A 43,424-nucleotide genomic window follows, 5' to 3' on the forward strand; every position below is an offset into this window, starting at 1 on the left:
GGCCGGACCGGCGCCGGTCCCTCGTCGGCACCGTCGCGTGTCGAAGCCGCCGCGTTCGACGAGCCGTCCCGCGATCGCGGTGCCGGACCTCATCGGCGTCCGGCACCGCGGGGCGGCTTCCGTCTGTCCCACGGCCGGGACGGAAGCGGACAGAAAGGCACGGGGGTGCGGCGGACAGCAGTGCCGTCACCGTCGGGCCGTGGCCGCTCCGGGTCCGTCCGGGCGCGGGTCGAGCCGCATCAGGACCCGGGGGTACCCGGCCGGCACCGAGGCGGTGTCGGCGGCATGAGTGAACCCGACACGCTCGAATTTCTTCCGGATGCCGGTGTGCGCCGTCTTCAGGTCGGCCCTGACGTCACCGTTGTCCAGGGGTCCGCGAAGCGCAGGACCTCGCGGGTGTGGACCGCTTCGCTGAGCGTCATGAGCACGCCGCTGTCGACTTGGGGGCCCGGGCGGGCTCCCGGCCGTTCGACGGCGGTGACCTGGAGGGTGTCGACGCGGTGGCGCAGCCGGGCCGGCATCACCTGGCGGACGGTGTTCAGCGCGCGTACCGCGGCCTCCTCGATGCCGGCGCCGGTGGTGGCGGCGATCCGGAGGGCGACCGCGAGGGCGACGGCCTGCTCGTCGTCGAACAGCAGCGGCGGGAGATCCGTACCGGCGCCGAGCCGGTAGCCTCCCTCGGGGCCCTTGACGGCCACGATGGGGTAGCCGAGCTCGCGCAGCCGGTCGACGTCGCGGCGCACGGTGCGTGGGCTGACGCTCAACCGCTCGGCCGGCAGTGCCCCCGGCCGGTCCCGGCGCGCCTGGAGCAGGGAGAGCAGTGCCGGCAGTCGCGCTGATGTCTTCGGCGTGACATCCATGATGCCCCGAGCAGAGGACACACTCCGACCTCTACGGCTGCCACGGTGGACCCGTACCGCACGACGACGAGCACGACGCGGAAGGCTCGGACCCGGTGGGCCGGGCGCTGGTACGGCGCTGCCTGACGGCGTACGGCCCCGCGGCCACGGCCGATCTGCGCGCGTGGTCCGGCCTGGCCGGGCTGCCGGCCGCGGTCGCCGCGATGCGCGGGGAACTGGTGTCGTTCCGCGACGAGCGGGGCCGGGAGCTGCTGGACCTGCCCGGCCTGCCGCGCCCCGACGCCGCGACGCCGGTACCGGTGCGGCTCCTGCCCGCGTTCGACGACGCGGTCCTCGGTTACCACGACCGCGGTGCGCGTCATCGACGACGCGCACCGCGGTCTGTCGGTCACCGGCGCCCGGGTGGTGCTGGTCGACGGGTGGGTCGCCGCGACCTGGGATTTCGAGGACGGTGCCGTGGCGGTCACTCCGCTGTGTCGCTTCTCGCGGGCCGACCGGGCCTCCGTCGCCGAGGAGAGGAGCGCCCTTGCGTCGTTCCCCTCCGACCGGGGCAGTGACCGCGTGCGGTTCGACGCGTCCTGACCTGCACCCCCCTGCACGCCCCGTCGGCGGGGTGGAACCACGGGCGAACCGGGCTGATGCCCTCCCGGTTCCGCCCGGAGTTCCGCCCGGGTTCCGTCCCGGTTCCCTGCTGGTTCCGGTCCGGTTCCTCCGGATCCGGCAGCGCGCATTCCGTGTCGGTGACACGCGGAAGGCAGGCGTGTGAGGGTCTGGTGAGGGTCGCTGAGTGACGCATGGGGCATACGTTTTGCGCATATGTAACTGATAAGATCATCGAACTTTCAGCAGACTGACGGCGCGTCATGAACGCGTACGGGGGACAGTCTCTAAGGCCCCATCGCCAAGGAGTGAGGTGTGGTCCGCCCATGGGCCCGAGCCGTTCGACGGCCGGGTCGCTCAGCATGGACCGGTGGACCTCCCGCGCTCCCGGCGCGATGCGACTTGAAGAGAGTCTCATGACGTCATTGATCCGGGATCCACTGTTGTGGATCTTGCTGGTAGTGCTCATCGCTGCGGTGTTCGCAGTGATGAGGGCGCGGAGAACCAACCTGGCTCTCCGCAGAACGAGGAAGGACCTGGAAGCAAGCCTGGGGCAGACCCAGGGTCAGCTCGCCCAGCAGCAGGGGCAGATCGCCGCGCTCAACGCGCGGCACCAGGGCGACCTCGCCGACGTCCGCGCGGATGCCGAGTCGTCGACCAAGGCCGTACTGAAGTCGGCGATGGGAACACTGCAGTCCCTCGCCGAGGAGCAGCAGCTGCTGCTCGACGAGCTGCTGAAGAAGTACGGCAACGACACCGAGGTCCTCGCCGACCTGATGTCGGTGGACCACACCGGCAGCCAGTTCAGCCGCCGGGCCAAGGGTATCTCGGTACTGTGCGGCGGATGGCTGGGCCGGCGTGACGGCGCGGCGACCGTGTACGACGTGGCCCGCAGCGCCCAGGGACGGATCAAGGACTTCAACCGGGTCGGCATCCACGCCCAGGTCAGCGTCTCCGTCTCCACCAAGGCCGTCGAACCGGTGGCCGTCGTACTGGCCGAACTGCTGGACAACGCGACCACCTACAGTGCTCCGGGCACGCCGGTCGAGGTCAACATCCAGGCCGTCCCGACGGGTGTGTGCTTCATCGTCGACGATGCCGGGCTGGGCATGGACCAGGAGACCAAGGACCGGGCGGCGGCGCTGTTGTCCCCCGAAGGCGCGGTCGACATCACGAGTCTGGGCGATCCGCCCCGGTTCGGGTTCGCGGTGTGCGGCATGCTCGCGGCGCGGTACGGCTTCGCCGTCTCCGTGGGCTCGGTGTCCCCCTACGGCGGAGTGCGTGCGGTGATCCGTGTACCGGAAAGTCTCCTTGCCGCCGAGGCGCCCGCACCTGCCGAGCCCGTCCAGGAAGCCTCCGGGGAGGAAGCCGCCCCGCAGCGGCTCACTCCCGTTCCGGTGGGCCCCTCCCATGTCGTGGGCAGGACCAACGGCGGACTTCCCAAGCGGCGCCGACGGCAGGGCCCCATCTCGGTGGTGCCCTCGCCGGACGCCACGGCCACTGCCGACGAGCCCACGCCCGAGCAGGCCAGCGAGGTGACCGCGTCGCGCCTCGGCGCGTTCGCCCGCGGCACCCAGCTCGGCCGGATCACGAACACCATGGAAGGACCTGATCAGCGGTGAACACCGACCTGTCGTGGGTGCTGAACGACGTGCTCGAGGTGCGCGGTGCCCGTCACGCCGTCCTCGTCTCGGGTGACGGCCTACTGCTGCAGCGTTCGGACGACATCTCGCGCGACGACGCGGAGACGAACGCCGCGGCCATGAGTTCCATGCAGTCCCTCAGCCGCGCGGTCTCCGGTTTCGTCGGTTCGGGCAACGGCGTCTGGAAGCAGACGCTGATGGAGTACGACGGCGGCTGGATCTTCCTGAGCGCCGCCGGCCAGGGCGCCTACCTGGCCGTCTCGGCGGCTCCGGACGTCGACATGGAAGCCGTGTCGTTCCGTATGCAGAAGACGGTGGTGGCGCTCAGCAAGGCGATGAGCGTCGCACCGCGCTCGACCCATGGTGGCGGCTCATGACGGCTCCCGGCGAGAAGGAATCCGTCTCCAGCGACTTCGTCCGCTCCTACGTCATCACCGGTGGCCGGAGCCTGCCGTCCTCGGACGATCTTGCATTGCACACCCTCGTCACGCTGGCTCCCGAGCGGACTCCTCCGCTCGGGGCCGGGCCCGAAGTGACGGCGATCTGGGACCTGTGCGCGGGGGGCTACCTGTCGGTGGCCGAGGTGGCCGGCCACCTCGGGCTGCCGGTCGGGGTGGCCCGCCTGCTGCTGACCGACCTGTCCGAACAGGGGCACCTGCTCCACCGAGCCGAGCCGCCCCGGGCCCAGAACGTTGACAGAGCGACCCTCGAGAAGGTTCTGCATGGACTCCAATCCCTCATCAGCTGAGACGGCCCAGGGCTCCATCTACGTCTCCAGCGCGGTGACCAACGCCGCCAAGATCCTCGTCGTCGGGCATTTCGCCGTGGGCAAGACGACACTCATCGGGTCGCTGTCGGAGATCACTCCGCTGCGCACCGAGGAGAAGATGACCCAGGCCTCCGTGCACGTCGACGACCTGCGGGGCGTGACGGGCAAGACCACCACCACGGTCGCCCTGGACTTCGGCCGTCTCACGCTGAGCGAAGACCTGGTGCTGTACCTCTTCGGCACGCCGGGGCAGCAGCGCTTCATGCAGCTGTGGGAGGACATGGCCCGCGGTGCGCTGGGAGCACTGCTGCTGGTCGACCCCGCGCGGCTGGAGGAGACGTTCCCCGTCATCGACCTCGTCGAGGGGTACGGCCTGGAGTACGCCATCGCCGTCAACACCTTCGATCGGTCCGCCACCTACAGCGAGGCGGAGGTGCGTGAGGCGCTCGACCTGCTCCCGGACACTCCCGTCGTCTACTGCGACGCCCGCAACCAGCAGTCTTCCGCGAAGGCGCTGATCGCGCTGGTCCGGCATCTGCTCGAGCGCGCGGCCTGACCGTTCCGCGCCCACCTCGCCCGGGAGCGGACGCTCCCGGTTCATCAAGGAAGACTTCATGGATCTCCAGCAGACATCTGCGCCCGCGGGCAGCAGATGCCCCATGCACGACGCCTCGTTCGCCGCCGATCCGCAGGCGCTCTACGACCAGTTGCGTGCCCACGCTCCGGCCGGGCCGGTCGAGCTCGCCCCGGGCGCGGACGCCACGCTGGTCGTGGGGCACGAGATGGCGCTGCGCGTCCTGCAGAACACCGAGCTCTTCGCTCGCGACGCCCGCCGTTGGAAGGCCCTGAACGAGGGGCGCATCGGGATGGACAACCCGGTGCTGCCGATGATGGCGTACCGGCCGAACTGCCTGTTCACCGACGGTGCGGTGCACCTGCGGCTGCGCAAGGCGGTCACCGACAGCCTGGCCAGGCTCAACATCACCCGGGTCCGCCGCGACGTGGAGCCGATCGCCGACTACCTGCTCGACCAGTTCAGCGAGCGGGGCCGGGCCGACCTGCTCAACGACTACGCCAAGTTGTTGCCGCTGCTGCTGTTCAACAAGCTGTTCGGCTGCCCCGCGGACATCGGTGACACCCTCACCACCGCGATGTCGGCGATCTTCGACGGCAAGGACGCGCTGCGGGCCAACGAGGACCTCACCGCCTGCCTCATGGAGCTGATCGCCCTCAAGCGGCGCCGGCCGGGCGACGACGTCACCTCGTGGCTGATCCAGCACCCGGCCGGACTGACCGACGAGGAACTGAAGGACCAGCTGGTGATGCTGATGGGCGCCGGGGTGGAACCCGAGCGCAATCTCATCGGCAACGCCCTGCTGCTGATGCTGTCCGGCGCGGGCGGCCGGCAGAGCGGCATGATGATCGAGGAGGCTCTCGACCACGTGCTGTGGAACGAGACCCCGATCGCCAACTACGCGACCCATTACCCGGTCCAGGACGTCGACCTCGGCGGCCATGTCGTGGAGGCGAACACCCCGGTCGTCATCTCCTTCGCGGGCGCCAACGGCGACCCGGCGCTCGCCGAGGCCCGCCGCGCCCACAGCAAGGGCGCGCATTTGGCGTGGGGGGCAGGACCGCACGCCTGCCCCGCCAAGGACCCGGCGACCGTGATCGCGACCACCGCGATCGAGCGGCTGCTCAACGCGCTGCCCGACCTGGCGCTGGCCGTGCCCCGGGAGGAACTGCAGTGGCGGCCGGGGCCGTTCCACCGGGCCCTGGTGGCACTGCCCGCGACCTTCAGCCCGTCACCGGCCACGCGCATGACGGCGGCTCTGCAGAGCCGTGCCTCGGTGCCCGGTGCGGAGCAGCCCATGGCCGTGGCACCGTCCGCCCCGATGCGGCAGGAACCGGGACGGAAGAGGGGATTCTGGAGCAGTTTCCTCGATGTCTTCCGCGTCTGATGTACCGCATGTGACAGGAGCAACGCTCTGAGGCGCATGACGGAGGAGGGGGGAAGGGTAGGTTCCGGCGGTACCGGCAGCGCCCAGCCAAAGGAGCTCCGCGTGACCGCCGTTGGCGACATACGTGGCATCAGCACTATTCCTGGCACGACGACCACCGACCGCCGAGCCGTCATCTCCCTCCTCCGTCGACTGCGTACCGACGAGGGCCAAACCAACCCACTTCCCATCTGGGCGGACCTGCGCTCCATGGGAGACGTGGTGCGCGCCCCATGGGGCGGCTACTTCGTCACCGGATTCGAGGCATGCAGCCAGGTCCTGCGCGGCAGGAACTGGCTGGTCCCCGACTTCGCCTGGCAGGAGCGCCAGCCCGACCAGAAGCGCTGGGAGGCCCCGGCCACCCGCGAGATGACCAGGACACTACCCCGGCTCAACGCCCCCGCCCACACCTGCCAGCGGCGGGCCCTGGGCAATCCCTTCGACCGCTCCGCGCTCGAGGACCTGCGCCCCGGGATCGCCGCCCTGGCCTCCGGCCTCCTCGACGAACTCGCGGACCGGCTGGAGGCGGACGGCGAGTCCGACTTCGGGACCCTCGTCGGCGAGCAACTGCCCATCCGCACCGTCGGCCGCTGGCTCGGCCTCGGCCCGGAGGACCATGCGCGCATCCTGAGTTTCACCCACCGGCAGGTGTACGCCCAGGAGTTGCTCCCCACCAAGAGTGAACTCGCGATATCGGCCCAGGCCACCCTGGAGATGCGGGCCTATTTCACCGAACTGATCCGGCACCGTCGCGCGAACCCCGGCCACGACGCCCTCACCGGCTGGATCCACTACTGGGACGCCAAGTACCCGGACGACCGGGCCGCCGCGGACCGGATCATCTACGACCTGACGATGTTCATCACCATCGCCTCCCTGGAGACCAGCGCGGTGCTGATGACCAACGCCGTCTGGTTGCTGACCCAGGATCCGTCGCGCGCGGCCTGGCTGCGGCAACATCCGGAGCACATCGACGACGCGATCGAGGAGACGCTGCGCTACGACCCTCCCGTGTTCGTCAACTCCCGTATCGCCGCCGACGACACCGTCCTCGCGGGGGTGCCCATGGCGAAGGACACCACCGTCCACGTCCTGTACGGTTCCGCAGCCCACGACCCCCGCCGCAACCCGGACCCCGGTCTCTTCGACATCCGGCGCAACGGCGGGCACCTCACCTTCGGCGGCGGTGCGCACTACTGCCTGGGAGCGGGCCTCGCCCGGCTCGAGGCACGCGAGCTCCTCACCCAGCTGCTGGAACGATTCCCCACCTTGCGGCCCTCCGCACCTCCCACATACGACACGACCCGTGTCGTGTTCCGCCGCATCACCTCCCTGAAAGTGACCGTATGAACACCCCGCTCCCGTCCGGCGACCCCGACGATCCCGACGACCGGATACTGAAGACCCTGCGCACCCACCGGCAGGGTCCTGTCCTCACCATCGAGTTGAACGTTCCCGAGCAGGGCAACGTCGTCAGCGAGGCCATGCTGGACGACCTGCTCTCCGTGCTCGACGACCAGGACCCCTCGGTGCGCGTCCTGGTGCTGACCGGAGCCGGGCAGGACTTCTGTCTCGGCGGGGACCGCGACGAGTTCGCCGAGCACCTCGCCCAGGACGCCACCGGCAACGGCATCCGCGTCTCCGGCGTCAAGGGCCGGCGGGTGTGCGACGCGCTGACGTCCCACCCCGCCGTCACCATCGCACGCGTCCAGGGCAGGGCCATCGGGGCCGGCTTCGCCCTCGCCCTCGCCTGCGACCTGCGGGTGGGTGCCGACACCGCGTCCTTCCGACTGCCCGAACTCGCCCTCGGTCTGCCCACGACGTGGGGCGGCCTGCTGCCACGGCTGATCAGCGAGGCAGGCGCGGCGTCCGTGCGCGAACTCATCCTCACCGGACGCCCCCTCGCCGCCCAGGAGGCCCTCGGCCTGTCGATCCTGCAGCGGGTCGTGCCCGAGGACTCGCTCGACGCCGCGGTCGATGAGTGGGCCAGGCCGCTCCTGCGGCGCTCGTTGCCTGCGGTGCGGGTCACCAAGACGCTGCTGAACTCCCTGACCGCCTCGACCCGTCTCGCCGACGCGTCGGTCCTGGATCCCGAACTGATGGCGGCGGTCGCCAGCGAAGTGCACCATATGCGCACGAGCCGCTGATCACGCCCTTCGCAGCGTCACCGGCCCCTGGAAAGCGCCGGCTTCCGGGGGCCGTTACTGTTCCCGTCGTCCTGGGCCGCAGCCGAGGACCGTGACGGCCTCGGTCGAGCACCGCGATGGCCTCGATCTCGACCAGGTGGTCGGGGATGTCCAGTGCCTGTGCGCCCACCAGCATGGCCGGAGCCGCCGGGGCGGTTCCCGGCTTCTGAGCCGCGCGGGTGGCGCCCTCCATGAACTGCGCCGTCTTGTCGGGGGCCCGGTCGACGACGTAGGCCGTCAGTTTCGCGGCGTCGGCGAAGGTGGCGCCCGCCGCGGCCAGGGCGGTGGCGACGTTGAGACAGCACTGCTCGGCCTGGGCGGCGAGGTCGCCCGCGCCGACCGTGACGCCGTCGGCGTCCCATGCGACCTGCCCGGCGATGAAGACCGTCCTGGAACCGGACGCGATCGCCACCTGCCGGTAGACGCCGGTCTCCGGAAGTCCCTCGGGGTTGACCAGGGTGATGGCCGTACTGCCTGCCTCCTTGCGCTGTGAGCCCGCGGTCTCGCTGCCGTCGGACCGCTGACGGCCCGGTCGGCCGTGGTCACCTGTGGTTACTCGAGAACCGTAAGAAAATGGCCACTGACATGGAAGAACGCACTTTTTGATGACGGGGTGACCTGAAGGTGACCCAGGTACGGAAACCGCGTCGCACAAGAACGCGTCCTGGGAAGAAGGATCATGCGGGCGGGCAGCGGGACAGCGGGGAGGAACGGGTGGGCGGCGGACGGTGGGGCGCGCGCGGTGGATCGGTCTGGACGCGGGGGCGGGTGATCGCGGCGGCCGCGGCGTCGGCGGCAGGGCTGCTGGTGTTCCACCGCGCGGTGCCCAATTCCGTGGGCCGGGCGGGCAGTCTGCTGGAGTCGTTCCTGCCCTGGCTGGGACTGGTGGTCGTCGTGCTGTCCGCGACGGCGCTGCTGCGGCGTTCGGCGACCGCGCTGCTGGCCCTGCTGCTGCCGGTGACCGCCTGGACGTATCTCTTCGGCGGGCTGTTCCTGCCCGAACCGCGGGCCGGGGCGCGGGATCTGGTGGTGGTGCAGCACAACGTCAGTGACGAGAACATCGACCCTGCGGGTACCGCCCGCGCCCTGGCCGACGCCGGCCCCGACCTCATCGCACTGGAGGAACTGGTGCCGGCGGCGCTGCCGGCCTACCAGCGGACACTCGCCCGGCGCTACCCGTACCGCGAGGTCCGGGGCACCGTCGGTCTCTGGTCGAGGCATCCGCTCACCGATGCCCGGCTGCTGGACATCAGGCCCCGGGGGATCACGGAGCCGTGGAGCCGCGGGCTGCGGGCCGTGGTCAGCGGCCCGCACGGGGACATCGCGGTGTACGTCGCGCACCTGCCCTCGATCCGGGTCGGGCCGGGCGGCCTCGCCTCGGTCCACCGGGACGAGAGCGCCCGCCTGCTGGGGCGGGCCCTCGCCGCCGAGGAACTGGAGACGGTGATCCTGCTGGGCGACCTCAACGGCACCGTCGACGACCGCGGCCTGGCCCCGCTGACCTCTCGGATGAACGTGGCGGAACGCGGCTTCGCCCTCAGTTTCCCCGCCGCGCTTCCACTGGCCCGCATCGACCAGGTGATGGCCCGCTCGGCCGCCGTCCACCACATCCGCACCCTGCCCGGCACCGGCAGCGACCATCTGCCGGTCGCCGCGCGGATCACACTCGACCGGAGCCCCCGGCCGGAACGGCAGACCTGACGGCGGGGCCGGAACAGGCAGGGGGCCTGCCTGCCCTCTCGACGGTCGAACAGGTGGCACCCGATCCCCATCGCCCCGGTGCCTGCCCGCACCGGCCGGACGTGGTCGGCGGACACCTGCGAGACCCGCCGACCACGTCCGGTTCCGCGTCGCCGTCGGAGTACCGGTCGACCGGCGGGCCGGCCTGATCGTCCGGATCGGCGATGAAGCCGTCCGGCGGGACGGCGTGGTGCATGGCCACCTCGCTCATCACTTCTCCTCGCATCCGCCCGCCTCCCGCGGGCTTCGGGCTGCGCTCGGGAGTACGGACCGTGGTCGTCGGTCCGCGTCGCGCCACCCCGCTGGGCCGGCGATGAAGCCGTCGAGAGACATGGGCATGTACAACACGAGCCGCGCCATGACGTCTTCAGGGAAGGGTTTTGGGTTCCGTGTCCTGCATGAGGGGGGATCGCTGCGGACGTACGGACTCATCGGGCGTGCGCGGCGGGCGGGTGAGCGTGCACGCGGCGGCGGGTGCCGTGGGGCAGACTGATCCCATGGGCGACCTCAATGCCCCCGGGGCACCGTCACGGCGGTTCCCTCCGGAGCCGGAGAGCGTGGCGAAGGCTCGGCGGTTCGTGCGGGCCACGCTCGACGGTGCCGCGCCGGCCACACTGGACACCGCGCAGCTCCTGGTCAGCGAGCTGGTGACGAATGCGGTGCTGCACGCACGCACCGAGATCGAGGTGACGGCCCGGGCCGGTGACGGCGGGGTCCTGGTGCGGGTGAGCGATCGGCGGCCGGAGCGCGGGCTCGTGCCGTACGAGAGTCCCGCGTACACCGGTACGGGGCAGGGGCTGGCCCTGGTCGAGCGGCTGGCGTCCCGGCACGGCGTCGACACGGGCGACGCGGTCAAGACGGTGTGGTTCGAGCTGTTGCCCGAGGAATCGCCGCCTCCGTCGGACGGGTGGGTGGCCGCCACACCCCGTTCCGGGCAGGGCGAGACCGTGACGCTCCTCGATGTACCGGCGGCGCTCTGCCTGACCTGCACGCAGCACCGGCACACGCTGCTGAACGAGGCCGTTCTGGCCCTGGCCTCCGGGGACCTCCCGGGTGTGACGGCGGAGGACCTCGCGGCCGCCCTGGACATGAACGACGTGATCAGTGCGGGTGTGACGGCCACGCTGCGCCGGCAGCCCGCCGAGGCGGAGTTCGGGTCCCTGTTCCTGTGGGTGCCGTCGGACATCGGACCTCCGTTGGAGACCTTGCGCGCGGTTATCGACCTGGCCGAGGAAGCTGCCCGTGACGGGCGGCTTTTGACGCTGCCGGCGCTTCCGCGCGGCCGCGGCTTCCAGGAGTGGCTGTTCGACCAGATCGGCGACCAGCTCGCCGGGGAACGACCCACGGCGTGGACGGTGATGCCCCGGGAACCGGGCGCCGGTGCCTCGGAGCCGGTGTTGTGGGACGCCGGGCAGGTGCAGGCCAGCAGGGTCGCGACGATCGCCGCCGACGAGTCGAATCGGATCATCGCGGTCAACGGACCGGCGGCGGACCTGCTCGGCTGGCCCGCGGACGATCTCGTCGGGCAGCCGCTCACCGCGCTCATCCCGGAGCATCTCCGCAAGCGTCACACCATGGCGTTCACGTCCCTGCTGCTCAGCGGGCAGCCTCGGATCCTGGGCCGGTCGCTGCCGCTCCCCGCGTTGCACCACGACGGTGGGCTGGTACCCGTCCGGCTGTTCGTCGAGAGCCAGGAGACCGCCGACGGCCGCACCGTGTTCGTGGCCGAGTTCTCCCCCAGGGGATCCGCGCCGTCGCCCTCGTCCCGTCCGCCCGGCCGGCTCCGGCCCGGGGCCCTGCGGGAGGCGGGTGGCGCCCCCTGGTCGGCCTTTCCCGGAGGGGACCGGAGAACGGGCGTGGGCCGGGTCGGTGGCCCGTCCGAGCTGGAACGGCTTTCCCTGCTGGCCGAGACGGGGGCCACGCTGAGCACCCTTCCGGACCTGAACGAGGGCCTGCGGCGGGTGGGCCGGATCCTGACCCGATGGCTGGCCGACTGGTGCCTCGTGGACCTGTTCACGGCGCAGGACGAGGTGGAGCGGGTCTGCGTCATGCACCGTGCGCCCCAGGGGCCGTGGCCCGAGGAGTACGAGGGCCGGCTTCCGCCGCTGTCCGAGACCTCCCAGGGGCCGCTGGCCCGCGCGCTGCGCGGGGCGGGCCCCCTGCTGTTCACCGAACTCCCGTCCCCGGGCCGGGCCGCGAGCCCGCTGGACGCCCACTACGTGGAGCTGTTCCGGAAACTGGGTGCGAACAGCGCGGTGGTCGCCCCGCTCCGCTCGCCCCGGAAGGTCATCGGCGCGCTCACCCTCGCCCGGAAGGGGCGGGGGAGGCCGTTCACCGAGGAGGATCTGCCGCTGGTCAACGATCTGGGGCGCGCGATCGGCCTCCGGGTGGACAACGCCCGCCTCAATCAGGAGACGCGGAAGATCGCCGAACGCCTCCAGCGTTCGCTCCTGCCGGCGCTGCCCGAGATCCCGCATCTCCGGCTGGCCGCCCGCTACGCGGCCTCCTCCGCCACGGCCGAGGTCGGCGGCGACTGGTACGACTGCTTCGCCCTGCCCAACGGGGACACGGCGTTGGTCATCGGTGACGTCGCCGGGCACGACCTCGACGCGGCCATCGCCATGAGCCAACTGCGCAGCATGCTGCGCGGTATCGCCGTGGACCGTCAGGAGCCGCCGGGGGAGGTTCTGCGTCGCCTGGACATGGCGAACCACACCCTGCACCAGGAGGCCACCGCGACCTGCGTCTACGGCCTGATCAAGGAACTCGAGAACGGCCTCTGGAAGTTCGTGCATTCCTCCGCGGGCCATCTGCCGCCGCTGCTCGTCAGCCCGGACGGCCCCACCCGCTACCTGGAGGACGGGGCGGGGCTGCTGCTCGGCGTCGACCCCGAGCTGGTCCGTCCCCAGGCCAACGACGCGATCCCGGCCGACTCGACCGTGCTGCTGTACACCGACGGCCTCATCGAACGCCGCACCGAGTCCCTGGACCACTCCCTGGACCGGCTCCGCGGACACGCCGCCGGGCTGGCCCACGAGCCCCTCGACGTGTTCTGCGACGAGCTGCTCATCGGACTGGCCGCCGGCAGCGACGACGACATCGCGGTACTCGCGGTCCGCCCCGGGCCTCTGCCCTGACGGCGCGTGTGGCGAGGCCGTTCAGCCCGCCGGCGCGGTCGGCATTTTGTCCGGCGTCAGCGGGAGGCCGCGGAAGCGGACGCCGGTGGCGTGGCGCACGGCGTTGCCGATGGCCGCCGCGGTGCCGACGATGCCGGTCCCGCCGATTCCCTTGCTCCCCACGGGGTCGAGGTGGGCATCCTCCTCGTCGGTCCGGTGCGTCTCGATGCGGAGCACGTCGGCGTGCACGGGCACGTGGTAGGCCGCCAGGTCCGACTCGGTGAAGCCGCCGAAGGCGGTGTCCAGCGTGCTGCCCTCGGTCAGGGCCGTGCCCAGACCCATGATCATGCCGCCGACGAACCGGGACAGCGCCGTGCGGTGGCCGAGGAGGACGGCCCCGGAGCCCAGGCGGATGGTGGAGGCGTCGGCTGCCGTCAGGGCCAGGACGACCGCGGGCGAGGTGCCCGCCACCCCGGGGTTGAGATGGTGTTCGGCGTACCAGTGGCGGGCGTAGCCGAGACGCTCGGCCGCCCGGGCGAGATCGATGGAGTTGCGCAGGGCCTCGGGTGCCGTGGAGCCGGAGGAGACCGGCACCAGGTCGAGCACGCCGAGGAAGATGTCCACGGACGTGACGGTGCTTCTCGGTGGTCGGTGGGAACTGGGGCGCGGGGAAGGGCTCACCTACGACGAGTACGCGGAGATCTCGGTCCTCGTGGCGATGACGGAAGCCGCCGCGTCCAGGGCCGCGCAGGAGTCCACGTCCCGCGCCCTCGACATCATCGGCGCCCGCTCCATGTACGCGCGGCCGGGCTTCGACCGGTTCTGGCGCAACGCCAGGGCCCACACCCTGTACGAGCCGGTCTCCCACAGGCTGCGCGACGTCGGCGACCACTTCCTCAACGGCGCGCACCCGCCGTTCGTCCTGCCGGCCTGATCATCCGGGGGCCCACGCCGGGCACCGGCCGCGGCGTGCGGGATACTACGGATATGCGGATCTCAGCCAGGGCGGACTACGCGGTACGGGCCGCGCTGCAGCTCGCCGCCTCACGGGACGACGACCCCCTCAAAACCGAGGCCATCGCCGACGCCCAGGACATTCCGCACAAGTTCCTCGAAAGCATCCTGAACGACATGCGCCGGGGCGGTATCGTCCTCAGCCGGCGCGGCGGCAACGGCGGGTACCGGCTGGCCAGACCGGCCGAGTCCATCAGCATCGCCGATGTCATACGGGTCGTGGACGGGCCACTGGTCTCGGTGCGCGGGGTCCGCCCGCCGGACCTGTCCTACTCCGGGCCGGCCCAGTCGCTGCTGCCCCTGTGGATCGCACTGCGGTCCAATGTGCGCGAGATCCTCGAGGGGGTGTCGCTGGCCGATGTCGCCACGGCCGAACTGCCCGCCGACGTCGCGGCGTTGACTGACGCCCCGGATGCCTGGGTGAACCCCTGACACACCGGTCGGCAGCCGAGTGTCAGATCATGAAATGACTCCATCCAGCATATGAACACCCCCTTGGGGTGGGCGCGTTCTTCTGCCACGATCCCTAGCAACCAGGTAGGAAACCTAGGGATCAGGGGGTGGTCATGGTCATGCGTGCGCTCGACCGTGCGGCTCGCCTGCTGCCCCACCTGACCTCGCGCCGCCACATCGACTTCGGCCGCACGTCGAGCGCCATCTGTCGTCACTCCGCGCCCCAGCAGTCCTCCTCTAGGCCCGCACTTCGCGGGTCACCCGTTAGTGAAGGCTCAGCGCATGATCACCGACCGGTTCCCGCCGCGATCGGTTGCCCGATGACAATCACGCCGCCGGGCCGACCGCCCGTGGACCGATCCCGATCACTTGATCTTCACGATCGAGGGACCCGCGAAGTACGGGTCTAGGCAGCCCGACCGCGGGCCGTCGGGTTCGGGACGGTCCGTCAGCGGACCGTCCGCCTCCCGGCACGCCTGAGGCGACCCGCTCACGGGGCGCGCGGGCTCCGCGCAGCTCACCGCCGCGTCCCGCCCACCCCGGTCCCGTCCGCCGGTCCTCCCGTCCGCCGGTCCTCCCGTTCGCCCGCGCCGTGCGTCCCGTCCGGCCGTGAGCCGGGGCCCGGCGCCCCTCGGTGCGCTCCGGCGGGCCCGCCGCCGCATCCCGCCGTTTCGTCTCCTCACCCCTTCCGAAAGGACACCTCCGTGTCTGCCGCCAGACCGCTCGCTCTCCTGCGTGCCATCGCCGTCACCGCGACGCTGCCCCTCCTGCTCATCGCGTGCGGCTACGGTTCCGAGTCCACCGACGCCGGCAAGCAGTCCGAGGTCGCGGCGGACGCCGAGAAGCTGTCCGTCGACGAGGTGAGGCTCGGCTACTTCCCGAACCTCACCCACGCCAACGCGCTGGTGGGTATCGAGGAGGGCCTGCTGCAGAAGGAGCTCGGCGCCACCAGGATCAAGTCGGCGACCTTCAACGCCGGACCGTCCGAGATCGAGGCGCTGAACGCCGGCTCCATCGACATCGGCTGGATCGGCCCCTCCCCCTCCATCAACGGATTCGCCAAGTCCCGGGGCAAGAACCTGCGCGTCATCGGCGGTTCCGCCTCCGGCGGCGTGAAGCTGGTGGTGAACCCGGGCAGGATCAAGTCCGAGGACGACCTCAAGGGCAAGAAGATCGCGACCCCGCAGCTCGGCAACACCCAGGACGTCGCGTTCCTCAACTGGATCGCGGAGAAGGGCTGGAAGGTCAACGCGCAGAGCGGCAGGGGCGACGTCTCCGTCGTCCGCACCGACAACAAGGTGGCGCCCGACGCCTACAAGTCCGGCTCGATCGACGGTGCCTGGGTGCCGGAGCCGACGGCGTCCAGGCTGGTCGCGGAGGGCGCCGAGGTGCTGCTCGACGAGGCCGACCTGTGGCCCGACAAGAAGTTCGTGATCACGAACATCATCGTGTCGCAGAATTTCCTCAAGGAGCACCCGGACGTCGTCGAGGCCGTGCTGCGCGGCTCGGTGAAGACCAACGACTGGATCAAGGCCAACCCCGACGAGGCCAAGGCGTCCGCGAACAGGGCCCTCGAGGAACTGTCCGGCAAGGCCCTGCCCAAGGATGTCCTCGACCCGGCCTGGGAGTCCATCACCTTCCTGGACGACCCGCTGGCCTCCACGCTCGACTCGCAGGCGCAGCACGCGGTGAAGGCCGGCCTGCTGGAGCAGCCCGCCCTGGACGGCATCTACGACCTGGCACCGCTGAACAAGGTGCTCAAGGCCGAGGGCAAGGAAGCCGTGGACGACGCGGGTCTCGGCGTGAAGTAGCAACCGCGCCCCGGTCCGGGTGAGTTCGCAGGAGCGGCGGCCGTCACCACGGCCGCCGGTGCCGCCCGCGCGGGCGGCCGGGCGCTGAGCGTGGGCGCCGCCTCACCCGGCGGCGGCCGATGAGGCAGCCGGCCCGTGCTCCCGGACTCAGCCCGGGGTACGGGCTGAGTCCGGGGGGCACGGGCCCGGCGGCCCCGCCGGGCCCGTGCGCCCGCCGTCCGTCAACCCGCCCGGTGTCCGGTGTCGGGGTCGTCGGGGTCGACCCCGGTGTAGGCGTCCTTGTCCTTCGTGCCGCTGGGGCGTCCGGAGCGGCCCCGGCGCTCGGTGCCCCGCATGCCCTTCTCCTGCTCGGCGCCGTAGTCCTCGCCGCGCCGGGTGTCACTGCCCACGACGTCACCGGGGACCGGGGTGTGCTCCTCCTTGGCGCGCTTGCGGCCCGGCCCGCGTGAGGGGGCGTTTTCCTCGGTGTGGAAGGACCGGCGAGCGCTCGGATTCTCCTGCTGCCGTGTCTCGTCGACGTCCGGGGACCAGCCGTGGTGCTCGGTCCCCTTGTGACGACTGGCCCCGCCACCGGAGGGTTTCGACGGTTTGCGCTCCTTGGCCATGTCTCGGTCCACCTGTCCGCTGTCGTAGTCGTAGGCGGCACGTCTTCTGAGTGCCCAGGACAGTAAAAGTCTCCCACTCACTCCCATCGCCGTCATATCGGGCAGGCCACGGGATGGTGGTCCCGGCGTGAGAGCGCGCGAGCCCGCCGGCCGTCGGCCACGTGCCGTGAGCGGTCACTCGGTCGAGTGAGGAGCGGGATTCATGTCGACGCTCACACTCCGCCATGGTCGACGATCGCAGGCAGCCGGTCGCCTCACCCTCACGGCCGCGGTACCCCGGAAGGGTCGTCATGCGCATCCTGCTCATCGCCAGTGCGTACAACAGCCTCACCCAGCGCGTGCACGCCGAGTTGCACGATCGTGGGCACGCCGTGGCCGTGGAGGTGACGCCCCGGGGCCCGGACGTGGTCGCCGCCGTCGGCTGGCACGGACCCGACCTGATCGTGGCGCCCATGCTGAAGACGGTCGTACCGCGAGAGGTGTGGGCGGCCAGGACCTGCCTGATCGTCCACCCCGGGCCCGTCGGGGACCGCGGACCGTCGTCCCTGGACTGGGCGGTCCACGAGGACGCCCGGGACTGGGGCGTCACCGTCCTCCAGGCCGAGGAGGAGATGGACGCGGGGCCCGTCTGGGCCACGGTGACCTTCCCCGTGCCCCGGGTGGGCAAGAGCGACCTGTACCGCAATGAGCTGTCCGACGCGGCTCTCGAGGCGGTGCTGACGGCCGTCGACCGGTTCGCGTCAGGCAGCTGCACCCCACTCGACCAGCGCACGCTGCCGACCATGCCCGGTGCTCGGACCCGTCCCCCGATGCGCCAGAGGACACGCCGTATCGCGTGGGCCGACGATGCGACCGAGACGGTCCTGCGCAAGCTGCGCGCCGCCGACTCCCAGCCCGGCGTCCTGGACGAGTTGCTCGGCGGGGAGTGGTTCCTGCACGGCGGCCACGCCGAGCGCGGCCTGCGCGGACGGCCCGGCGAGCTGCTGGCGACCCGGGCGGGTGCGATCTGCCGGGCCACGACGGACGGCGCGGTCTGGATTCCCGAACTGCGGGCCCGTACCGGTTCCGGCGCACCGAGGGCCTGCAAGCTGCCCGCCGCCCGCGCCCTGGCCGGACGGCTGCCGCGGCTGCCGGAACTGCCCGCTCCCGTACTGCCCCGCGCAGACGACGCCGGCTGGTCGGACATCCGCTACCGGGAGGAGGGGCCGGTGGGAGTGCTGTCCTTCTCGTTCCCCGGCGGCGCGATGTCCACCGACCACTGCCGACGCCTGCTGGACGCCTATCGGGCGGCCTGTGACCGACCCACCGCCGTGCTGGTGCTCGGCGGCGCCCGCGACTTCTTCTCCAACGGGATCCACCTCGGCGTCATCGAGGCGGCTGCGGACCCCGCCGCGGAGTCCTGGGCCAACATCAACGCCATGGACGACCTCGTCGAGGCCGTCCTGAACACAACCGACCGTCTCGTCGTCGGCGCGATCGGCGGCAACGCGGCGGCCGGTGGCGTCATGCTGGCGCTGGCCGCCGACGAGGTGTGGTGCCGCTCCGGCTCCGTGCTCAACCCACACTACCGGCGCATGGGCCTGTACGGGTCCGAGTACTGGACGTACAGCCTGCCGCGCCGGGTCGGCGCCGCGACGGCCGAGCGGCTGACCCGGGAGGCGCTGCCGGTCAGCGGCGCCACGGCCCGGGACATCGGCCTGGCCGACCGGCTGATCGAGTGCCCTCCCGCCCGTTTCACCGCCGAGGTCACCCGGCTGGCCGAACGCTGGGCGGGCTCTTCCGGGGCGCAGTCACGCCTCGCCGCGAAGAAGGCGGAGCACGAGCGCCGGGCGGCCGTCACCCCTCTGGCGGCGGTGCGCGAGCGGGAACTCTCCCGCATGCGCAGTATTTTCCTCAACCCCGACGCGCCGTACCACGCGTTGCGCCGGGCGTTCGTGCGCAAGGAATCGGTTCCTGCCGCCCCGGCCGCCACCCGTGCGGTGGCGGACGAGCGGGCCGACGCTTAGCAAGGAACCGGGCCGATCAACCGGCTCTGCCGTATCCCTCCCCAGGAGGCCTTGATGAACGCAGCAACCCCGACCACGAGCGAGGAGCCTGAGACGTCCGGCGCAGTCGGCACGGACGAGAAGCCGATCCACATCCTCTGGATCAACGCCGGGCTGAGTTGCGACGGCGACTCGGTCGCCCTGACGGCGGCCATGCAACCCAGCATCGAGGAGATCGCTCTGGGCGCCCTGCCCGGACTGCCGAAGATCGCCGTGCACTGGCCACTCATCGACTTCGAGTGCGGGCCGGTCGGTGGCGCGGACACGTTCATCGAATGGTTCTTCAAAGGTGAGCGCGGCGAGATCGACCCGTTCGTCCTGGTGATCGAGGGATCCATCCCGAACGAGACGATCAAGAAGGAGGGCTACTGGTGCGGTTTCGGGGACAATCCCGAGACGGGCCAGCCCATCACCACCAGCGAATGGATCGACCGGCTCGCTCCGAAGGCGCTGGCGGTCGTGGCCATCGGCACCTGCGCGACCTACGGCGGCATCCACGCCATGGCGGGGAACCCGACCGGCGCCATGGGGGTGCCCGACTACCTGGGCTGGGACTGGAAGTCCAAGGCCGGGCTGCCGATCGTCTGCGTGCCGGGCTGCCCCATCCAGCCCGACAACTTCGCCGAGACCCTCACGTACCTGCTCTACCAGGCCGCCGGGTCCGCTCCGATGATCCCGCTGGACGACAAGCTCCGCCCGACCTGGCTGTTCGGGGCCACCGTGCACGAGGGATGCGACCGTGCCGGCTACTACGAGCAGGGTCAGTTCGCGACCTCGTACGACTCCCCCAAGTGTCTGGTGAAGATCGGCTGCTGGGGGCCCGTCGTGAAGTGCAACGTGCCCAAGCGTGGCTGGATGAACGGCATCGGCGGCTGCCCGAACGTGGGCGGCATCTGCATCGCCTGCACCATGCCGGGCTTCCCCGACAAGTTCATGCCGTTCATGGACGAGCCCCCCGGCGCCAAGCTGTCCAGCACTGCCAGCGGCGCCTACGGGGCGGTCGTCCGCAAGCTGCGGACCATCACCGCGCAGACCGTGGACAAGGAGCCCAAGTGGCGGCACACGGGCCGGAAGATCACCACCGGCTACCGGCCGCCGTGGTGAGCGCCCCTCACCCGCTCCCCCGCCCCGCCTGACGCGAAGACCCGCTCACCGACCCGACCGACCGACCGACCGACCGAAGGGCAGCACCGACACAATGGCGACCTCGACGACGACCGGTGACGGCACCGGCCTGGTGGAGATGGCATGGGACCCGATCACCCGGATCGTGGGCAGTCTCGGCATCCACACGAAGATCGACTTCAAGCAGAAGCGGGTCGCCGAGTGCTACAGCACCTCGTCGGTCTTCCGCGGCTACAGCGTCTTCATGCGCGGCAAGGACCCGCGCGACGCCCACTTCATCACCAGCCGTATCTGCGGCATCTGCGGTGACAACCACGCCACCTGCTCGGTGTACGCGCAGAACATGGCGTACGGGGTGAAGCCACCGCACCTCGGCGAGTGGATCATCAACCTCGGCGAGTCCGCGGAGTACATGTTCGACCACAACATCTTCCAGGAGAACCTGGTGGGGGTCGACTACTGCGAGAAGATGGTCCGCGAGACCAATCCGGGGGTGCTCGAACTCGCCGAGCGCACCGAGGCGCCGCACGCGGCCGAGCACGGCTACCGCACCATCGCCGACATCATGCGCTCGCTCAACCCGCTGGAGGGCGAGTTCTACCGGGAGGCGCTGCAGGTCAGCCGGTACACGCGGGAGATGTTCTGTCTCATGGAGGGCCGCCACGTGCACCCCTCCACGCTGTACCCGGGCGGCGTCGGCACCATCGGTTCGGTCCAGCTGTTCACGGACTACATGAGCCGCCTCATGCGCTACGTCGAGTTCATGAAGCGGGTCGTGCCGCTCCACGACGACCTGTTCGACTTCTTCTACGAGGCACTGCCCGGCTACGAGGAGGTCGGCCGCCGACGCGTGCTGCTCGGCTGCTGGGGCGCGCTCAACGACCCCGAGTACTGCGACTTCACCTACGCCAACATGACGGACTGGGGACGCCGCATGTTCGTCACCCCCGGTGTGATCGTGGACGGCAAGCTGGTCACCAACGACCTCACCGAGATCAACCTCGGCATCCGCATCCTGCTGGGCAGTTCGTACTACGAGGACTGGGCGGGCAAGGAGCAGTTCGTCACCCATGACCCGCTCGGCAATCCGATCGACCCGCGCCACCCGTGGAACCAGCACACCATCCCCGCGCCGCAGAAGCGGAACTTCGACGACAAGTACAGCTGGGTGATGTCACCCCGCTGGTTCGACGGCAAGGACCACCTGCCGCTCGACACGGGCGGCGGCCCCCTCGCCCGCCTGTGGTCCACGGCCCTGTCGGGGCTGGTCGACATCGGGTACGTCAAGGCGACCGGACACAGCGTCGTCATCAATCTGCCCCGCACGCTCACCAAGCCGGAGACCACCTTCGAGTGGAAGATCCCGCAGTGGAGCAACGCGCTGGAGCGCAACCGTGCCCGCACCTACTTCCAGGCCTACGCCGCCGCTGTCGCCCTGCACTGTGCGGAGAAGGGCCTCGCGGAGGTACGCGCCGGACGCACCCAGACCTGGGAGAAGTTCGAGGTGCCGGACGAGTCCATCGGCGTCGGCTTCACCGAGGCGGTGCGTGGTCTCCTCTCCCACCACATGGTCATCCGGGACGGGAAGATCGCCAACTACCACCCGTACCCGCCGACGCCGTGGAACGCCTCCACCCGCGACACCTACGGCACCCCCGGCCCGTACGAGGACGCGGTGCAGAACACGCCGATCTTCGAGGAGAACACCCCCGAGAACTTCAAGGGCATCGACATCATGCGCACCGTGCGCAGCTTCGACCCGTGTCTGCCGTGCGGCGTCCACATGTACGTCGGCGACGGCAGGACCGTGAAGTCCATGCACGTACCCACCGGCCTGAGTGGTCTGGCCGGATGAGCGGGGTGCGAGGCGGGACGGACGCGGAGACGGCCGGACGGATGGTCGAGGAGACCCTCGACCGGCTCGCCGCCTCCGGCGACCGCGCGGCGTGCGAGGCCGCCGAGGAACTCGTGCGGGTCCTCATGGAGTTCTACGGTGCCGGCTTCGCCCGCGCCCTGGACCTGCTCGGACGTGATCCGGACAGGCCGGTCCGGGAGGCGCGGGACGCCCTCCTCGGTGACGAACTCGTCGCGAGCCTTCTGGTCCTGCACAGGCTGCACCCGGACGACGTTCCCACCCGCATCACGCGGGCACTGAACGCGGTCCCGCATCCCGTGGAGAATGCCGGATTCGACCCGGCCACGGGCGAGTTGCGGCTGCGGCTCACCGGATCGGGCGGCGGCTGCGGCAGCACCCGTGAGGCCGTCGAACAGGCGGCGCGGGACGTCCTCGCCTGCCTTGCGCCGGAGGTGACCGCGGTGGTGCTGGAGGCGGCCACGGAACGCGAACCGGTCCTCCTCCAGATCGGTGCGGGCCCGCCGGCCGCGTCCGGTACGAACGGCCGGCCACCGGCCACCACCGCGCCGTGAGCGCGCTGCCGGCCGGACCTGAACGAACCCGGCAACCTTCCGCGTCCCAGGGACTGTTCCGTTTCACCGGGCCCCGCCCGCCCCGCGAGGAACGCTGTGAGCTGTGCGCGGTGCCGCTGCCCGACGAGCGTCACCGGCACCTCGTGGACGTCGAGAACCGTGCGCTGGCCTGTGCCTGCGACCCCTGCGCCCAGCTCCTGGACCGTACGGGCGCGCCGACGGGCCGCTTCCGCACGGTTCCCGGCCGCTACCTCAACGACCCTGCGCACCGCTTCGACGAGCAGACCTGGGAGCGGCTGCGCATCCCCGTCGGCGTCGTCTTCTTCTTCCGCAACTCCGCACTCGACCGCCTGGTCGCGCTCTATCCGAGCCCGGCCGGAGCGACCGAGAGCGAACTGGAGTCGGAGTCCTGGCAGTCCGTCCTGGACGGCTCGCCCCTGGCCGAAGTCCTCGAAGCCGACGTGGAGGCACTGCTGCTGCGCCGCCATCAGGGGCGAGTGGAGTGCTATCTGGTGCCGATCGACATCTGCTACGAACTGGTGGGCCGTATGCGACTGACGTGGCAGGGCTTCGACGGGGGCGCGGAGGCGCGGGCCGACCTGGACGCCTTCTTCGCCCAGGTGCGGGGCCAAGCCCGTGCGTTCGGGGGTGGCCGGTCGTGACCGGGTTCACCTTCACCTGCACCGGTGTGCGCGCCGATCCGTACGCCGCGGGCCCCACGCTCGTGTTCCGACTGCGTATCACCGCCTCCCCGGGCACCCGGGTCCACGCGCTCGCGCTGCGCTGCCAGATCCGCATCGAGCCCGCGCGCCGGGGTTACGGCGACACCGAGGCCGAGGCGCTGGCCGACCTGTTCGGGGAGCGGTCCCGCTGGGGCAGCAGCCTCCACCCCGTGCAGTTCGCCCACGTGCCTGTGATGGTCCAGGGGTTCACCGGCGAGACGGAGACCGACCTGGTGGTGCCCTGCACCTACGACATGGACATCGCCTCCTCCCGCTACTTCCACGCGGTGGAGGAGGGGGAGGTCCCGCTGCTGATGCTGTTCTCCGGTACGGCCTTCACCGGGGCCGGCGGCTTTCAGGTCGAGCCCGTCCCCTGGGACCGGGAGGCCACGGTCCGGATGCCGGTGAAGACCTGGCAGGAGATGGTCGAGCAGCATTTCCCGGGCTCGGGCTGGATCCGTCTGCCCCGGGATGCCATGGACGCGCTGCTCGCCTACCGGTCGCGGCAGGCGCTGCCCTCGTGGCAGGCGACCGTCGAACACCTTTTGCACACGGCGGGGGAGAGGACACCGTGACCACGACGACGTTCACTTCCCGGGCCGAGGCCCGGCTGGCGGTGGCACGCCACGTCGCCGACGCCGTGCTGTTCGAGGGGTACGTGCTCTACCCGTACCGTGCCTCGGCGGCCAAGAACCGGCTGCGCTGGCAGTTCGGCGTGCTCGTGCCGCCGTCCTGGACGGCGGCCGCCGCGGAGCACGACGTCCAACACACCGAACTGCTGATGGAACCCCGTCGGGGCGCGACCCTCGCCGTCGAGGTGCGCTTCCTGCACGCCCAGCGGCGCACGGTCCAGCGCGCCCTGCCGGACGGCGGTTTCGAGACCGTACGCGAACTGCCCCTGGACGACCGGGTGCTGGTGCCGTGGGACGAGGGCCGCGAGGAGCGGGTCCGTCTGAGCGTCGATGTGGACGAGCTGACAAAGACCGCTGTCGTGGTGCCCTTCGCCCGTCCGGCGGCCGAGGAGACCGAGCCCGTCACGGACGCCACGGGGGCGGTCGTGGGGCGGCTGGTGCGGCGCCGTGAGGAGATCGGCGGAGTCCTGCGCCTGTCGGCGAGTCCGCTGGACGGACCGTACGCCACGCAACGGCTGCGGGTGGTCGTGGAGAACACCAGCGACTGGCTGCCCGAGGAGGGGGCCGGCCGCGATGCGGCGCTGCCCCGTTCCCTGGTCGCGACCCACACCCTGCTGTACCTGGACTCCGGGCAGTTCCTGTCACTGACGGACCCGCCCCAGTGGGCCAAGGGCGCCGTAGCGGCCTGCCGCAATCTGCACACCTGGCCCGTACCGGCCGGTGAGCCGGGCTCCCGTGACCTGGTGCTCTCCTCTCCGATCATCCTGGAGGACCATCCGGCCATCGCCCCCGAGAGTCTTGGCGTCCTGTACGACGCCACGGAGATCGACGAGATCCTCGCGCTGCGCACCGCCGCCCTGACCGACGAGGAGAAGCGCGAGGCCAGAGGCACCGACGACCGGGCGGCGGCGGTGATCGACCTCACCGACTCGATGCCGGCACAGATGCTGGAGCGACTGCACGGCGCGGTACGGAGCCTGCGCGAGGTCACCACGTCCGGGGCGTCCGCGTTGCGCTCACCCGTGCCGGACGTACCGGGGTTCGGCGCCGGCGCCGGGGCGTCCGGCGTCTTCCGGGAGGACGGCTTCGTCCGGCAGGACACACCCTGGTGGGATCCGGGCGCGGACGCCTCCGTGGATCCCGCCCGTGATCACGTCCTGGTCGACGGACGGAAGGTGCGGGCGGGCAGCCGCGTCGTGCTGCGGCCCAGGCTGCGCCACTCCGACGCCCAGGACCTGTTCGTCGCCGGCCGGCGCGCCCTGGTCGAGGCGGTCCTGCACGATGTCGACGGCGGCGTGCACATCGCGGTCACCCTCGAGGACGACCCCGGCGCCGACATCCGCCGCGAACAGGGCCGGTATCTCTACTTCCAGCCCGACGAGGTCGACGTCGTGGACCGCGAGGAGACACCATGACCAGCGGCCCGGAACCCCGTCCGCGCACCCTGATCGCCGGGGTGGGCAACATCTTCCTCGGCGACGACGGCTTCGGGGTGGAGGTCGCCCGCCGGCTGACCGAACAGGGGTGCCCCGCGGGCGTCGAAGTCGCCGACGTCGGCATCCGCGGCGTCCATCTGGCGTACCAGCTCCTCGACGGCTACGACACGCTCGTCCTCCTCGACGCGACAGCACGCGGAGGGGAGCCCGGAACGCTGTACCTGATCGACGCCACGGAGCCCGCAGGCCGACGGCCACCGGACGGTGTCGCCCTGGACGGCCACCGGATGTCGCCCGATGCCGTACTGGCCCTGCTGGACACCCTGTGCGCGGGCACCGGCACGGTGCCACCGCGGCGCACCCTGGTGGTGGGCTGCGAACCCGCGACCGTCGAGGAGGGCGTCGGCCTCAGCCCTCGGGTGGCCGACGCCGTGCCCGGGGCGGTGCGCATGGTCGGCGAACTGATCCGCGACGAAGCCGTTGTCTGACACGTACACGACGTCGTACGACCGAGCCCCGTCGGTCGCGAGAACCCCCTCCGTCTCTTGGGAGAGCATCATGAAGAAACGTCTCATCGGCGGTGCCACAGCCACCGTCACCGCAGCGGCACTGACAGCGCTCGTCGTGAACGTCTGGCCGGACGTCCGGCGTTATCTGCGCATCCGCAGGATGTGACCCGCCGGACGCCCGCTCGACGGCCCAACCTGCGTGCCCCGAAAGAGCTATGCGTCCGCCTCGTCCCGGCGCGCCGGTCGGACGGGCGGCGCGAGCCCCCTCTACTGGACGGTACGACACGACCCCGGCCCAGGACGGAGAGGCGATGCACGAGATGTCCGTCGCCCTGTCGGTCGTGGACCAGGTCGAGCAGGCGGCACGGTCCCGCTCCGCGCGCGGTGTGCACCGGGTCCGTCTCGACATCGGCGAACTCGCCGGCGTCGTCCCCGACGCACTCGCCTTCTGCTTCGAACTCGCCTGTTCCGAAACGGTTCTCCAGGGCGCCGAACTCGTCACCGGGTTCGTTCCCGGCCGGGCGTCGTGCGCGCCGTGCGGGCGGACCTGGGACACCGGGATGCCCCCGGACATGATCTGCGCCTCCTGTCGCGGGGGTGCCACCGAACTGCTGTCGGGCCGCGAGCTGAGGATCACCGAAGTGCACTGGGCCGCGGATCCCCCCGGCCCCTCCCCCGCACCTGCCCCCACCCCGGCAACCCTTCACGAGGAGAGCTGATGATGTGCCGCACAGTCGACCTCCGGCAGGCCGTGCTCGCCAAGAACACCATGGCTGCAGGCATCCTGCGCACCGAACTGTCGGCCCGAGGGGCGACGGTGGTCAACCTCATGTCGAGCCCCGGCAGCGGCAAGACGGCCCTGCTGGAGCGTGAACTGCTGCGGGCGCGGGAGCTCGGCATCAAGGCCGCGGCCCTCACCGCGGACCTCGCCACCGAGAACGACGCCACCCGCCTGGCCCGTTCGGGCGTCCCGGTCAAGCAGGTGCTCACCGACGGGCTGTGCCATCTGGAGGCGGACATGCTCGCCGGGCATCTGCACGACTGGCTGCCCGAGGGCACCCGCCTGCTGTTCGTGGAGAACGTGGGCAATCTCGTCTGTCCGGCTTCCTACGACCTCGGTGAGTCGCTGCGCGTCGTCCTCGCCTCCGTCACCGAGGGGGAGGACAAGCCACTCAAGTACCCAACCTCGTTCGGCCTCGCCCAGCTGGTGATCGTCACCAAGTCCGACCTCGCCGGGCCCGCCGAGTTCGACGAGGCCGCTTTCCGCGCCCACGTGGAGCGGGTGAATCCCGGCGTGGACGTGGTACTCACCTCCGTACGCACCGGCGAGGGAGCCGGTGTCCTGGTCGACCGGGCGCTCGCGGCGGCCGAGGGACAGGCCGTTCACGCTCCGGTGATGGCCCGGGCACAGGCGTGAGCACCGTCCCCCACGTCGGCGTGGCGGCCACCGCGCGGCGCGCCCGGGTCGTCGTACGGGGCGTGGTGCAGGGGGTGGGCTTCCGGCCCTTCGTGTACGGGCTGGCCACGGATCTGCGGCTCACCGGGCATGTGACCAACACCGGCGACGGTGTGGTGGTGGAGGTCGAGGGCCCGCCCGCGGCCGTCGACCTGTTCTGCTCCCGTCTTCTTCCCGACGCTCCCCCACTGGCAGTGGTGGAATCGGTGGAGACGACCGGAATCCCCGTCGTCGAGGACAGCGGGTTCCGCATCGTCCCGTCCCGTGCCGGCGGCCCGGTCCGCACGCTCGTCTCGCCCGACACGGCGACCTGCGACGACTGCCTCGCCGAGCTGGGTGACCCCGCCGACCGGCGCCACCGGCACCCATTCGTCACCTGTACGCACTGCGGACCGCGTTTCACCATCGTCACCGGCCTGCCGTACGACCGTGAGCACACGACGATGGCGCGCTTCCCCCTGTGCCCCGACTGCGCCCGCGAGTACCACGATCCCGCCGACCGGCGGTTCCACGCGCAGCCCGTGGCCTGCCCGTCCTGTGGTCCCTGCCTGCGGCTCGTCACGCGCCCCGGTGTCACCACGCCTCCCGGCGACGACCCCATCGCCGGGGCGCGCTCACTGCTCGCCGCCGGATCCGTCCTCGCCGTCAAGGGCATCGGCGGCTACCACCTGGCCTGTGACGCCACCCGGCCGGAGGCGGTCGCCGTACTCCGCCGCCGCAAGGCCCGTGGGGACAAGCCGTTCGCGCTGATGGCCGCGCACGTGCGGGACATCGAGCACCTGGTGCACATGAATGCCGCGGAACGGGAGTTGCTCACCGGGCGGGTGCGGCCCGTCGTCCTGATGCGCCGGCGCACGGGCGCCCGGGGCGCACCCCGCACGCTCGTTCCCGCCGACGCCGTCGCGCCGGGCAGCCCCGATCTCGGCATCATGCTGCCGTACACCCCGGTGCATCATCTGCTGCTGGGGACCGCGGGTGCGGCGGCGCCCGCGGGTGCACCGCGGCTGCTGGTGATGACGAGTGGCAACGTGTCGGGGGAACCCATCGTCACGGACGACGAGGACGCCCTGGAACGGCTGGCCGGTCTGGCCGACGCCTGGCTCACGCACGACCGCCCCATCCATGTGCCGTGCGACGACTCCGTGGTCCGCGTCTGTGACGGCGAGCCGCTGGTGCTGCGTCGCTCACGCGGCTATGCCCCGCTGCCGGTCACCCTGCCCGTGCCGGTGGTCCCCGCGCTCGCCGTCGGCGGCGATCTGAAGAACGCCTTCTGCCTCGCGGACGGCGCCAAGGCCTGGCTGTCCGCCCATATCGGGGACATGGACGACCTGGCCACGCAGCGGGCGTTCGGCCGTGCCGAGCGGCAGTTGGAGTCGGTGACCGGTGTGCGTCCGACGGTGCTGGTCACCGACGGCCACCCGGGATACCGGTCGGGTGCGTGGGCGCGGCGGCACGCCGAGGGCCGCCCGGTGGTCCGGGTTCAGCACCATCACGCGCACATCGCCGCCGTACTGGCCGAGCGCGGTGTGGCGGCCGGTGACCGGGTGATCGGGGTGGCCTACGACGGCACCGGGTACGGGGACGACGGTGCTGTGTGGGGCGGTGAGTTCCTGGTCGCGGACTACGACGGGTTCCAGCGGTTCGCGCATCTGGCCTACGTGCCGCTGCCCGGCGGCGACGCGGCGGTGCGGCGGCCGTACCGCATGGCCCTGGCGCATCTGTACGCGGCGGGCATCGCCGCCGCCGACCTGCCGTGTACGCTCGCCTGCCCGCCCGCTGAACTTACTGTCTTGGGTGCCCAGTTGGCGCAAGGACTGAACTGTGTGCCGACGTCCAGCATGGGCCGGCTCTTCGACGCCGTCGCGTCGTTGGCGGGGGTCTGCCAGCACGCGGGATACGAGGCGCAGGCGGCGATCGAACTGGAGGCGGCGGCGGTGGCCGCCGGTGACGTGGCCGACGACCCGCGCTACGTCTTCCGCCTGGAGGGGCGTCCGGAGCCGGGTTCCGCGCCGCTCACCGCCGACCCGGGGCCCCTGCTGGCCGCGGTCGTCGAGGACGTACGGCGGGGCGTGCCCGTGGGCGTGATCGCCGCTCGCTTCCATCTCGCCGTCGCCCGCCTGGTACGGACGGTGTGTGCCGCGGCCGGCGGGGCCACCGGTCTGCGGACGGTTGCGCTGACCGGCGGCGTGTTCTCCAACACGCTGCTCTCCTCGGCCTGCGCCCGCGACCTGCGCGCGGACGGTTTCACCGTGCTGCGCCACCGCGAAGTCCCGCCGAACGACGGCGGACTGGCTCTCGGACAGATGGTGGTGGGCGCCCGGGCGCGAGCCGGGGCCGGGTGACGGGCGCGAGCCCCGAACCACGAGCCCTGAACCACGAGCCACGAGCCACGACAAGTGAGGAGATACGTATGTGCCTGGCGGTCCCCGGCAGAGTGCTGAGCGTCGAGGAACGGGACGGCACCCGGATGGCCACCGTCGACTTCGGCGGAGTGGTCAAGGAGGTGTGCCTGGAGTACCTGCCCGACCTGCGGGTCGGCGAGTACGCCATCGTCCATGTCGGCTTCGCCCTGCAGCGGCTGGACGAGGAGTCGGCCCACCGGACCCTGGAGCTGTTCGAGAACCTCGGCATGCTGCAGGAGGAGTTCGGCGATCCATGGGAGCAGGCCGCCCAGGCCGGCGGCGGTGACGGCCTCGGCCGGGAGGTGCAGCGATGAAGTACATCGACGAGTTCCAGAACCCCGAACTGGCGGCGCGACTGCTCGACGACATCAGAGCGACGGTGACCAGGCCGTGGGCGCTGATGGAGGTGTGCGGCGGCCAGACCCACAGCATCATCCGGCATGGCATCGACCAACTGTTGCCCGATGAAGTGGAGTTGATCCACGGACCGGGTTGCCCGGTGTGTGTGACGCCGCTGGAGATGATCGACAAGGCGCTGGCGATCGCCTCGCGGCCGGAGGTGATCTTCTGCTCCTTCGGCGACATGCTCCGAGTCCCGGGCACGGGTCGTGACCTGTTCCAGGTCCGGGCCGAAGGCGGTGACGTGCGCGTCGTGTACTCCCCGCTCGACGCGCTCCGGCTCGCGGAGGAGAACCCGGACCGGGAGGTCGTGTTCTTCGGCATCGGCTTCGAGACCACGGCACCGCCCAACGCGATGACGGTGCATCAGGCGCGCAAGCGCGGCATCCGCAACTTCAGCCTGCTCGTCTCGCACGTCCGGGTCCCGCCCGCGATCGAGGCGATCATGCAGTCGCCGGACTGCCGGGTGCAGGCGTTCCTGGCGGCCGGACATGTGTGCAGCGTGATGGGAACGGCCGAGTATCCGGCGCTCGCCGAGCGGTTCCGGGTGCCCATCGTGGTGACCGGGTTCGAGCCGCTGGACGTCCTGGAAGGCGTACGGCGGACCGTGCGGCAGTTGGAACGTGGGGAGCACACGGTCGACAACGCCTACCCGCGGGCGGTCCCGTCCGGGGGCAACCCCGCCGCGCGGGCCATGCTGGACGACGTCTTCGAGGTCGCCGATCGCGCCTGGCGCGGTATCGGGGTCATCCCGGACAGCGGCTGGCGCCTGTCGGCGCGCTACCGGGACCACGACGCCGAGCACCGCTTCCAGGTCGGGGACATCGCCACGCTCGAACCGGCCGAGTGCCGCAGCGGAGAGGTGCTCCAGGGGTTGCTGAAGCCGCACGAGTGCGAGGCGTTCGGGATGACGTGCACCCCGCGCACGCCGCTCGGCGCCACCATGGTCTCCAGTGAGGGTGCCTGCGCCGCGTACTACCTGTACCGGCGGCTGGACCTGCCGGCCCGTCCCGGCTCCCGCCCGGACTCCCGCCAGACGCCGGCCGGCGGCGCGGCGACCGGCGGCGCGGCGACCGGCGGCGCGGCGACCGGCGGCGCGGCGACCGTGACGGTCCCGAGTCGGGAGGACAGTTCCGTTGTCTGACACCACCGCACGCCCGGACCTGCTCTCCTGGACCTGCCCGGCGCCGTTGCGCGACCGGCCGCGCGTGGTGATGGGCCACGGCGGGGGCGGCGCCATGTCCGCCGAGTTGATCGAGCAGGTCGTCCTTCCGGGACTCGGCGGGCTCGTGCCGGCCGCGCTGACCGACTCCGCCGTGATCGAACTCGACGGTACGCGGCTCGCGTTCTCCACCGACTCCTTCGTCGTCCGGCCGTTGTTCTTCCCCGGGGGGAGCATCGGTGACCTCGCCGTCAACGGCACCGTCAACGACCTGGCCATGAGCGGGGCCCGTGCGGCCTACCTGTCGTGCGGCCTGATCCTGGAGGAGGGGGTCGAACTCGACACCGTCTCCCGCGTGGCCCAGGCGCTCGGTGCCGCCGCCCGGACGGCCGGAGTGCGCGTGGTCACGGGCGACACCAAGGTGGTGGAGGCCGGGCACGGCGACGGGATCTACATCAACACCTCGGGCATCGGTCTGATCCCCGCGGGGGTCGACCTGCGCCCGGAGCGGGTGGCTCCCGGCGATGTCGTCGTGGTCAGCGGCGCCATCGGCCTCCATGGCGTGGCCATCATGAGCGAGCGCGAGAACCTGCGGTTCGAGGTCGGGATCGAGAGCGACTGCGCGGCGCTCGGCGGGCTCGTCGACGCGATGCTGTCCGTCACCTCCGATCTGCATGTGCTGCGCGATCCGACCCGCGGCGGCCTGGCCGCCTCGCTCAACGAGATCGCCGCGGCCTCGGGGTGCGGGGTCGTCGTCCAGGAACGCGCCGTCCCGGTGCCGCAGCCCGTGGCCGGTGCCTGCGCCATGCTGGGGCTCGACCCGATGTACGTGGCCAACGAGGGCAAGCTCGTCGCCTTCGTGCCCCGGGAGCACGCCGACGCGGTCCTGGCCGCGATGAAGGCACACCCCCTCGGTGGTGAGGCCGCGATCATCGGTGAGGCGGTCACGGACCATCCGGGCATGGTCGTCGCGCGGACCGGACTCGGCGGCACGCGCGTGGTGGACATGCCGATGGGGGAACAGCTCCCGCGGATCTGCTGACCGCACCGCTCGGCACCCGCTCCTCATGCCTCATGCCTCATGCCTCATGCCGAGTGGGTGCCGATCGGTGGCCGTGGCCCCTTTCCGTCGGCGGTACTGCCGTCGCGGGCCTCCGTCATTTCTCCGCTCACGCGTCCCGACCGACAATGATGTTGGTGACGGCCTCAGGCGCACATGGGTCGTCCCTCCATCGGTCTTGCGCCGGCAGCAGAGAGGAACCACCACGATGAGCCACCAGAAGGTGCGCGACGTGATGAGCGGCGCGGTCGTCCGGATCCAGGGCGCGACGCCGTTCAAGGAGATCGCGCACCTGCTGCTCGAGTACGACATCACAGCCGTTCCCGTCGTGGACGCCGACGACCGCCCGGTGGGCGTGGTGTCCGAGGCGGATCTGCTGCACAAGATGTGGGGCCGGCAGGAGGGCGATGCCGGTGGCCCGGGCGTGGTGCCCCAGCCGGAGAAGGCGTGGGCCACCGACGCCGCCGGACTGATGACGTCGCCCGCGCTGTGTGCCGCCGAGGACTGGAGCGTGGTGGACGCCGCCCGGGTGATGGCGCAGCACGGGATCAAGCGGCTGCTGGTGGTCGATTCGGCGGGGCGGCTGAGGGGTGTGGTGAGCAGGAGCGACCTGCTGCGCGTCTTCGTACGCGAGGATCGGGCGATCCGTACGGAGATCGTCGAGGACGTGCTGGTGCGGGCGCTGGGCGAGGCGCCCTCGGCGGTGGAGGTCGACGTGACGCACGGTCACGTCAGGCTCACCGGGCAGCTGTCCTCCCCCGCGACGGCCCGGAAGCTCGAGGAGCTGTGCCGCAATGTCGACGGCGTCGTCGACGTGGAGTTCCGTATGGTGCCCGGAACCGGGGCAGGCGGCCCGGCACAGTCGGACTGACCGCGGCACCGGGAGCCCGCGAGGGCTCTCGCCGACGGGACGGCCCCGGTGCCCGTCGCCCGTCAGGGGTGCTGTGCGGCGATCATCCGCCGGTACCAGTGGTAGCTGCCCTTCGGGATGCGCCGCCGGCTGTCGTAGTCGACGCGGACGATGCCGAAGCGCTTGCCGTAGCCGTGGGCCCACTCGAAGTTGTCGAGCAGGGGCCAGACGTAGTAGTCGCGTACGTCGACGCCCCGGTCGATGGCGGCGCGCAGGGCGGTGAGGTGGTCGCGCAGGCAGGCCACGCGGTCGGGGGCGTGGACGACGCCGTCGGCGACCGGGTCGTCCTCGGCGGAGCCGTTCTCGGTGATGTGGAGGGGCGGCAGCGCGGCCCCGTACTGCTCCTTGAGGTCCACCAGCAGGTCGGTGAGGGTGTGGGGCACCACCGGCCGGCCCGTCGCGGTGTGACGGACGTCGGGTGTCGGGGCCTCCTCGTACCGGTTGTCGGTGGCCACGCGCCGGGCGGGGTCGCTCTCGCGGTACGGGGCGTCGGTGACGGTGCTGGGGCCCTCCTCGGGGCGTGCGGTGGTCACTTGACGGAGCCTCCGGCGATACCGGCGGCGATGTACTTCTGGGCGAGGACGAGCAGGATCGCCGCGGGCACGGCGGAGAGCACGGATGCGGCCATGACCGAACCCCAGTCGCCGACGTGGGCGCCGATGTACTGATAGATACCCAGGGTGATCGGTTTGACGTCGTCGGTGGTGTTCAGGGTGAGCGCGAACATGAAGTCGCTCCACGCGAACAGGAAGGCGAACAGGCCCGAGGTGATCAGGGCGTTGCGGCTCATCGGCAGCACCACGCGGACGAAGGTGCGCAGCGGGCCGGCGCCGTCGATCTGCGCGGCCTCGACGACCTCGCCCGGGATGGACACCATGAAGGCGCGCATCAGCACGATGGAGAAGGGGATGCCGAGCGAGGCGTCCGCGAGCATCAGGCCAAAGTGGGAGTTGACCAGGCCCAGGTCGACGTAGGAGTCGTAGAGCGCGTTGGCGATGACGATGCCCGGCACCATCTGGGTGATGAGGGTGCCGAACACGATGGTGCGGGTGCCACGCAGCCCGAAGCGGGCCAACCCGTAGGCGGCGGGCGCGGAGACGGTGAGGCAGATGGCGACGGCTCCGAGGGAGACGACCAGGGAGGTGAGCAGGTGTCCGCCCTGGTCGCTGATGGCCTTCGAGAATCCGGACAGGTCCAGGCCGGCGGGAACCGGGTCGACCTGGAGCAGTCCGGACTCGGGCTGGAGTGCCGTGTTGAGCATCCAGTAGAGCGGGAAGAGCATGACGCCCAGGACGAGCAGGCCCGCCACGGTGGAGCCCAGGCGGCGGCCCCGTGCGCGGGGTGCGGCGGGGGCAAGTGTGTGAGCGGCCATGTCGGTCACTTCCCGTCGGTGCGGTTGGCCCGCAGGTAGAACACGGCGAACGCCGCGGAGATGAGGATGAGGACGTTGCCGACGACGGCGCCCGCTCCGAAGTCGAGTTGGACGAAGGAGTTCTGGTAGGTGAGCGTGCCCAGCGTCTGGGTGGCGTCGGCGGGGCCGCCGTCGGTGAGGGCGAGGATGAGGTCGAGGATCTTCACCGTCGACATGAAGCCGAGGACGAGGACGACCGTGATCACCGGTCTCAGCACGGGCAGGGTGACGGAGCGGAAGGTGCGCCAGGCCGAGGCGCCGTCCAGGGAGGCCGCCTCGTACAGCTCCTTCGGGATCTCCTGGAGGCCTCCGTACAGGATGACCGTGTTGAACGGGATGCCGATCCAGATGTTGACGAGGACCACCGACAGCAGGGCCATGTCGGGGCTGGTCAGCCACGGGGTGTCGCCGCTGAGGCCGATGGTGCCCAGGAAGGTGTTGAGTACGCCGGTGTCCTGGTCGAGGATGCGGCGCCAGACGATGCCGGACACCACCATGGGAACCAGCCAGGGCAGCAGGATCAGGGACCGCAGGACGCCGCCGAGGGGGAACCTGCGGCTGAAGAAGACGGCGAGCGCGAGCCCGATGCAGAACTGGCCGAGCAGGGAGCCGGCGGTGAAGACGAGGGTGTGCCACAGCGCCTTGCCGAAGAGGGCGTCCTGGAGGACGGCCGACCAGTTGTCGGTGCCGTTGAAGGGCGCTTCTCCGGTGAAGAACGTCTTCGGTGTGTAGTGCTGGAAGCTCATCACGACGTTGCGGACGAGCGGATAGCCGAAGAACAGCAGCATGAAGACGACGGCGGGGACGACGAAGCCCCACCGGGCGAGCCGGCGACGGCGGCGCAGCCGGGCCGGGTCCGGGGCGGCCGCCTTCCCGAGCGCCGGCGTGGAGGCCGCGGCGGTGTCGGTGACGGTGGTCATGGGCGCGTACCTCGGTTCCCGCTCGTGGCCCGCTGCTGAGCGCGCTTCAGGGCGGCCTCGCTGGACTGGCCGGTCAGGGCGGACTGGAAGGCGCTCTGCAGCGCGAGGGACGCGGAGGACCAGCCGGCGCCGAGCTTGCCGGTGCGGGAGCGGGCCTCGGCTACCTGGTCGGCCAGCGCGTCGAGTTCGGGCACGCGGTCGCGCCAGGCGGCGGCGGCCTTCTCGTGGGCCGGGACCATCCAGCTGTTCAGGGCGTAGGTGAGCTGTTCCTTCTCGCCGGCGAGGCAGGCGACGATGCGGCCGGCCGTCCTCTCGCGGTCCTCGTCACCGGTTTTCGGCACGGTGAGCACCGCGCCGCCGAGCGGTCCCACCGAGGCGTCGCCGGCCTGCGGGACGGGGATCTGGGCGATGCCCCAGTGCAGGGACTCGTCGGTGTTGAGGGTCTCGACCTGCCATGGGCCGTTGATCATCATGGCGGCGTTGCCGGCCATGAACTGGTCGTTGACGTCGGCCTGGGTCCAGTTGACGGTGGACTTGGACAGCGAACCGTCCTGGAGCAGCGCCTTCCAGTAGTCGAGCGCCTCGACGACCTGCGGGCTGTCCAGCTCGGTCTCGTCGCCGCCGTTGGACCACATGAAGGGCGTGAACTGGAAGACGCCGTCCTCGGCGCCGCCCGCGCTGAGCGCCAGGCCGTAGCGCTTGCCCTCGGTGAGCCGCTTCGCCGTGTCGCGCAGCTCGTCCCAGGTGGCGGGGGCCTCCAGGCCGGCCCGGTCCAGGATGTCCTTGTTGTAGAAGAGGGCGAGGGTGTTCACGGACCGGGCCGCGCCGTAGTACGTGCCCTGGTAGGAACCGAACCCGACGATGCCCTCGGGGACGGCGTCGGTTTCGAGGCCGAGGGCGCGCAGGTCGACGAGTCCGCCCGCCTCGGCGAAGGTCGGCATCTCGGAGGCGTCGAACTGCACGATGTCCGGCAGCGACTTCGACGAGGCCATGCGCAGCGCCTTCGTCATCACCTGCGCGGCAGGGACGCTCTGCTGCTCGATGCGGATGCCGAGCTGCTTGCCGCAGCGGGCCATCGCCTCGGCGTCCCAGCGGTGGTAGGACTCGTCGGTCGAGGAGTTCATCACGGTGTACACGTCACTGTCCCGTTGCTGTGCGCAGCCGGTGAGCGCCGCCCCGGCGACCAGGACGGCGACGGCGGCGAAGGACGTGACGGCTCTGCGCGGACGGTGCCGACCACGCTGTGCGGCGACCGGAGGATGTGCTGTCACGGTGGGTGCCCCTGGGTGGGCCCGGCTCGGCGTTCCGCCGGGCCGGGCGGCTCGTGGGAAGGGTGTGGCCGAGGGTGGATCCGAGCTGGTGAAGCGCTTCGACGATTAGTCGACCCCGCTCGTGGGAAACTCGGCCCTGAGGTCGGGTGCAATTTGTTTTGCCTGATTACTAATACGTCACCGGGCGCCGGTCGCGCTAGCCCCCCGACAGCGCGATCTCCCCGCACCAGGGCGTGACAGAAACCCTTGAACCTGTCATAGTTCCTGGTCAAATACCGCTTTCCTCCCGCCATCGCCCCCTCCCCCATCGAGGAAGATCATGAAGTTCACCGACGGCTTCTGGCGCATCCGCGACGGCGTCCAGATCTCGTACGCCACCGAGGTACGCGAGGTGCGCCCGGAATCGAAGCGCTTCACCACCTACGCCTCCGTACGGAAGGTGGCACGGAGGGGCGACACCCTCAACGCGCCGCTCGTCACGGTCGAGTGCTTCTCCCCCGCCGAGGGTGTGATCGGTGTCCGCGTCACCCATCACGCGGGCAAGCGACGGCCGGGGCCCGACTTCGCCCTGGCCGGCGACGCCGACGGCGCCGGGACGGTACGCCAGGACGGCCCGGTCACCGAGCTGACCAGCGGACCGCTGACGCTCCGCCTCGACGGGTCCGGCCCCTTCGCACTCGCCTTCCACGACGCGGACGGGCGCGAGCTGACCCGTTCGGACGCCAGGAACACCGCCTTCGTCACCACCGGCCACGGGGCGCAGCACCACATGCTGACCCGGCTGGCACTGGGTGTCGGGGAACAGGTCTACGGCCTCGGCGAGCGCTTCACCCCGTTCGTCAAGAACGGCCAGACGGTCGACGTGTGGCAGGCCGACGGGGGCACCAGCAGCGAGCAGTCCTACAAGAACATCCCGTTCTACCTGTCGTCCCGCGGTTACGGCGTCTTCGTCAACCACCCCGGTGCGGTGTCCTTCGAGGTCGGCTCGGAGTCGGTCGGCCAGGTGCAGTTCAGCGTCGAGGACCAGTCGCTGGAGTACTACGTCGTCGCCGGCCCCACCCCGAAGGACGTCCTCACCCGTTACACGGCCCTCACCGGCCGTCCCGCCCTGCCGCCGGCCTGGTCGTTCGGCCTGTGGCTCAGCACCTCGTTCACCACGTCGTACGACGAGGAGACGGTGACGTCGTTCGTGGACGGCATGGCCGACCGCGGCATCCCGCTCACGGTGTTCCACTTCGACTGCTTCTGGATGCGCGAGTACCAGTGGTGCGACTTCCAGTGGGATCCCGAGGTCTTCCCGGACCCGGACGGCATGCTGGCCCGGCTCAAGGAGAAGGGCCTGCGGATCAGTGCCTGGATCAACCCGTACATCGCCCAGAAGTCGCCGCTCTTCGACGAGGCCGCCGCCCTCGGGCACCTGGTGCGCCGGGCCGACGGCGACGTGTGGCAGTGGGACCTGTGGCAGGCCGGCATGGGCCTGGTCGACTTCACCAGTCCCGAGGCGCGGTCCTGGTTCCAGTCGAAGCTGAAGCCCCTGCTCGACCAGGGCGTGGACTGTTTCAAGACGGACTTCGGCGAGCGCATCCCCACCGACGTGGTCTGGCACGACGGCTCGGACCCCGAGCGGATGCACAACTACTACACGCAGCTCTACAACCGGACGGTGTTCGAGCTGCTCGAGAAGGAGCGCGGGCAGGGCGAGGCCGTGCTCTTCGCCCGGTCCGCGACCGTCGGCGGGCAGCAGTACCCGGTGCACTGGGGCGGCGACTGCTGGTCGTCCTTCGAAGCGATGGCCGAGTCGCTGCGGGGCGGTCTGTCGCTGTCGCTGAGCGGGTTCGGTTTCTGGAGCCACGACATCGGCGGTTTCGAGGGCACGCCGGACCCCTCGGTCTTCAAGCGCTGGCTCGCCTTCGGCCTGCTGTCCTCGCACAGCCGGCTGCACGGTTCCACGTCGTACCGGGTGCCGTGGGAGTTCGGCGACGAGGCGGTGGACGTCGCCCGGCGGTTCACCCTGCTCAAGCACCGGCTGATGCCCTACCTGTACGGCGCAGCCGTCGAGGCGCACGACACCGGGGTGCCGATGATGCGGCCGATGGTGCTGGAGTTCCCGGACGACCCGTCGTGCCGTCAGCTGGACCGCCAGTACATGCTGGGCCCGGACCTGCTCGTCGCCCCCGTCTTCGACACCGGCGGCGAGGTGGAGGTCTACCTGCCGGAGGGCACCTGGACCCACCTGCTGAGCGGCGAGAGGGTCACCGGCCCGCGCTGGCGCACCGAGCGGCACGGCTACGACAGCCTCCCGCTGTACGTCCGGGAGTGCGCCGTACTGCCACTGGCCGCCGACGAGGCGCGGCCGGACGGCGACTGGCTGGACGCGCCGGTCCTGCTCGTCCACCCGCCCGCCTCGCCCCGCTACGAGGCCGAGGTCAGCGTGCCCGACACGACGGGCGCGCGGGCCGCGTCCTTCCGGGTCGTGCGCGACGGCGACATCCTGCGGGTCACCGCCTCGGGCACCGGGCGGCCGTTCACGGTGCGTGTCGCGGGCGGGCCGAAGGCCCGGGGAGCGGGCGAGGTGACGGTGCCGCTGGGGTGACGGGAGCCGGGGTTTCGGCCCTGCGGGAGGACCGTTGGCGTCCTGCCCGCCCGAAAGAGGTCCTCGGGCGGGCACGGCGGGTCCGGCGCGGGGCCGGGCGGGGGTCAGCGGAGCCGGGCGACGCCCGCGTAGATGCCGCTGTCCTCGGGTGCCGGGGCCGGGGTCCCTTGGAACCACTCCGTGGCGGTGACCAGACCCGGCTCCACCAGGTCCAGGCCGTCGAAGAAGCGGGCGACTTCGGGGCGGGTGCGGAAGCCTAGGCGGATGCCGGCACGGGCGTACTCGGCGGTGACCTGGGCGGCCAGTTCCGCGTGGAGGTCGGACGTCACGTGCGACAGCACCAGGTAGCTGCCCCGTGGAAGTGCGGAGAGCAACTCGCCGACAATGGCGCGGGGTTCCTGGTCGTCGGGGATGAAGTGCAGGAGGGCGATCAGGGACAACGCGACCGGACGGCCGAAGTCGAGGACGGTCCGGGCGTGGTCGACGATCTCCCCGGGATCGCGCACATCGGCCTGGAAGTAGTCCGTGGCACCCTCGGGACTGCTGATCAGCAGGGCTTCCGCATGCCGCAGAACGATGGGGTCGTTGTCGGTGTAGACGACCTTCGCGGCCGGGACGACGGCCTGCACGATCTGGTGCAGGTTCGGCTCGGTGGGGATGCCGGTTCCGACATCGAGGAACTGGTCGACGCCCTGCCCGGCGAGCCAGGCCGCGGCCCGGTGCATGAATCGGCGGTTCTGCCGGGCGGCGTCCCGCGCCTGGGGCGGCAGCTTCTCACCGACGGCCTCGTCCACGGGGTAATTGTCCTTCCCGCCGAGCAACCAGTCGTAGACCCGCGCGGGGTGCGCCCTGCTGGTGTCGATCTGCGGATGACTGGACCTGCCGGCCGGCATGACGAACTCCGTCCCACGATGGATCACGGACTTGACGATCAATGAGTCTCGCACAGCAACGCGCCTACAGAAAGGGCGAGTTGAGCGTGAACGGAGTGAGTCGATCGCGGGCAGGGCGAGTTGAACCGGACCGGGCCGCCTCAGCCACCCGCCCGCGCCTGCGGCCGCACCGCCTCGGTGTGCTTCCGTCAGCACCCGCCACTGGGTGGGGAGTTGGCCTGAGCAACACGATCACGACACCCGATCACCCCGGACGTCAACGAATTGTTGAGCCGGTCATGGTGTGAACGCGTGGACGGCACGGGCATCTTCTTGTCATGAACCTGTGGCCCGGTGGTCGGGTCACAGCCTCGTGGAGGTATGGGATGCACCGCAAGTTCGCCACTGCCCTGGCCACGTCGGCTCTCGCCGCCGTCGGTGTCCTGGGTACCGCCACAGCCGCCGAGGCCGCTCCCGCCGACAAGGCGCAGGTCCTCGCCGGCTGGACGCAGACCAGCGCGTCGAGCTACAACCAGTGGGTCGCCGCGCGCTCCAACCAGGCCGCCTGGAGCGCCTACGGGTTCAACTGGAGCACCGACTACTGTTCCACGTCCCCCGACAACCCGTTCGGCTTCCCCTTCGCGACATCCTGCGCACGCCACGACTTCGGTTACCGCAACTACAAGGCGGCCGGCTCCTTCGACGCCAACAAGGCACGCCTCGACAGCGCCTTCTACGAAGACCTGAAGCGCGTCTGCACCGGCTACACCGGGGCCACGAAGACCGCCTGCAACAGCACCGCGTGGACGTACTACCAGGCGGTCAGGGCCTTCGGCTGACCGTTCCCGCCCGGACCGGCCGGGTGCCGTCGGTCGCCCCACGGGGCCGACGGCACCCCGCTTCCGTTACCGCCGACTGCGTACGAGCACGTACCGGAAGTACGGCGTGCCGATGACGGCCGTCATGAGGCCGGTGCCCGGTTGGGCCGGTGCGATCACGGTGCGACCCAACAGCCCGGCGGTGCACACCGGTACGGCGCCGAGCAGCACCGCGACCGGGAGGGCCCGGGGTGCCGGCGCCCTCCAAGGGCCCGTGCCGCGTGCGGGGCCATCAGGCCCACGAAGCCGGCGGGGCCCGCGAGGGTGACGGCCGCCACGGAGAGTAGCCTCGCCGGCACCACGGCGGTGACGCGGGTCGCCCGCACCGGGACGCCCAGTCCGCGCGCCGCGTCGTCGCCGAGGGCGAGGCCGTCGACCCGGCGGGCGACGGGCAGCAGGCCGGCCAGGCCGACGACCGCGACGGGCAGCGTCCGGAGCACGCCGTCGAAGCATTTCCGGGCGATGCCGGCCTGGTTCCACCGGTACAGGCCCTCGGTCTGCTGCCCGCCCGCACCCTGCGCAACGGCTGACCGCCGGCAGCGGTGCACCGGGCCGGGTCAGAACAGGTGCTCCTGCTCGGCGGGCGTGCCGCCGCGCGGGGGGCGGCGCGGGCCGGGGCGCCGGGCCACCGCCTCCTCGCCGAACAGGGGCACCGTGCCGTACGCGTCGGGTTCCGCCGGGACCACGACGGGTCCGGTGCCCACGTTCAGGCACAGCGGAGCGTCCCGGTCAAAATCTCCTGGCGTCATGTCCGTCCAGTCGCATTCCTGACGCTCGCTCACCGACGCTCCGCTCCCCCGTCCGGGCTTCCAGTCCCCTCATTGTTCCCGTACCCGGGCCGGGTGTCAGTCCTCGTCGCGGGTCTCGGTGACATGCCCGCCGACGTGCTCGGCGACGGCCGCCGACAGCAGTCCCGGGAACCGGGCGTCGAGGCTGTCGCGGCGCAGGGCGACGAAGCAGCGTGTGCCCTCCTGCCGGTTCCGCGTGATCCCCGCCTCGCGCGGCACCTTGAGGTGATGGCCGAGGGCCGACTTGGCGACAGGGGCGCGAAGCCGGCCCCCTCCGCGTTCCTCACCGCCGTACAGCCCCCGGACGGTGCCGAGCCGCGTCGGGTCACCGAGCGCGCCCAGGGCACACGGCAGGGTGGCGCCGCTCTCGGCGGGTGAGGAGGCGTGGTCCTGCATACGGCCAGGTTATCGCTCGTTCGCCACTTCCCGAACGACGCCTCCGCGGCCCCGCCGCATCCCCGCCGGCCCGCTTCTCGCGCGCCTCTCCGACAGAGAGACGTTCGTCACACCCCGGGTCCTGTCACACCTCGGCGGGCTGTCCCGTCAGAAGTACATCACCGCAATCGCGACCCAGGAGATCACCATGGATGCCCGTCTCGACTTCTCCGGCAACGCGCTCGGCGCCAAGGTGCTGAGGCACATCACCTCGGCGGGCAAGGCGGCGTCCGAATCGGGCCTGCCGCACGCCACCCAGGAACTGGTGAAGATCCGCGCCAGTCAGATCAACGGCTGCGGCTTCTGCACCGACATGCACACCAAGGACGCCGCCCACGCCGGCGAGACCGCCCAGCGCCTCCACCTCGTCGCCGCCTGGCGCGAGGCCACCGTCTTCACCGAGGCCGAACGCGCCGCACTCGAACTCGCCGAACAGGGCACCCGTATCGCCGACGCCGCCGGCGGCGTCACCGACGAGGCATGGGCCGACGCGGCCAAGCACTACGACGAGGACCAACTCGTCGCGCTCATTTCCCTCATCTCGGTCATCAACACCTACAACCGCATCAACGTCATCAACCGGCAGCCCGCCGGCGACTACCAGCCCGGCCAGTTCGGCTGACGGATGTCCGCCCGCTCCGGCCCGGTCGGGGCCGGAGCGGCAACAGCCTCATCAAGCTGCTGGTGTACGGCCGGATCACCGGCCACGGCGGCCGCCGCCCCCTCACAGGGCCTGACCGCGCAGCCGCGGTCGGCGGACGCCGAGGCCGAGGCTCGCGCGGAGGTCGCCGGCCTGCTCGCCGCGGACGGTCCGGAGAACGTCCGCGCCCTCCAGCGCGCCATCCGCAACGCCATGACCGAGCACGCGGGCGGGGTGCGCGACGAGGAGGACCTGCGCACGGGACTGACGGAGCCGTCCGCGATCGAGAAGCGCATGGAGGACATCGGCGTCCACCCCGACATCGCCGGCCACCAGGATCTCGCGCACGCCTTCGGCCTCAAGGCCGCCCCCCTCGCCGCGCGGGTCGACCTCGTCCGGTCCTCGACGACGGGCGTCACCCGCGAGAGCGTCCCGCCCGTGCCCGACGAGATCTCTTCCCTGATGCGGGAGGTCTCCACCGAGGGCAAGCTCGTCGAGTGACCACCGGGGCTCCGGTCCGGGACCCGGACCGGA

The 43,424-nt window shown here is 71.2% G+C and carries 38 protein-coding genes and 7 pseudogenes; 33 read left to right on the plus strand and 12 right to left on the minus strand.

Going from position 1 to position 43,424, the window contains the following annotated elements; all coding sequences use genetic code 11:
- Positions 1 to 377 precede the first annotated feature (377 nt).
- Positions 378 to 860, minus strand: a pseudogene (locus ACFP2V_RS00175) (helix-turn-helix transcriptional regulator); the annotation flags it as partial.
- An 80-nt stretch (positions 861 to 940) separates the two neighbouring features.
- Here ACFP2V_RS00175 and ACFP2V_RS00180 point away from each other — a divergent pair.
- The 8 genes and pseudogenes from ACFP2V_RS00180 to ACFP2V_RS00215 form a co-directional block, all read left to right on the plus strand.
- Positions 941 to 1,442: pseudogene (locus ACFP2V_RS00180) on the plus strand (DNA glycosylase AlkZ-like family protein); the annotation flags it as partial.
- A 434-nt stretch (positions 1,443 to 1,876) separates the two neighbouring features.
- Positions 1,877 to 3,082 (plus strand): ATP-binding protein, encoded by a 1,206-nt coding sequence (locus ACFP2V_RS00185; protein WP_381204209.1) that lies wholly within the window; start codon positions 1,877 to 1,879, stop codon positions 3,080 to 3,082.
- Positions 3,079 to 3,480 carry a roadblock/LC7 domain-containing protein gene (locus ACFP2V_RS00190; protein WP_381204210.1) on the plus strand — a complete coding sequence of 134 codons (402 nt, stop codon included), beginning with the start codon at positions 3,079 to 3,081 and terminating at the stop codon, positions 3,478 to 3,480. The genes ACFP2V_RS00185 and ACFP2V_RS00190 overlap by 4 nt, the downstream gene beginning before the upstream one ends.
- A complete protein-coding gene (locus ACFP2V_RS00195; RefSeq protein ID WP_381204211.1) occupies positions 3,477 to 3,851 on the plus strand; it encodes a DUF742 domain-containing protein in 375 nt (124 codons plus the stop codon). Before ACFP2V_RS00190 ends, ACFP2V_RS00195 begins: the two co-directional genes overlap by 4 nt.
- Positions 3,826 to 4,428 carry a GTP-binding protein gene (locus ACFP2V_RS00200; RefSeq protein WP_381204212.1) on the plus strand — a complete coding sequence of 201 codons (603 nt, stop codon included), beginning with the start codon at positions 3,826 to 3,828 and terminating at the stop codon, positions 4,426 to 4,428. The genes ACFP2V_RS00195 and ACFP2V_RS00200 overlap by 26 nt, the downstream gene beginning before the upstream one ends.
- 103 nt (positions 4,429 to 4,531) lie before the next feature.
- Positions 4,532 to 5,833, plus strand: coding sequence for a cytochrome P450 family protein (locus ACFP2V_RS00205; RefSeq protein ID WP_381204277.1), 1,302 nt, complete (start codon positions 4,532 to 4,534; stop codon positions 5,831 to 5,833).
- 102 nt (positions 5,834 to 5,935) lie between these two features.
- On the plus strand, positions 5,936 to 7,222 hold the full coding sequence (locus ACFP2V_RS00210; RefSeq protein WP_381204213.1) for a cytochrome P450: 1,287 nt from the start codon (positions 5,936 to 5,938) through the stop codon (positions 7,220 to 7,222).
- A complete protein-coding gene (locus tag ACFP2V_RS00215; protein ID WP_381204214.1) occupies positions 7,219 to 8,019 on the plus strand; it encodes an enoyl-CoA hydratase/isomerase family protein in 801 nt (266 codons plus the stop codon). The genes ACFP2V_RS00210 and ACFP2V_RS00215 overlap by 4 nt, the downstream gene beginning before the upstream one ends.
- Before the next feature lie 103 nt (positions 8,020 to 8,122).
- On the opposite strand, the pseudogene ACFP2V_RS00220 reads toward ACFP2V_RS00215, so the two are convergent.
- Positions 8,123 to 8,521, minus strand: a pseudogene (locus ACFP2V_RS00220) (RidA family protein); the annotation flags it as partial.
- Between the two features lie 251 nt (positions 8,522 to 8,772).
- On the opposite strand from ACFP2V_RS00220, the gene ACFP2V_RS00225 reads away from it, so the two are divergent.
- Together ACFP2V_RS00225 and ACFP2V_RS00230 are read left to right on the plus strand one after the other, a co-directional pair.
- Positions 8,773 to 9,759: an endonuclease/exonuclease/phosphatase family protein gene (locus ACFP2V_RS00225; protein WP_381204215.1), complete on the plus strand. Its 987-nt coding sequence runs from the start codon at positions 8,773 to 8,775 to the stop codon at positions 9,757 to 9,759.
- Positions 9,760 to 10,295: 536 nt separating this feature from the next.
- Entirely contained in the window at positions 10,296 to 12,935 is a 2,640-nt protein-coding gene (locus ACFP2V_RS00230) for a SpoIIE family protein phosphatase (RefSeq protein WP_381204216.1), read from the plus strand.
- 21 nt (positions 12,936 to 12,956) lie between these two features.
- Here ACFP2V_RS00230 and ACFP2V_RS00235 read toward each other — a convergent pair whose 3' ends face one another.
- The gene (locus ACFP2V_RS00235; protein ID WP_381204217.1) at positions 12,957 to 13,595 is read right to left on the minus strand and encodes an LLM class flavin-dependent oxidoreductase; all 639 of its coding nucleotides are present in this window, start codon (positions 13,593 to 13,595) and stop codon (positions 12,957 to 12,959) included.
- Between ACFP2V_RS00235 and ACFP2V_RS00240 the strand changes: the two are divergent.
- The 3 genes and pseudogenes from ACFP2V_RS00240 to ACFP2V_RS00250 all read left to right on the plus strand — a co-directional run.
- A pseudogene (locus ACFP2V_RS00240) lies at positions 13,573 to 13,848 on the plus strand (acyl-CoA dehydrogenase family protein); the annotation flags it as partial. The gene ACFP2V_RS00235 and the pseudogene ACFP2V_RS00240 overlap by 23 nt on opposite strands.
- Positions 13,849 to 13,901: 53 nt before the next feature.
- On the plus strand, positions 13,902 to 14,360 hold the full coding sequence (locus tag ACFP2V_RS00245) for an RrF2 family transcriptional regulator (RefSeq protein WP_381204218.1): 459 nt from the start codon (positions 13,902 to 13,904) through the stop codon (positions 14,358 to 14,360).
- A gap of 725 nt (positions 14,361 to 15,085) precedes the next feature.
- Positions 15,086 to 16,192, plus strand: coding sequence for an aliphatic sulfonate ABC transporter substrate-binding protein (locus ACFP2V_RS00250; RefSeq protein ID WP_381204219.1), 1,107 nt, complete (start codon positions 15,086 to 15,088; stop codon positions 16,190 to 16,192).
- Between the two features lie 221 nt (positions 16,193 to 16,413).
- On the opposite strand, the gene ACFP2V_RS00255 is transcribed toward ACFP2V_RS00250, so the two are convergent.
- Positions 16,414 to 16,797: a hypothetical protein gene (locus ACFP2V_RS00255; protein ID WP_381204220.1), complete on the minus strand. Its 384-nt coding sequence runs from the start codon at positions 16,795 to 16,797 to the stop codon at positions 16,414 to 16,416.
- 290 nt (positions 16,798 to 17,087) lie between these two features.
- Between ACFP2V_RS00255 and ACFP2V_RS00260 the strand changes: the two genes are divergently transcribed.
- The 16 genes from ACFP2V_RS00260 (at position 17,088) to ACFP2V_RS00335 (ending at position 33,043) form a co-directional block, all read left to right on the plus strand.
- Positions 17,088 to 18,803, plus strand: coding sequence for a hydrogenase maturation protein (locus tag ACFP2V_RS00260; RefSeq protein ID WP_381204221.1), 1,716 nt, complete (start codon positions 17,088 to 17,090; stop codon positions 18,801 to 18,803).
- Positions 18,804 to 18,857: 54 nt separating this feature from the next.
- Positions 18,858 to 19,946 carry an NADH-quinone oxidoreductase subunit B family protein gene (locus ACFP2V_RS00265; RefSeq protein ID WP_381204222.1) on the plus strand — a complete coding sequence of 363 codons (1,089 nt, stop codon included), beginning with the start codon at positions 18,858 to 18,860 and terminating at the stop codon, positions 19,944 to 19,946.
- Positions 19,947 to 20,040: 94 nt separating this feature from the next.
- Entirely contained in the window at positions 20,041 to 21,822 is a 1,782-nt protein-coding gene (locus tag ACFP2V_RS00270) for a nickel-dependent hydrogenase large subunit (RefSeq protein WP_381204223.1), read from the plus strand.
- Positions 21,819 to 22,394, plus strand: a complete 576-nt coding sequence (locus ACFP2V_RS00275) for a hypothetical protein (RefSeq protein ID WP_381204224.1) — start codon at positions 21,819 to 21,821, stop codon at positions 22,392 to 22,394. The genes ACFP2V_RS00270 and ACFP2V_RS00275 overlap by 4 nt, the downstream gene beginning before the upstream one ends.
- The gene (locus ACFP2V_RS00280; protein ID WP_381204225.1) at positions 22,391 to 23,056 is read left to right on the plus strand and encodes a DUF5947 family protein; all 666 of its coding nucleotides are present in this window, start codon (positions 22,391 to 22,393) and stop codon (positions 23,054 to 23,056) included. Before ACFP2V_RS00275 ends, ACFP2V_RS00280 begins: the two co-directional genes overlap by 4 nt.
- Positions 23,053 to 23,691, plus strand: coding sequence for a DUF6084 family protein (locus ACFP2V_RS00285; protein WP_381204226.1), 639 nt, complete (start codon positions 23,053 to 23,055; stop codon positions 23,689 to 23,691). The genes ACFP2V_RS00280 and ACFP2V_RS00285 overlap by 4 nt, the downstream gene beginning before the upstream one ends.
- Positions 23,688 to 25,163 (plus strand): hypothetical protein, encoded by a 1,476-nt coding sequence (locus ACFP2V_RS00290; RefSeq protein WP_381204227.1) that lies wholly within the window; start codon positions 23,688 to 23,690, stop codon positions 25,161 to 25,163. Before ACFP2V_RS00285 ends, ACFP2V_RS00290 begins: the two co-directional genes overlap by 4 nt.
- Positions 25,160 to 25,672 (plus strand): hydrogenase maturation protease, encoded by a 513-nt coding sequence (locus ACFP2V_RS00295; RefSeq protein WP_381204228.1) that lies wholly within the window; start codon positions 25,160 to 25,162, stop codon positions 25,670 to 25,672. Before ACFP2V_RS00290 ends, ACFP2V_RS00295 begins: the two co-directional genes overlap by 4 nt.
- A 70-nt stretch (positions 25,673 to 25,742) precedes the next feature.
- On the plus strand, positions 25,743 to 25,859 hold the full coding sequence (locus ACFP2V_RS00300; protein ID WP_381204229.1) for a DUF6893 family small protein: 117 nt from the start codon (positions 25,743 to 25,745) through the stop codon (positions 25,857 to 25,859).
- A gap of 145 nt (positions 25,860 to 26,004) precedes the next feature.
- Positions 26,005 to 26,412, plus strand: a complete 408-nt coding sequence (locus ACFP2V_RS00305; protein ID WP_381204230.1) for a hydrogenase maturation nickel metallochaperone HypA/HybF — start codon at positions 26,005 to 26,007, stop codon at positions 26,410 to 26,412.
- 2 nt (positions 26,413 to 26,414) lie between these two features.
- Positions 26,415 to 27,110 (plus strand): hydrogenase nickel incorporation protein HypB, encoded by a 696-nt coding sequence (gene hypB, locus ACFP2V_RS00310; RefSeq protein ID WP_381204278.1) that lies wholly within the window; start codon positions 26,415 to 26,417, stop codon positions 27,108 to 27,110.
- Complete coding sequence (gene hypF, locus ACFP2V_RS00315) at positions 27,107 to 29,491, plus strand: carbamoyltransferase HypF (protein WP_381204231.1); 2,385 nt, start codon at positions 27,107 to 27,109, stop codon at positions 29,489 to 29,491. The genes hypB and hypF overlap by 4 nt, the downstream gene beginning before the upstream one ends.
- A gap of 68 nt (positions 29,492 to 29,559) precedes the next feature.
- Positions 29,560 to 29,865 carry a HypC/HybG/HupF family hydrogenase formation chaperone gene (locus ACFP2V_RS00320; RefSeq protein ID WP_381204232.1) on the plus strand — a complete coding sequence of 102 codons (306 nt, stop codon included), beginning with the start codon at positions 29,560 to 29,562 and terminating at the stop codon, positions 29,863 to 29,865.
- Complete coding sequence (gene hypD / locus ACFP2V_RS00325) at positions 29,862 to 31,094, plus strand: hydrogenase formation protein HypD (protein ID WP_381204233.1); 1,233 nt, start codon at positions 29,862 to 29,864, stop codon at positions 31,092 to 31,094. The genes ACFP2V_RS00320 and hypD overlap by 4 nt, the downstream gene beginning before the upstream one ends.
- A complete protein-coding gene (gene hypE, locus ACFP2V_RS00330) occupies positions 31,087 to 32,154 on the plus strand; it encodes a hydrogenase expression/formation protein HypE (protein WP_381204234.1) in 1,068 nt (355 codons plus the stop codon). The genes hypD and hypE overlap by 8 nt, the downstream gene beginning before the upstream one ends.
- Before the next feature lie 226 nt (positions 32,155 to 32,380).
- A complete protein-coding gene (locus ACFP2V_RS00335) occupies positions 32,381 to 33,043 on the plus strand; it encodes a CBS domain-containing protein (protein WP_381204235.1) in 663 nt (220 codons plus the stop codon).
- 62 nt (positions 33,044 to 33,105) lie between these two features.
- On the opposite strand, the pseudogene ACFP2V_RS00340 reads toward ACFP2V_RS00335, so the two are convergent.
- The 4 genes and pseudogenes from ACFP2V_RS00340 to ACFP2V_RS00355 form a co-directional block, all read right to left on the minus strand.
- A pseudogene (locus ACFP2V_RS00340) lies at positions 33,106 to 33,588 on the minus strand (family 1 glycosylhydrolase); the annotation flags it as partial.
- A gap of 23 nt (positions 33,589 to 33,611) precedes the next feature.
- Positions 33,612 to 34,454, minus strand: a complete 843-nt coding sequence (locus tag ACFP2V_RS00345; protein ID WP_381204236.1) for a carbohydrate ABC transporter permease — start codon at positions 34,452 to 34,454, stop codon at positions 33,612 to 33,614.
- 5 nt (positions 34,455 to 34,459) lie between these two features.
- On the minus strand, positions 34,460 to 35,413 hold the full coding sequence (locus tag ACFP2V_RS00350) for a carbohydrate ABC transporter permease (protein ID WP_381204237.1): 954 nt from the start codon (positions 35,411 to 35,413) through the stop codon (positions 34,460 to 34,462).
- Positions 35,410 to 36,684 carry an ABC transporter substrate-binding protein gene (locus ACFP2V_RS00355; protein WP_381204238.1) on the minus strand — a complete coding sequence of 425 codons (1,275 nt, stop codon included), beginning with the start codon at positions 36,682 to 36,684 and terminating at the stop codon, positions 35,410 to 35,412. The genes ACFP2V_RS00350 and ACFP2V_RS00355 overlap by 4 nt, the downstream gene beginning before the upstream one ends.
- Before the next feature lie 319 nt (positions 36,685 to 37,003).
- Here ACFP2V_RS00355 and yicI point away from each other — a divergent pair, with 319 nt between their 5' ends.
- Complete coding sequence (gene yicI / locus ACFP2V_RS00360) at positions 37,004 to 39,277, plus strand: alpha-xylosidase (RefSeq protein WP_381204239.1); 2,274 nt, start codon at positions 37,004 to 37,006, stop codon at positions 39,275 to 39,277.
- Positions 39,278 to 39,381: 104 nt separating this feature from the next.
- Here the strand turns inward: yicI and ACFP2V_RS00365 are convergent, their stop codons facing one another.
- Positions 39,382 to 40,170, minus strand: a complete 789-nt coding sequence (locus tag ACFP2V_RS00365; protein ID WP_381204279.1) for an SAM-dependent methyltransferase — start codon at positions 40,168 to 40,170, stop codon at positions 39,382 to 39,384.
- A 365-nt stretch (positions 40,171 to 40,535) separates the two neighbouring features.
- On the opposite strand from ACFP2V_RS00365, the gene ACFP2V_RS00370 reads away from it, so the two are divergent.
- Positions 40,536 to 40,988: a phospholipase gene (locus ACFP2V_RS00370; protein WP_381204240.1), complete on the plus strand. Its 453-nt coding sequence runs from the start codon at positions 40,536 to 40,538 to the stop codon at positions 40,986 to 40,988.
- 66 nt (positions 40,989 to 41,054) lie between these two features.
- Here ACFP2V_RS00370 and ACFP2V_RS00375 read toward each other — a convergent pair.
- The 3 genes and pseudogenes from ACFP2V_RS00375 to ACFP2V_RS00385 form a co-directional block, all read right to left on the minus strand.
- Positions 41,055 to 41,530 (minus strand): annotated as a pseudogene (locus tag ACFP2V_RS00375) (FecCD family ABC transporter permease); the annotation flags it as partial.
- Between the two features lie 54 nt (positions 41,531 to 41,584).
- On the minus strand, positions 41,585 to 41,809 hold the full coding sequence (locus ACFP2V_RS00380; RefSeq protein ID WP_381204241.1) for a hypothetical protein: 225 nt from the start codon (positions 41,807 to 41,809) through the stop codon (positions 41,585 to 41,587).
- A 63-nt stretch (positions 41,810 to 41,872) separates the two neighbouring features.
- A complete protein-coding gene (locus ACFP2V_RS00385; protein ID WP_381204242.1) occupies positions 41,873 to 42,211 on the minus strand; it encodes an ArsR/SmtB family transcription factor in 339 nt (112 codons plus the stop codon).
- Between the two features lie 187 nt (positions 42,212 to 42,398).
- Here ACFP2V_RS00385 and ACFP2V_RS00390 point away from each other — a divergent pair, with 187 nt between their 5' ends.
- Both ACFP2V_RS00390 and ACFP2V_RS00395 read left to right on the plus strand, forming a co-directional pair.
- Entirely contained in the window at positions 42,399 to 42,872 is a 474-nt protein-coding gene (locus ACFP2V_RS00390) for a carboxymuconolactone decarboxylase family protein (RefSeq protein ID WP_381204243.1), read from the plus strand.
- 38 nt (positions 42,873 to 42,910) lie between these two features.
- Positions 42,911 to 43,391, plus strand: a pseudogene (locus ACFP2V_RS00395) (succinate dehydrogenase); the annotation flags it as partial.
- Positions 43,392 to 43,424: the final 33 nt, after the last annotated feature.

It is taken from the genome of Streptomyces incanus (genome assembly GCF_042656345.1).
GTDB lineage: Bacteria > Actinomycetota > Actinomycetes > Streptomycetales > Streptomycetaceae > Streptomyces > Streptomyces incanus.

What these genes read in the sequence shown, in the direction of transcription:
- ACFP2V_RS00320 (WP_381204232.1), top strand. Translation starts at nt 29,560, where the DNA reads ATGTGCCTGGCGGTCCCCGGCAGAGTGCTGAGCGTCGAGGAACGGGAC.
- hypB (WP_381204278.1), top strand. Translation starts at nt 26,415, where the DNA reads ATGTGCCGCACAGTCGACCTCCGGCAGGCCGTGCTCGCCAAGAACACC.
- ACFP2V_RS00335 (WP_381204235.1), top strand. Translation starts at nt 32,381, where the DNA reads ATGAGCCACCAGAAGGTGCGCGACGTGATGAGCGGCGCGGTCGTCCGG.
- ACFP2V_RS00200 (WP_381204212.1), top strand. Translation starts at nt 3,826, where the DNA reads ATGGACTCCAATCCCTCATCAGCTGAGACGGCCCAGGGCTCCATCTAC.
- ACFP2V_RS00230 (WP_381204216.1), top strand. Translation starts at nt 10,296, where the DNA reads ATGGGCGACCTCAATGCCCCCGGGGCACCGTCACGGCGGTTCCCTCCG.
- ACFP2V_RS00260 (WP_381204221.1), top strand. Translation starts at nt 17,088, where the DNA reads ATGCGCATCCTGCTCATCGCCAGTGCGTACAACAGCCTCACCCAGCGC.
- ACFP2V_RS00300 (WP_381204229.1), top strand. Translation starts at nt 25,743, where the DNA reads ATGAAGAAACGTCTCATCGGCGGTGCCACAGCCACCGTCACCGCAGCG.
- ACFP2V_RS00305 (WP_381204230.1), top strand. Translation starts at nt 26,005, where the DNA reads ATGCACGAGATGTCCGTCGCCCTGTCGGTCGTGGACCAGGTCGAGCAG.
- ACFP2V_RS00265 (WP_381204222.1), top strand. Translation starts at nt 18,858, where the DNA reads ATGAACGCAGCAACCCCGACCACGAGCGAGGAGCCTGAGACGTCCGGC.
- ACFP2V_RS00270 (WP_381204223.1), top strand. Translation starts at nt 20,041, where the DNA reads ATGGCGACCTCGACGACGACCGGTGACGGCACCGGCCTGGTGGAGATG.
- ACFP2V_RS00345 (WP_381204236.1), bottom strand. Translation starts at nt 34,454, where the DNA reads ATGGCCGCTCACACACTTGCCCCCGCCGCACCCCGCGCACGGGGCCGC.
- ACFP2V_RS00245 (WP_381204218.1), top strand. Translation starts at nt 13,902, where the DNA reads ATGCGGATCTCAGCCAGGGCGGACTACGCGGTACGGGCCGCGCTGCAG.
- ACFP2V_RS00385 (WP_381204242.1), bottom strand. Translation starts at nt 42,211, where the DNA reads ATGCAGGACCACGCCTCCTCACCCGCCGAGAGCGGCGCCACCCTGCCG.
- ACFP2V_RS00370 (WP_381204240.1), top strand. Translation starts at nt 40,536, where the DNA reads ATGCACCGCAAGTTCGCCACTGCCCTGGCCACGTCGGCTCTCGCCGCC.
- ACFP2V_RS00295 (WP_381204228.1), top strand. Translation starts at nt 25,160, where the DNA reads ATGACCAGCGGCCCGGAACCCCGTCCGCGCACCCTGATCGCCGGGGTG.
- ACFP2V_RS00350 (WP_381204237.1), bottom strand. Translation starts at nt 35,413, where the DNA reads ATGACCACCGTCACCGACACCGCCGCGGCCTCCACGCCGGCGCTCGGG.
- ACFP2V_RS00205 (WP_381204277.1), top strand. Translation starts at nt 4,532, where the DNA reads ATGCACGACGCCTCGTTCGCCGCCGATCCGCAGGCGCTCTACGACCAG.
- ACFP2V_RS00255 (WP_381204220.1), bottom strand. Translation starts at nt 16,797, where the DNA reads ATGGCCAAGGAGCGCAAACCGTCGAAACCCTCCGGTGGCGGGGCCAGT.
- hypD (WP_381204233.1), top strand. Translation starts at nt 29,862, where the DNA reads ATGAAGTACATCGACGAGTTCCAGAACCCCGAACTGGCGGCGCGACTG.
- ACFP2V_RS00215 (WP_381204214.1), top strand. Translation starts at nt 7,219, where the DNA reads ATGAACACCCCGCTCCCGTCCGGCGACCCCGACGATCCCGACGACCGG.
- yicI (WP_381204239.1), top strand. Translation starts at nt 37,004, where the DNA reads ATGAAGTTCACCGACGGCTTCTGGCGCATCCGCGACGGCGTCCAGATC.
- ACFP2V_RS00185 (WP_381204209.1), top strand. Translation starts at nt 1,877, where the DNA reads ATGACGTCATTGATCCGGGATCCACTGTTGTGGATCTTGCTGGTAGTG.
- ACFP2V_RS00365 (WP_381204279.1), bottom strand. Translation starts at nt 40,170, where the DNA reads ATGCCGGCCGGCAGGTCCAGTCATCCGCAGATCGACACCAGCAGGGCG.
- ACFP2V_RS00195 (WP_381204211.1), top strand. Translation starts at nt 3,477, where the DNA reads ATGACGGCTCCCGGCGAGAAGGAATCCGTCTCCAGCGACTTCGTCCGC.
- ACFP2V_RS00390 (WP_381204243.1), top strand. Translation starts at nt 42,399, where the DNA reads ATGGATGCCCGTCTCGACTTCTCCGGCAACGCGCTCGGCGCCAAGGTG.
- ACFP2V_RS00275 (WP_381204224.1), top strand. Translation starts at nt 21,819, where the DNA reads ATGAGCGGGGTGCGAGGCGGGACGGACGCGGAGACGGCCGGACGGATG.